The 54,069-nt window shown below is 65.5% G+C and carries 61 protein-coding genes and 2 tRNA genes (2 of these 63 only partly in view); 34 read left to right on the top strand and 29 right to left on the bottom strand.

What is annotated here, in order from left to right; translation table 11 throughout:
• Positions 1-419, top strand: the 3' portion of a protein-coding gene (locus C5F44_RS07520) for a DUF1684 domain-containing protein (RefSeq protein WP_107672887.1). 325 nt of this gene lie to the left of the window's left edge; the window shows 419 of its 744 coding nt (coding positions 326-744); its start codon lies beyond the left edge, outside the window; the stop codon is at positions 417-419.
• A 55-nt stretch (positions 420-474) separates the two neighbouring features.
• Here C5F44_RS07520 and efp read toward each other — a convergent pair whose 3' ends face one another.
• Entirely contained in the window at positions 475-1,041 is a 567-nt protein-coding gene (gene efp, locus C5F44_RS07515) for an elongation factor P (protein ID WP_107672886.1), read from the bottom strand.
• A gap of 93 nt (positions 1,042-1,134) precedes the next feature.
• Between efp and epmA the strand changes: the two genes are divergently transcribed.
• From epmA to C5F44_RS07460, 11 genes are all read left to right on the top strand, one after another.
• The gene (gene epmA / locus C5F44_RS07510) at positions 1,135-2,160 is read left to right on the top strand and encodes an EF-P lysine aminoacylase EpmA (RefSeq protein WP_107672885.1); all 1,026 of its coding nucleotides are present in this window, start codon (positions 1,135-1,137) and stop codon (positions 2,158-2,160) included.
• A 157-nt stretch (positions 2,161-2,317) separates the two neighbouring features.
• Complete coding sequence (argC, locus tag C5F44_RS07505; protein ID WP_107672884.1) at positions 2,318-3,346, top strand: N-acetyl-gamma-glutamyl-phosphate reductase; 1,029 nt, start codon at positions 2,318-2,320, stop codon at positions 3,344-3,346.
• A gap of 106 nt (positions 3,347-3,452) precedes the next feature.
• Positions 3,453-3,947 (top strand): cytochrome c maturation protein CcmE, encoded by a 495-nt coding sequence (gene ccmE / locus C5F44_RS07500; RefSeq protein ID WP_107672883.1) that lies wholly within the window; start codon positions 3,453-3,455, stop codon positions 3,945-3,947.
• A gap of 88 nt (positions 3,948-4,035) precedes the next feature.
• Positions 4,036-4,647 (top strand): holin-associated N-acetylmuramidase, encoded by a 612-nt coding sequence (locus C5F44_RS07495; RefSeq protein ID WP_107672882.1) that lies wholly within the window; start codon positions 4,036-4,038, stop codon positions 4,645-4,647.
• Positions 4,638-5,123 carry a holin family protein gene (locus C5F44_RS07490; RefSeq protein ID WP_107672881.1) on the top strand — a complete coding sequence of 162 codons (486 nt, stop codon included), beginning with the start codon at positions 4,638-4,640 and terminating at the stop codon, positions 5,121-5,123. The genes C5F44_RS07495 and C5F44_RS07490 overlap by 10 nt, the downstream gene beginning before the upstream one ends.
• Positions 5,124-5,174: 51 nt before the next feature.
• Entirely contained in the window at positions 5,175-6,917 is a 1,743-nt protein-coding gene (gene argS / locus C5F44_RS07485; protein ID WP_107672880.1) for an arginine--tRNA ligase, read from the top strand.
• A gap of 136 nt (positions 6,918-7,053) precedes the next feature.
• The gene (locus C5F44_RS07480; protein ID WP_235822564.1) at positions 7,054-7,938 is read left to right on the top strand and encodes an SPOR domain-containing protein; all 885 of its coding nucleotides are present in this window, start codon (positions 7,054-7,056) and stop codon (positions 7,936-7,938) included.
• Positions 7,935-8,945 carry a beta-N-acetylhexosaminidase gene (gene nagZ, locus C5F44_RS07475; RefSeq protein ID WP_107672878.1) on the top strand — a complete coding sequence of 337 codons (1,011 nt, stop codon included), beginning with the start codon at positions 7,935-7,937 and terminating at the stop codon, positions 8,943-8,945. Before C5F44_RS07480 ends, nagZ begins: the two co-directional genes overlap by 4 nt.
• On the top strand, positions 8,945-9,754 hold the full coding sequence (locus tag C5F44_RS07470; RefSeq protein WP_107672877.1) for a segregation and condensation protein A: 810 nt from the start codon (positions 8,945-8,947) through the stop codon (positions 9,752-9,754). Before nagZ ends, C5F44_RS07470 begins: the two co-directional genes overlap by 1 nt.
• A 50-nt stretch (positions 9,755-9,804) precedes the next feature.
• Positions 9,805-10,410 carry an SMC-Scp complex subunit ScpB gene (gene scpB, locus C5F44_RS07465; protein WP_107672924.1) on the top strand — a complete coding sequence of 202 codons (606 nt, stop codon included), beginning with the start codon at positions 9,805-9,807 and terminating at the stop codon, positions 10,408-10,410.
• Positions 10,411-10,415: 5 nt separating this feature from the next.
• Complete coding sequence (locus C5F44_RS07460; protein WP_107672876.1) at positions 10,416-10,628, top strand: hypothetical protein; 213 nt, start codon at positions 10,416-10,418, stop codon at positions 10,626-10,628.
• Here C5F44_RS07460 and C5F44_RS07455 read toward each other — a convergent pair.
• The 8 genes from C5F44_RS07455 to C5F44_RS07420 form a co-directional block, all read right to left on the bottom strand.
• Positions 10,625-11,707 carry a 2'-deoxycytidine 5'-triphosphate deaminase gene (locus C5F44_RS07455; RefSeq protein WP_181318211.1) on the bottom strand — a complete coding sequence of 361 codons (1,083 nt, stop codon included), beginning with the start codon at positions 11,705-11,707 and terminating at the stop codon, positions 10,625-10,627. The two genes, C5F44_RS07460 and C5F44_RS07455, sit on opposite strands and share 4 nt — an antisense overlap.
• 70 nt (positions 11,708-11,777) lie before the next feature.
• A tRNA-Pro gene (locus tag C5F44_RS07450) sits at positions 11,778-11,855 on the bottom strand.
• A 101-nt stretch (positions 11,856-11,956) separates the two neighbouring features.
• A complete protein-coding gene (locus C5F44_RS17965) occupies positions 11,957-13,117 on the bottom strand; it encodes a MerR family transcriptional regulator (protein ID WP_181318210.1) in 1,161 nt (386 codons plus the stop codon).
• 12 nt (positions 13,118-13,129) lie between these two features.
• Entirely contained in the window at positions 13,130-13,435 is a 306-nt protein-coding gene (gene ihfA / locus C5F44_RS07440; RefSeq protein ID WP_107672874.1) for an integration host factor subunit alpha, read from the bottom strand.
• A 111-nt stretch (positions 13,436-13,546) separates the two neighbouring features.
• Positions 13,547-14,518, bottom strand: coding sequence for a beta-ketoacyl-ACP synthase III (locus C5F44_RS07435; protein ID WP_107672873.1), 972 nt, complete (start codon positions 14,516-14,518; stop codon positions 13,547-13,549).
• The gene (gene plsX / locus C5F44_RS07430; RefSeq protein WP_107672872.1) at positions 14,515-15,642 is read right to left on the bottom strand and encodes a phosphate acyltransferase PlsX; all 1,128 of its coding nucleotides are present in this window, start codon (positions 15,640-15,642) and stop codon (positions 14,515-14,517) included. Before plsX ends, C5F44_RS07435 begins: the two co-directional genes overlap by 4 nt.
• 26 nt (positions 15,643-15,668) lie before the next feature.
• On the bottom strand, positions 15,669-15,875 hold the full coding sequence (gene rpmF / locus C5F44_RS07425; RefSeq protein ID WP_107672871.1) for a 50S ribosomal protein L32: 207 nt from the start codon (positions 15,873-15,875) through the stop codon (positions 15,669-15,671).
• A gap of 187 nt (positions 15,876-16,062) precedes the next feature.
• A complete protein-coding gene (locus C5F44_RS07420; RefSeq protein ID WP_107672923.1) occupies positions 16,063-16,644 on the bottom strand; it encodes a YceD family protein in 582 nt (193 codons plus the stop codon).
• Positions 16,645-16,859: 215 nt separating this feature from the next.
• Here C5F44_RS07420 and C5F44_RS07415 point away from each other — a divergent pair, with 215 nt between their 5' ends.
• Positions 16,860-17,294: an outer membrane protein assembly factor BamE gene (locus tag C5F44_RS07415; RefSeq protein ID WP_107672870.1), complete on the top strand. Its 435-nt coding sequence runs from the start codon at positions 16,860-16,862 to the stop codon at positions 17,292-17,294.
• 55 nt (positions 17,295-17,349) lie between these two features.
• On the opposite strand, the gene msrB is transcribed toward C5F44_RS07415, so the two are convergent.
• Positions 17,350-17,745 (bottom strand): peptide-methionine (R)-S-oxide reductase MsrB, encoded by a 396-nt coding sequence (gene msrB / locus C5F44_RS07410; protein ID WP_107672869.1) that lies wholly within the window; start codon positions 17,743-17,745, stop codon positions 17,350-17,352.
• Between the two features lie 53 nt (positions 17,746-17,798).
• Between msrB and C5F44_RS07405 the strand changes: the two genes are divergently transcribed.
• Entirely contained in the window at positions 17,799-18,515 is a 717-nt protein-coding gene (locus C5F44_RS07405; protein WP_107672868.1) for a GNAT family N-acetyltransferase, read from the top strand.
• 12 nt (positions 18,516-18,527) lie between these two features.
• Here the strand turns inward: C5F44_RS07405 and C5F44_RS07400 are convergent, their stop codons facing one another.
• From C5F44_RS07400 to C5F44_RS07390, 3 genes are read right to left on the bottom strand one after another with little or no spacing between them, the layout of a single operon-like run.
• Positions 18,528-19,508 carry a methyltetrahydrofolate cobalamin methyltransferase gene (locus C5F44_RS07400; protein ID WP_107672867.1) on the bottom strand — a complete coding sequence of 327 codons (981 nt, stop codon included), beginning with the start codon at positions 19,506-19,508 and terminating at the stop codon, positions 18,528-18,530.
• A gap of 26 nt (positions 19,509-19,534) precedes the next feature.
• On the bottom strand, positions 19,535-20,461 hold the full coding sequence (locus C5F44_RS07395; RefSeq protein ID WP_107672866.1) for a methylenetetrahydrofolate reductase: 927 nt from the start codon (positions 20,459-20,461) through the stop codon (positions 19,535-19,537).
• A gap of 53 nt (positions 20,462-20,514) precedes the next feature.
• Positions 20,515-20,817, bottom strand: coding sequence for a virulence factor (locus C5F44_RS07390; RefSeq protein WP_107672865.1), 303 nt, complete (start codon positions 20,815-20,817; stop codon positions 20,515-20,517).
• A 240-nt stretch (positions 20,818-21,057) separates the two neighbouring features.
• Here C5F44_RS07390 and C5F44_RS07385 point away from each other — a divergent pair, with 240 nt between their 5' ends.
• A complete protein-coding gene (locus tag C5F44_RS07385) occupies positions 21,058-22,197 on the top strand; it encodes a Ppx/GppA phosphatase family protein (protein WP_107672864.1) in 1,140 nt (379 codons plus the stop codon).
• Entirely contained in the window at positions 22,194-22,949 is a 756-nt protein-coding gene (locus C5F44_RS07380; RefSeq protein WP_107672863.1) for an RlmE family RNA methyltransferase, read from the top strand. Before C5F44_RS07385 ends, C5F44_RS07380 begins: the two co-directional genes overlap by 4 nt.
• Before the next feature lie 64 nt (positions 22,950-23,013).
• On the opposite strand, the gene mepK is transcribed toward C5F44_RS07380, so the two are convergent.
• The gene (gene mepK / locus C5F44_RS07375; RefSeq protein WP_107672862.1) at positions 23,014-23,583 is read right to left on the bottom strand and encodes a peptidoglycan L,D-endopeptidase MepK; all 570 of its coding nucleotides are present in this window, start codon (positions 23,581-23,583) and stop codon (positions 23,014-23,016) included.
• Positions 23,584-23,951: 368 nt separating this feature from the next.
• Between mepK and C5F44_RS07370 the strand changes: the two genes are divergently transcribed.
• Genes C5F44_RS07370 through C5F44_RS07355 form a run of 4 tightly spaced genes read left to right on the top strand, consistent with a single transcriptional unit; the run spans position 23,952 to position 28,116 of the window.
• Positions 23,952-25,523, top strand: a complete 1,572-nt coding sequence (locus C5F44_RS07370; RefSeq protein ID WP_235822561.1) for a L,D-transpeptidase family protein — start codon at positions 23,952-23,954, stop codon at positions 25,521-25,523.
• 30 nt (positions 25,524-25,553) lie between these two features.
• Complete coding sequence (lpxD, locus tag C5F44_RS07365) at positions 25,554-26,645, top strand: UDP-3-O-(3-hydroxymyristoyl)glucosamine N-acyltransferase (protein WP_107672860.1); 1,092 nt, start codon at positions 25,554-25,556, stop codon at positions 26,643-26,645.
• Positions 26,646-26,656: 11 nt separating this feature from the next.
• Positions 26,657-26,920, top strand: a complete 264-nt coding sequence (locus tag C5F44_RS07360; RefSeq protein WP_107672859.1) for an acyl carrier protein — start codon at positions 26,657-26,659, stop codon at positions 26,918-26,920.
• Positions 26,917-28,116, top strand: coding sequence for a beta-ketoacyl-[acyl-carrier-protein] synthase family protein (locus C5F44_RS07355; RefSeq protein ID WP_107672858.1), 1,200 nt, complete (start codon positions 26,917-26,919; stop codon positions 28,114-28,116). Before C5F44_RS07360 ends, C5F44_RS07355 begins: the two co-directional genes overlap by 4 nt.
• 5 nt (positions 28,117-28,121) lie before the next feature.
• Here the strand turns inward: C5F44_RS07355 and C5F44_RS07350 are convergent, their stop codons facing one another.
• Positions 28,122-28,829 carry an invasion associated locus B family protein gene (locus C5F44_RS07350; protein ID WP_107672922.1) on the bottom strand — a complete coding sequence of 236 codons (708 nt, stop codon included), beginning with the start codon at positions 28,827-28,829 and terminating at the stop codon, positions 28,122-28,124.
• A 428-nt stretch (positions 28,830-29,257) separates the two neighbouring features.
• Between C5F44_RS07350 and C5F44_RS07345 the strand changes: the two genes are divergently transcribed.
• A complete protein-coding gene (locus tag C5F44_RS07345; RefSeq protein ID WP_181318209.1) occupies positions 29,258-30,874 on the top strand; it encodes a helicase HerA-like domain-containing protein in 1,617 nt (538 codons plus the stop codon).
• 7 nt (positions 30,875-30,881) lie between these two features.
• On the opposite strand, the gene C5F44_RS07340 is transcribed toward C5F44_RS07345, so the two are convergent.
• The 4 genes from C5F44_RS07340 to C5F44_RS18245 are packed head-to-tail and all read right to left on the bottom strand — an operon-like array spanning position 30,882 to position 34,861.
• Positions 30,882-32,171 (bottom strand): HlyC/CorC family transporter, encoded by a 1,290-nt coding sequence (locus tag C5F44_RS07340; RefSeq protein ID WP_107672856.1) that lies wholly within the window; start codon positions 32,169-32,171, stop codon positions 30,882-30,884.
• Positions 32,172-32,203: 32 nt separating this feature from the next.
• Positions 32,204-33,154, bottom strand: a complete 951-nt coding sequence (locus tag C5F44_RS07335; protein WP_107672855.1) for a site-specific tyrosine recombinase XerD — start codon at positions 33,152-33,154, stop codon at positions 32,204-32,206.
• A 5-nt stretch (positions 33,155-33,159) separates the two neighbouring features.
• The gene (locus C5F44_RS07330) at positions 33,160-34,737 is read right to left on the bottom strand and encodes a hypothetical protein (RefSeq protein WP_107672854.1); all 1,578 of its coding nucleotides are present in this window, start codon (positions 34,735-34,737) and stop codon (positions 33,160-33,162) included.
• Positions 34,727-34,861: a hypothetical protein gene (locus tag C5F44_RS18245; RefSeq protein ID WP_257791671.1), complete on the bottom strand. Its 135-nt coding sequence runs from the start codon at positions 34,859-34,861 to the stop codon at positions 34,727-34,729. Before C5F44_RS18245 ends, C5F44_RS07330 begins: the two co-directional genes overlap by 11 nt.
• 178 nt (positions 34,862-35,039) lie before the next feature.
• Here C5F44_RS18245 and C5F44_RS07325 point away from each other — a divergent pair, with 178 nt between their 5' ends.
• Together C5F44_RS07325 and aroB are read left to right on the top strand one after the other, a co-directional pair.
• A complete protein-coding gene (locus C5F44_RS07325) occupies positions 35,040-35,600 on the top strand; it encodes a shikimate kinase (protein ID WP_107672853.1) in 561 nt (186 codons plus the stop codon).
• Positions 35,597-36,700: a 3-dehydroquinate synthase gene (gene aroB, locus C5F44_RS07320; protein ID WP_107672852.1), complete on the top strand. Its 1,104-nt coding sequence runs from the start codon at positions 35,597-35,599 to the stop codon at positions 36,698-36,700. Before C5F44_RS07325 ends, aroB begins: the two co-directional genes overlap by 4 nt.
• A gap of 74 nt (positions 36,701-36,774) precedes the next feature.
• Here aroB and C5F44_RS07315 read toward each other — a convergent pair.
• Positions 36,775-36,849, bottom strand: a tRNA-Gln gene (locus C5F44_RS07315).
• Positions 36,850-36,930: 81 nt separating this feature from the next.
• Between C5F44_RS07315 and C5F44_RS07310 the strand changes: the two genes are divergently transcribed.
• The gene (locus C5F44_RS07310; protein ID WP_181318208.1) at positions 36,931-38,106 is read left to right on the top strand and encodes a BaiN/RdsA family NAD(P)/FAD-dependent oxidoreductase; all 1,176 of its coding nucleotides are present in this window, start codon (positions 36,931-36,933) and stop codon (positions 38,104-38,106) included.
• Positions 38,106-38,798, top strand: a complete 693-nt coding sequence (locus tag C5F44_RS07305) for an aspartate/glutamate racemase family protein (protein WP_107672921.1) — start codon at positions 38,106-38,108, stop codon at positions 38,796-38,798. The genes C5F44_RS07310 and C5F44_RS07305 overlap by 1 nt, the downstream gene beginning before the upstream one ends.
• A gap of 53 nt (positions 38,799-38,851) precedes the next feature.
• On the opposite strand, the gene kdsA is transcribed toward C5F44_RS07305, so the two are convergent.
• The 4 genes from kdsA to C5F44_RS07285 form a co-directional block, all read right to left on the bottom strand.
• Positions 38,852-39,682, bottom strand: a complete 831-nt coding sequence (gene kdsA, locus C5F44_RS07300) for a 3-deoxy-8-phosphooctulonate synthase (RefSeq protein WP_107672850.1) — start codon at positions 39,680-39,682, stop codon at positions 38,852-38,854.
• 11 nt (positions 39,683-39,693) lie between these two features.
• A complete protein-coding gene (locus C5F44_RS07295) occupies positions 39,694-41,322 on the bottom strand; it encodes a KpsE/RkpR family capsule polysaccharide export protein (RefSeq protein ID WP_235822560.1) in 1,629 nt (542 codons plus the stop codon).
• Positions 41,323-41,431: 109 nt separating this feature from the next.
• The gene (locus C5F44_RS07290; protein WP_107672848.1) at positions 41,432-42,082 is read right to left on the bottom strand and encodes an ABC transporter ATP-binding protein; all 651 of its coding nucleotides are present in this window, start codon (positions 42,080-42,082) and stop codon (positions 41,432-41,434) included.
• 220 nt (positions 42,083-42,302) lie between these two features.
• A complete protein-coding gene (locus tag C5F44_RS07285; RefSeq protein WP_181318207.1) occupies positions 42,303-43,514 on the bottom strand; it encodes a Na+/H+ antiporter NhaA in 1,212 nt (403 codons plus the stop codon).
• A gap of 150 nt (positions 43,515-43,664) precedes the next feature.
• On the opposite strand from C5F44_RS07285, the gene C5F44_RS07280 reads away from it, so the two are divergent.
• The 4 genes from C5F44_RS07280 to rpsI all read left to right on the top strand — a co-directional run bounded on the left by C5F44_RS07280 (position 43,665) and on the right by rpsI (position 46,208).
• Positions 43,665-44,252, top strand: coding sequence for a uracil-DNA glycosylase family protein (locus C5F44_RS07280; RefSeq protein WP_107672920.1), 588 nt, complete (start codon positions 43,665-43,667; stop codon positions 44,250-44,252).
• Between the two features lie 5 nt (positions 44,253-44,257).
• The gene (locus tag C5F44_RS07275) at positions 44,258-45,046 is read left to right on the top strand and encodes an SseB family protein (RefSeq protein WP_107672919.1); all 789 of its coding nucleotides are present in this window, start codon (positions 44,258-44,260) and stop codon (positions 45,044-45,046) included.
• A gap of 205 nt (positions 45,047-45,251) precedes the next feature.
• Positions 45,252-45,716: a 50S ribosomal protein L13 gene (gene rplM, locus C5F44_RS07270; protein ID WP_107672846.1), complete on the top strand. Its 465-nt coding sequence runs from the start codon at positions 45,252-45,254 to the stop codon at positions 45,714-45,716.
• Positions 45,717-45,719: 3 nt separating this feature from the next.
• Positions 45,720-46,208 carry a 30S ribosomal protein S9 gene (gene rpsI, locus C5F44_RS07265; protein ID WP_107672845.1) on the top strand — a complete coding sequence of 163 codons (489 nt, stop codon included), beginning with the start codon at positions 45,720-45,722 and terminating at the stop codon, positions 46,206-46,208.
• Between the two features lie 126 nt (positions 46,209-46,334).
• On the opposite strand, the gene C5F44_RS07260 is transcribed toward rpsI, so the two are convergent.
• Positions 46,335-46,556 (bottom strand): DUF1127 domain-containing protein, encoded by a 222-nt coding sequence (locus C5F44_RS07260; protein ID WP_228156782.1) that lies wholly within the window; start codon positions 46,554-46,556, stop codon positions 46,335-46,337.
• A 95-nt stretch (positions 46,557-46,651) separates the two neighbouring features.
• Between C5F44_RS07260 and C5F44_RS07255 the strand changes: the two genes are divergently transcribed.
• The 5 genes from C5F44_RS07255 (at position 46,652) to C5F44_RS07235 (ending at position 51,398) form a co-directional block, all read left to right on the top strand.
• Positions 46,652-48,052 (top strand): aminotransferase-like domain-containing protein, encoded by a 1,401-nt coding sequence (locus C5F44_RS07255; RefSeq protein WP_235822558.1) that lies wholly within the window; start codon positions 46,652-46,654, stop codon positions 48,050-48,052.
• A 138-nt stretch (positions 48,053-48,190) separates the two neighbouring features.
• Positions 48,191-48,451 (top strand): hypothetical protein, encoded by a 261-nt coding sequence (locus C5F44_RS07250; RefSeq protein ID WP_107672844.1) that lies wholly within the window; start codon positions 48,191-48,193, stop codon positions 48,449-48,451.
• 150 nt (positions 48,452-48,601) lie between these two features.
• The gene (locus tag C5F44_RS07245; protein WP_107672843.1) at positions 48,602-49,495 is read left to right on the top strand and encodes an ABC transporter permease; all 894 of its coding nucleotides are present in this window, start codon (positions 48,602-48,604) and stop codon (positions 49,493-49,495) included.
• The gene (locus C5F44_RS07240) at positions 49,492-50,301 is read left to right on the top strand and encodes an ABC transporter permease (RefSeq protein WP_107672842.1); all 810 of its coding nucleotides are present in this window, start codon (positions 49,492-49,494) and stop codon (positions 50,299-50,301) included. Before C5F44_RS07245 ends, C5F44_RS07240 begins: the two co-directional genes overlap by 4 nt.
• Before the next feature lie 23 nt (positions 50,302-50,324).
• Positions 50,325-51,398, top strand: coding sequence for an ABC transporter ATP-binding protein (locus C5F44_RS07235; RefSeq protein ID WP_181318215.1), 1,074 nt, complete (start codon positions 50,325-50,327; stop codon positions 51,396-51,398).
• A 126-nt stretch (positions 51,399-51,524) separates the two neighbouring features.
• Here the strand turns inward: C5F44_RS07235 and C5F44_RS07230 are convergent, their stop codons facing one another.
• The 4 genes in view from C5F44_RS07230 to metA are tightly spaced (at most 41 nt apart) and all read right to left on the bottom strand, a layout consistent with a single transcriptional unit that may run on beyond the window.
• Positions 51,525-52,142: a TetR/AcrR family transcriptional regulator gene (locus C5F44_RS07230; protein WP_107672840.1), complete on the bottom strand. Its 618-nt coding sequence runs from the start codon at positions 52,140-52,142 to the stop codon at positions 51,525-51,527.
• Positions 52,139-53,011 carry a polyphosphate kinase 2 gene (ppk2, locus tag C5F44_RS07225; protein WP_107672839.1) on the bottom strand — a complete coding sequence of 291 codons (873 nt, stop codon included), beginning with the start codon at positions 53,009-53,011 and terminating at the stop codon, positions 52,139-52,141. Before ppk2 ends, C5F44_RS07230 begins: the two co-directional genes overlap by 4 nt.
• Positions 53,012-53,052: 41 nt before the next feature.
• The gene (locus C5F44_RS07220) at positions 53,053-53,997 is read right to left on the bottom strand and encodes an alpha/beta fold hydrolase (protein ID WP_181318206.1); all 945 of its coding nucleotides are present in this window, start codon (positions 53,995-53,997) and stop codon (positions 53,053-53,055) included.
• Positions 53,987-54,069: the end of a homoserine O-acetyltransferase MetA gene (gene metA / locus C5F44_RS07215; protein WP_107672837.1), read on the bottom strand. 835 nt of this gene lie beyond the right edge of the window; the window shows 83 of its 918 coding nt (coding positions 836-918); the start codon falls outside the window, past its right edge — the gene reads right to left on this strand; its stop codon occupies positions 53,987-53,989. The genes C5F44_RS07220 and metA overlap by 11 nt, the downstream gene beginning before the upstream one ends.

Here is a 54,069-nt window from a genome sequence, read left to right as displayed (position 1 = left end):
TGCGGCCACAGGTGACCTTGCGCCATTTCCCCGACGTGCCCGGTTGGGTGATCCGCGCCCGCTGGCAGGAACTGCCGCCGCAGACCGCCAGCGTGGCCATGAAGGATGGCAGCCGGGCCGAAGTCACGCTGACCCATCGCGCCAGCTTTGACCATCAGGGACGTGAGGTCAGCCTGACACCGACGCATTGGAAGGCCGGCAAGCCGATGTTCGTCTTCCGCGATGCCACGGCGGGCGAAACCTACGGGGCAGGGCGGTTCCTGTTCGGGGAAGACATTGGCGACGGCGAGATCACCCTTGATTTCAACCGCGCCTTCACGCCCCCCTGTGGATTCACCGATTATGCGATCTGCCCGTTGCCGCCGCCCGGAAATGTGCTGCCTTTCCGCATTGAGGCAGGCGAGAAGGCCCCGGATTGAAAAGGGGCAGACCCTGCGGTCTGCCCCTTTTGCACAGAATGCTCTGACGCAGGACTCAGTCCTTGGCTCGTTCCACATAGCTGTCATCGTCGGTGTTGATGACGATCCGCGTGCCCGGCCCGATATGCGGCGGCACCATCACGCGCAGCCCGTTCGAGGTCATCGCCGGCTTGTAGGACGAGCTGGCGGTCTGGCCCTTCACCACCGGCTCGGTCTCGGTGATCTCGACGGTGATCTTCTGCGGCATTTCGATGGCGATCGGAATGTTCTCGAAGGTCTTGACGAAGCAGCGCATACCTTCCTGCAGATAGACCTTGTTGTCGCCCATGACATCGGCAGTGACCACGACCTGATCGTAGCTTTCCGGCTCCATGAAGTGGAAGCCTTCGCCGTCTTCATACAGGAAGTCATAACCGCGCTCGTCCACGGTGGCCTTCTCGACGCCGTCCGTGGTCTTCCACCGTTCGCTGACCTTCACCCCGTCCGAAATCCGGCGCATGTCGACGCTGGTCGTCGGCGTGCCTTTGCCGGGGTGGAAGTTGACGGCATTGAGGACGACATAGAGCTTGCCGTCCATCTCGACGACATTGCCCTTGCGGAGCGAGGAGGCGATGACTTTCACGTGGCGTGATCCTTGTGGTATGGGGCGCGCGGCGCGCGGATTGACGCGCCCTCTAGCGCACCTTGCCCCAGATTTCCAGCCGGAACCGCCGCAATGACCCAGACCCCCTGGTGGCACCCCTCGCGCCACGCTGACCGCCGCCCGCTGCTGCTGGCCCGCAACCGCATTCAGGCGGCCATCCGGGGCTGGCTGGCCGCCGAGGGTTTTGTCGAGGTGGACCCTGCCGCGTTGCAGATCAGCCCGGGGAATGAGGCGCATCTGCACGCCTTCCGCACCACCGCCATCGGCAATGACGGGGTAGGGATGGACCGCTACCTGCACACCTCGCCCGAGTTTGCGATGAAACGGCTGCTGGCGGCAGGAGAGACCCGCATCCACAGTTTTGGCCATGTCTGGCGCAACCGCGAACGCGGGCCGCTGCACAGCCCGGAATTCACCATGCTGGAATGGTACCGGACGGGCGAACCTTATGAGCGGTTGATGCAGGACATCGCCGCCTGGGTGCAGCTTGCCGCCGAGGGGCCGCTGCGCTTTCGCGACCGGACCTGTGATCCGGCGGCGCCCTATGAACGGGTCTCGGTGGCCGAGGCTTTCGCGGCCCATGCCGGCATCGACCTTCTGGCCACGCTGGCGGCCGATGGGGCGCCCGATGCGGATGCCCTGGCGGCGCAGATGGACCGCGCAGGGATTGCGCGGGGGCCGGGCGAAAGCTGGTCTGACCTGTTTTCCCGCATCCTGTCGGAAAAGGTTGAGCCGCGGCTGGGCATGGGGCGGCTGACGGTGCTGGACCGCTATCCCGCGGCCGAGGCGGCGCTGGCGCGGCGCTGCCCCGACGATCCGCGGGTGGCCGAGCGGTTCGAGGTCTATGCCTGCGGGGTGGAGCTGGCCAACGGGTTTGGCGAATTGACTGATCCGGTAGAACAGCGGGCGCGGTTCGAAGAGGAAATGGCCATCAAGGCGCGGGTCTATGGCGAGACCTATCCGATTGATGAAGACTTCCTTGCCGCGCTGGCGCTGATGCCGCCCGCGGCGGGTTGTGCGCTGGGGTTCGACCGGCTGGTGATGCTGACCACCGGCGCGCCGTCGGTCGAGGCGGTCATGTGGGTGCCCGCCGGGTGACATGTGCTGTTCCGAAACGGGACAGCGGCCGCATACTGGAAATCAACGCTTGCAGGCCCGCCTGACGGGTTCGTCACGGCCTTGTGCGGGCGCTTGCATTGCGGGTGCAATGGCCGCAAAAGAACCGCGCATCTTTTGCCTGCAAGGGACACCTGCCATGACCTACCGGATCGCCATCCTTGGAGCCTCGGGCTACACGGGGGCCGAGCTTGTCCGACTGATCGCAACGCATCCGCAGATGCGGATCACGGCGCTGTCGGCGGATCGCAAGGCCGGCATGACCATGGCCGAGGTCTTTCCCTTCCTGCGCCACCTTGATCTGCCGCGGCTGGTGAAGATCGACGAGATCGACTTCTCGCAAGTCGATCTGTGTTTCTGCGCGCTTCCTCATGCGACGACGCAGGAAGTCATCGCAAGGCTGCCGAAAGATTTGAAAATCGTTGATCTGAGCGCCGACTTCCGGCTGCGTGATCCGGCCGAATACGAGAAGTGGTATGGCCAGCCGCATACCGCCGTCGAACTGCAGAAAGAGGCGGTTTACGGCCTGACCGAATTCTACCGCGACGACATTCGCAAGGGGCGGCTGATTGCCGGCACCGGCTGCAATGCGGCGACGGGGCAGTTTGCGCTGCGGCCGCTGATCGCGGCGGGGGTGATTGATCTGGATGACATCCTGATCGACCTGAAGGCGGGCGTGTCGGGTGCGGGGCGCAGCCTGAAGGAAAACCTGCTGCACGCTGAACTGTCGGGCGGCACGCATACCTATTCGGCGGGCGGCAAGCACCGGCATCTGGGCGAGTTCGACCAGGAGTTTTCCAAGGTTGCCGGCCGCCCGGTGCGGGTACAGTTCACCCCGCACCTGCTGCCGATGAACCGGGGCATCCTGGCAACGGTCTATGTGAAAGGTGATGCGAAGATCGTGCATCAGACGCTTGAAAAGGCGTATGAAAATGAACCGTTCCTGCGCGTTCTGCCCTTTGGCGGCCTGCCGTCCACGCGCGATATCGCGGGCAGTAACTTCTGCCATATCGGCGTGATCGGCGACCGGATCGCCGGCCGTGCCATGGTGGTGGCGGTGCTGGACAACCTGACCAAGGGCAGCTCTGGCCAGGCGATCCAGAACGCGAACCTGGTGCTTGGGATCGAAGAGACGACCGGGCTGATGCTGGCGCCGATGTTCCCGTAAGGGGCACGGCTGCGACCGTTTGGTCACGCGGTCTTGACCAAGGTCAAAGCCGTTCCGATTTAGAACGTGTCAAAACGGCCGGCGTTCGGAAGGAAGAAAGCGCACCATGAACGGTACGAAGCAGGAATTCCGCGGTCTCAAGGGCCTGAAGAAGCAGCGCCGGATTCAGGTGATCCTGCTGGCGTTTCTGGCCATGGCCGTGGCAACGGGCCTGATCGGCTATGCCATGCGCGACGGTATCAATTTCTTCCGCAGCCCGACGCAGGTGGCCGAGGAACAGCCCGGTGAAAGCGAAGTGTTCCGCCTGGGCGGGCTGGTCAAGCAGGGCAGCCGCACCCCGCCCGAAGGTATGCAGTTCGGCTTCGTGGTGACGGACACCAAGACGGATGTTCCGGTGCGCTATGTCGGCAACTCGCCGCCGCCCGACCTGTTCACCGAAGGGCAGGGCACCATCGTGACGGGCACCATGAAGGATGGCGTGTTCTTGGCGACCGAGATCATGGCCAAGCATGACGAGACCTATCAGCCCAAGGAAGTGGTCAAGGCGCTGAAAGAACAGGGTGTCGATATTGACCCTGCCGTGATGCACGGCGGAAGCTGACGCAACCGCCGTGCGGTGGCACGAGGCGGCGTTAACGCTTTGCTGACAGCCTTCTTCCCCAGCCAAGGACAGCCGGGGGAAGGCCTGCATGACCAGCGTCAAGGACATTGCCGAAGAGATTGTCGCCCGCGAGGGCGGCTTCGTGAACGATGCCGATGATCCGGGCGGGCCAACCAAACATGGGGTAACGCTGGCCACGCTGCGGCGGCTTGGGATTGACGTGAACCGCGACAGCCGGATTGATCTGGCCGATGTGCGGGCCCTGAGCCGGACCCAGGCGGTGGATATCTATGTCGAGCATTACTTCCGCCGCCCCGGTCTGGGCGCCTTGCCCGAGGCGCTGCAGCCGTCTGTGTTCGACATGTATGTCAATGCGGGTTCGGCGGCGGTGAAGATCCTGCAAAAGCTGGTGACGCAGATGGGGTATGCCTGCGATGCCGATGGCGAGATCGGGCCGCAGACCATTCGCCAGACGCAACTGGCCTGGGAGGCGGCGCCGGACCATCTGGTCGATGCCTACGGGATTGCGCGGCGCAACCATTATTATTCCTTGGCCGATGCGCGCCCCGCCAGCCGCAAGTTTGCCCGCCGGGCCGATGGCGGCAAGGGCGGCTGGATTCTGCGGGCCGAGGCGTTCATTTCGCCGAAATATCATCTGACCGAGGCGCAGCACCGGGCGCGGGTGGCGAAATGGGGGTGATTGATCGCGTATTGGGCAGCCCGGGCGCGGTCTCGGCGCTGGGGCAGGCGGCACAGGGCGTGGCCGAGGTGTTCGTGCCTTCAGCTACCAGACGAATGGAACTGTCAGCCGAAGCGCAGATGTCGGCGCTGCGGCAGTTGGGCGAGGAATACCAGCACCCCGCGTTGAGCGGCTTTGACCGGGTGATCAACGGCCTGAACCGGCTGCCAAGGCCGTTCCTGGCGTTCGGCACGCTGGGGCTGTTCGTCTATGCCATGGTCGATCCGGTGGGCTTTGCCGCGCGGATGGTGGGGCTGAACGCGGTGCCCGAACCGTTGTGGTGGCTTCTGGGGGCGATCGTGGCCTTCTATTTCGGCGCACGCGAGACGCATTACTTTCGCAGCAGGCCGGTGATGGCGCCACTTGCGCCGGGGGCGGCCGCAATGGAAGAGAACGCGGCCCTTGACGACTGGCGCGCGGGCGGGCTGGGCGCTTGACCTCCTGTCGCGGCTCTGGCAAGGCCAGAGCATCAGACGGGATTTGATCAGATGAACCTCTTCGCGGACATCCGCAGTGCGGTGGTTGATGCCCTTGGCCGGATGACGGCCGAGGGCCTTTTGCCTTCGGGGCTGAACCTTTCGAATGTGGCGGTGGAACCGCCGCGCGATGCGGCGCATGGCGACATGGCGACCAACGCCGCCATGGTGCTGGCCAAGCCCGCGGGTAAGCCGCCGCGCGAGATAGCCGAAGGGCTGGCGGCGCGGCTCATGGACGACCCGCGGATCGAGGGGGCCGATGTGGCGGGGCCGGGGTTCCTGAACCTGCGGCTGGCGCCGGCGGTCTGGCAGGGCGTGCTGCGGCAGGTGCTTGAGGCGGGCACCGGCTATGGCCGGTCCGACATCGGCGCCGGGCAGAAGGTGAACGTCGAATTCGTCAGCGCCAACCCGACCGGCCCGATGCATGTGGGCCATGTGCGGGGTGCGGTGGTGGGCGATGCCCTGTCGAACCTGCTGGCCTTTGCCGGCTGGAACGTGACGCGCGAGTATTACATCAACGATGGCGGCGCGCAGGTCGATGTGCTGGCCCGCAGCGCCTATGAACGCTACCGCGAGGCGCATGGGCTGGAGCCGGAAATCCGTGAGGGATTGTATCCGGGTGACTACCTGATCCCGGTGGGTGAGGCGCTGAAGGCCAAATACGGTGACAGCCTGCTGGACAAGGGCGAACAGGTCTGGCTGGCCGATGTGCGCGACTTTGCCAGCGCCATGATGATGCAGATGATCCGTGAGGATCTTGCGGCGCTTGGCGTGCGGATGGATGTCTATTCCAGCGAAAAGGCGCTGTATGGCACCGGCGAGATCGAGGCCGCGATCGAGGAGCTGCGCGAGAAGGGCCTGATTTACGAAGGCACGCTGGAACCGCCGAAGGGCAAGGAGCCCGAGGATTGGGAACCGCGGGTTCAGACCCTGTTCCGCAGCACCGCGCATGGCGATGATGTGGATCGCCCGGTGAAGAAATCGGACGGGAGCTGGACCTATTTCGCCCCCGACATTGCCTATCACTACAACAAGGTGAAGCGTGGCTTCGACCAGTTGATCGACATTTTCGGCGCCGACCATGGCGGCTATGTCAAGCGGATGAAGGCGGCCGTTTCCGCGCTTTCCAACAGCACCGTTCCGCTGGACATCAAGCTGATCCAGTTGGTCAAGCTGTGGAAGAACGGCGAGCCGTTCAAGATGTCCAAGCGCGCGGGCACTTTTGTCACCCTGCGCGATGTGGTGGAAATGGCGGGGGCCGATGTCACCCGCTTCATCATGCTGACGCGCAAGAACGACGTGGCGCTGGACTTCGACTTCGACAAGGTGCTGGAACAGTCGAAGGACAATCCGGTTTTCTACGTCCAGTATGCCAATGCCCGCATCAACAGCGTTCTGCGCAAGGCGCGGGATGCGGGTATCGTGGTGGACGATGCCACGCTGCTGGCTGCAGACCACAGCGGGCTGGCGCATCCGGCCGAGCAGGCTTTGCTGAAGAAGATCGCCGAATGGCCCCGTCTGGTGGAAATCGCCGCCCGCAACAACGAACCGCACCGCGTTGCCTTCTACTTGTATGAACTGGCCTCGGACCTGCATGGGTTGTGGAATCGGGGCAATGACGAGCTGCAACTGCGCTTCATTCAAGAGGATGTCGCGGTTTCACAGGCGAAAATCGCCCTTGCGCGGAGCGTGGGCGTTGTCATTTGTACAGGTTTGGGTATCTTGGGTGTGACGCCGGTCGAAGAAATGCGCTGATCTGACAAGCGCCTCGGCCGGATACGAGCAGGCGTGACAGGGCGGGATCAACCCGCCCGGGGCAGAGGCGAACATGGCGGACGCGGAATACGGCGCAGCATATGCGGCCTATCCGGCCCAAGGCCGGGGGCAACGGATGATCAATATCGTGGGGGCAGTGGGATCACTGGCTCTGGTTGTCGGGCTTGGCTGGTGGGGCTATGCGCTGGCCGTGCGCGATGTGAATGGCGTGCCGATCATCCGGGCCATGGGGGGCGCCATGCGGATCGCGCCGGAAGACCCCGGCGGTCAGGTGGTCGATTATCAGGGTCTGGCGGTGAATACCGTGGTGGCCGAAGGATCGGCCGCATCGCCCTCTGACCGGGTGGTGCTGGCGCCGTCGCCGGTGGAACTGTCGCTGGATGATACCGCGGGTCTGGCCGGCGCGCCGCCGCCGCTGGAGGACGATGTTGCGCCGGCGCGGCTGGACAGCAGTTCGCCAGGGCTGATGCCGGTGACGCCACTGGCGGCCGCCGAAGAAGCACCCTCCACCGGGGCGGCCGTCGCTGCCGCGCTGGCCGAGGCGCTTGGCACCGATGAGGGACAGCCGGAAGAGGCGGTCGAGACCGTGGCACTGGATGCACAGGGCCTGCCGCCCCCGCCGGGCGCGATCACGCGCTCGCCCCGCCCGATGGCGCGGCCTGACCGCGGCGGTGGTGTGGCCGCGCCCAACACATCCGTTGCGGCCTCGGTTGCGCCGCCCAAGACGGTGGACCCGGCCACTCTGAAACCGGGCACCAGGCTGGTGCAGTTCGGCGCTTATGAAAGCGAGGACGATGCCCGCGCGGAATGGGCCCGCATCGCGGGGCGCTTTGCGGCCTTGATGGGCGACAAGTCGATGGTCATCCAGGCGGCCGAGAGCGGCGGCAATACCTTCTTCCGGCTGCGCGCCGTCGGGTTTCAGGATGAGGCCGACGCCCGCCGCTTCTGCGCGGCGCTGACGGCCGAGGGCACCAACTGTATTCCGGTTGCGAATAGATGAATATCGGCACGGGTGCGGCGATCTTCGGGGTCGCGGGGCTGACGCTGACCGCGGCTGAACGGGCATTCTTTCGGGATGCCGATCCCTTCGGGTTCATAATCTTTGCCCGTAACGTTGATACACCCGACCAGTTGCGCCGCCTGACCGGCGAATTGCGCGCGACGGTGGGGCGTGACGCGCCCGTCCTGGTGGATCAGGAAGGTGGCCGGGTGCAGCGGTTGCGCGCACCGCACTGGCGCGAATGGCAGCCCCCGTTCGACACCGTGGCCGCCTGCGGCAGCGTGGAAGAGGCTGAGGCGGTGATGGGCGCGCGGGCGCGGATCATGGCGGCCGAACTGCGCGCGGTGGGGATCGACGCGAACTGCGCCCCGGTGGCCGATGTGGCGCAGCCGGACACGCATCCATTCCTGTTGAACCGCTGCTATGGCCGCGACCCTGCGCTGGTGGCGCGGATCGGCCGTGCTGTGGCGGATGGCTTTCTGGCCGGCGGCGTGCTGCCGGTCATCAAGCACATGCCGGGGCATGGCCGGTCATCGCTGGATACGCATCTGGAACTGCCGGTGGTGCGCGCCAGCGCCGAAGAGGTGCGCGCGGTGGACTTCGCGCCGTTCCGGGCGCTGAACGATCTGCCGATGGCCATGACGGCCCATATCGTCTTTGAGGCCTTCGACCGTCGTCCGGCGACCCAGTCGCCCGAGATGATCCGGCTGATCCGGCAGGAAATCGGCTTTGCCGGCCTGTTGATGACCGATGATCTGAACATGGAGGCGCTGAAGGGATCGCTGACCTCGCGCACGGCGGCCTCGATCGCGGCAGGCTGCGATCTGGCGCTGCATTGCAAGGGCGATCTGGCGCAGATGATCGAAGTGGCGGCGGCTGCGGGCACGATGGGGCCGGCCACCCAGGCCCGGGCGCGGGCCGCCCTGGCCGCGCGGTTGCCCCCCGATGCGGTTGACATTGCGGCCATGGAGGCGGACCTTCGGGGTCTGATCCACAGGACCGCCTGATGCCCGATCCCATCGCCGAGGACTGGACCACGCCCGAACGGCTGCTGCCCGAGGTTTCGGCGGCTGAACGGCTGGCCGCCGAGGCGCTGATCGTCGATGTCGAGGGGTTCGAAGGCCCTCTGGACCTGCTGCTGACCCTGAGCCGGACGCAGAAGGTGGACCTGCGGCGGATTTCGGTGCTGCAACTGGCCGAGCAGTATCTGGGCTTTGTCGAAAAGGCACGGACGCTGCGGATCGAACTGGCGGCGGATTATCTGGTGATGGCGGCCTGGCTGGCTTTCCTGAAGTCACGCCTTCTGCTGCCGCCCGACCCAAGCGACGAAGGCCCCAGCGCCGAGGATCTGGCGGCGCATCTGGCCTTCCAGCTTGAACGGCTGGCAGCGATGCGCGAGGCGGCGGCGCAACTGATGGCGCGTGACCGGCTGGGCCGTGATTTCTTTGCCCGCGGCTTGCCCGAAGGCGTGAGCCTGAACCGCAAGATCGTTTATGACGCCACCCTGCTGGACCTGATGCGCGGGTATGCCCGGCTGCGCACCAAGGATGAGTTCCGTCCCTTCGTGATGGATCGCGAACATGTCTTCACCATGGAGCAGGCGCTGGACCGGATGCGGGGGCTGATCGGCTATGCCGGAGAGTGGGCCGAACTGACGACCTTCCTTCCCGAAGGCTGGAACGTCACCCCCATGGCGCGGCGCAGCGCGACGGCGGCGCATTTCGCGGCGGTGCTGGAGATGGCCAAGCGCGGGCAGTTGACGATCCGGCAGGGGGAAACCTTCGCGCCGATCCAGATTCGGAGACGTGACGGGTGAGCGAGACCGACGCCGGAACCGACGAGCGCAGCCTGTTCGAAGCGCCGCCCATGGGCGATCAGGAACGAATGGTCGAGGCCATTCTGTTCGCCAGCGCCGAACCCGTAACGGTGGCCGAACTGGTGGGGCGGATGCCGCATGGATCGGACCCGGCCGAGGCCCTGGCTTATCTGCGCAAACGCTATGAGGGGCGCGGCGTCAATCTGGTGAAGGTGGGCGATGCCTACGCTTTCCGTACGTCGGCGGACCTGGGTTTCCTGATGCGGCGCGAGACGGTCGAGACCCGCAAGCTGAGCCGGGCCGCCATCGAGACGCTGGCGATCATTGCCTATCACCAGCCGGTGACGCGGGCCGAGATCGAGGAAATCCGTGGTGTGGCGGTCAGCCGGGGCACCATCGACCAGTTGATGGAAATGGAATGGATCCGGTTTGGCCGGCGGCGGATGACACCGGGGCGGCCGGTGACATTTGTGGTGACCGAGGCGTTCTTGGATCACTTCGGTCTGGAATCGGCGCGCGATCTGCCGGGAATCAAGGAACTGCGGGCCGCCGGGTTGCTGGACAGCCGGCCGGTGCCCGGCTTCGGCAGCCCTGCCGACGGGGCCGGAGACGAGGACGAGGCGACGACCGGCCAAAGCGAACTGTTCGAGGATTGAGGGTGATGGATTTCAACCGGCTTCTGACGCAACTGGTAAACATGTTTCTTCGCCAGATCATGAACCGCGGCATCAAGACCGGCATCGACTATGCCAGTCGGCGGGGCAAACCCGCCGCGCAGATGACCCCAGAGGAACGCCAGAAGGCGCGGCAATCAAGGACGCTGGCGGAACAGGCACGTCGCGCCGCCCAGATGCTGCGGCGCTTCGGGCGTTAATCGGTCCGAAACTGCTTGGCCAGCTTCAGGCCCTGTCCCTGATAGTTCGACGCGATTCCCGCGCCGTAAAGGCGGGCAGGGCGCGCCGACATCTTTTCATACACCAGCCGGCCCACCACCTGACCGTGCTCCAGCACGAAGGGGGCTTCGTGGCAGCGCACTTCCAGCACACCCCGGCTGCCGATCCCGCCCGCTGCGGCATGGCCGAAGCCGGGGTCGAAGAAGCCGGCGTAATGAACGCGGAATTCGCCCACCATCGCCAGATAGGGCGCCATTTCGGCGGCATAGTCGGGGGGGATCGTCACCGCCTCGCGCGAGACGAGGATGTAGAACGCGCCGGGGTCCAGGATGATGCGGCCATCCTCGGCATGTACCTCTTCCCAGAATTCACGAGCGGGATAGTGGCCGATGCGGTCCAGATCGACCACACCGGTATGCGGCTTGGCGCGATAGCCGACCAATGTGCCACTTTTGGGCAGAAGATCGACCGAGAAGCCAAGGCCTTCGGAAATGACGGGCGTGCCGTCCACCAGCGGTTCGGCGGCGTGCAGCGCCGTCAGTTCGGCATCGGACAGCGCCGCCTGGCCCGAGCGGAACCGGATCTGGTTCAGCCGCTGGCCCTCGCGCACCAGCACCGAGAAGGATCGCGGGCAGACCTCGGCATAAAGCGGGCCGGTATAGCCTTCGGGGATACGGTCGAATTCGGTGCCGCCATCGGTGATCGTGCGGGTCAGCAGGTCCAGCCGCCCGGTTGACGACTTCGCATTGGCGACCGCAGTCACGCCGGCGGGCAGCGACAGCCGCTCGGCCAGCGGCACCACATAGACGCAGCCCTTTTCCAGCACCGCCCCGTCACGCAGATTCACGCGGTGCATCTCGAATTCTTGCAGCCGGTCGGCCACCCGGCGCCCGGCCCCCGCCAGGAACGAGGCGCGGACCCGGTAGGCGACTTGGCCAAGACGCAGATCAAGACTGGCAGGCTGCACCTGCGCATCCAGCACGGCAGGTTGGGCGGCAATCGCACCGCTGGCAATCAGGTCGCGGATGGAATGGTCGGGCAGAACGCCGGGATGTGTCACGCGGAGGCCCCCTGTTCTTGGCGGGAATGAAAAACCGCCCGCACTGCAGGGCAGGCGGGCGGCTTTACAGTGGTCGGGCCGGAGAGATTCGAACTCTCGACCTCCCGCCCCCCAGACGGACGCGCTAACCAGGCTGCGCTACGGCCCGACACGGCGTTGTCATAGCGGTTTTCCGGGCAGGGGCAAGCGGGAAAACGCATCACGGCGTTCCGGTGTGAAGACCGCAAGTCCGCGACGGTGCAGATCATTTCAGGAAGCGTGCGGCGGCCCAAGACGGGCACGCAGGGCCGCCGCCCGCGCGGCAATCTCGGCCAGAGCCTTGGCCTTGGGGTTAAGGCTGCCAAGCGGCAGCGCCCGTAGGCGGGCGGCCAGAGTCGCCGTCGGCTCCTCCAGCTCCAGCGTCGATTCGGCCATGCGGCGCACACGGGCGGCGATGGCCGGACGGTCGGCGGCGGGTTCGTCCCGGTCAGCCACGGCCGGTGGCGCTGCAAAGACGGGGGCCGCGTCGGGCAGGCCAAAATCTTTGGGGTCTGCGGCATCTTCACCGGAAACGGTGACACCCTCGAACGGGGCCTCGGATGGCAGATCGGCCGCAAAATCGTCAACCGATGCGGATGCCCAATCGTCCACCTCGGTAAAGGGGGCTTCCTCAACATCCTCGACGGCGGGCAGGCCTTCAGCAACCGGCGGCTCTGCGCGTATGGGGGCGGCGGGCGGCGCTGAGGCATCAGGCCCGGTCGCGGCCGGAAAGGCGGGCTTGGCGGCGGGCAGATCCTCGCCCTCATCGCCGAACAGCGAGAATTGCACGCTGGTATCGCTTTCTTCTTCGGGAAACAGATTTACGACTTCGGCCGTCGACGGCACCGCGTCCACGTCCTGAAGAACGTCGGGGCTGGCCTGACCCGCGTCCGTAGCGTCTTCCATATCCGCAAAAGCGCCCTCATCGTCCGGGCCTTCGGTTGTCAGCGTTTCGGGAAATGCGGTGTTCAAGCCATCCTGGTCGGCAGGTTCGGACGCTGCCGGATCAATCTCGGCCGTTGCACTGCCATCGCGCAGGGGGCCGGGGAAGGGGATGGGCTCATTCCCCCGCTCTTCCTGTGCGGCGTCGTCAACCAGACCCGAATCCTCGACCGGACCCAGTTCCTCGACCAGGCCAGAGACATGGCGGATACCCTGTTCACGCAGGATCTTCTGCACGCCGCGGATCGTCATCCCTTCGTCATGCAGAAGCCGCTTGATGCCAGCCAGCAGCGCAATATCGGAAGGGCGGTAATAGCGCCGACCGCCGGCCCGCTTGACGGGTCTGATCTGCGGAAAACGGCTTTCCCAGAACCGCAGGACATGGGCCGGCGTTTCGAGAGCCTCGGCCACCTCGGATATGGTGCGGAAGGCCTCGGGCGACTTGTCCATTCGGGATGGTCCTTATTTCTTCTTCTTGCCCGCTGCGACGCGGTCCTTCATCAGATGTGAAGGCCGGAACGACAGTACGCGGCGCGGCGAAATCGGCACCTCGTCGCCGGTTTTCGGGTTCCGCCCGACGCGGGCCGACTTGGCGCGCACCGAGAAGGTTCCGAAGGACGAGATCTTGACCGTCTCGCCCGACGCCAGCGCATCGGACATGTGTTGCAGAACGGATTCCACCAGATTGGCAGATTCGTTGCGGCTGAGGCCAACCTCGCGGAACACCGCTTCGGTCAGGTCCATCCGTGTCAGGGTCTTCTCGCTCATGCCCAAAATCCCCCCGGGTTTCACGGAAGGATGCGGCTGTTGGAATTGCCTTGTCAATATCAAAGGCTTGGCGCGGGGCCTTGAAGCAGCCTGACAAGCCGGATTTCGCGCCTACCAGCGCAGGACGACCGAGCCCCAGGCCAGACCGCCACCAATCGCCTCGGTCACCAGCAAGTCGCCGGGCTTGATCTGGCCGCGCGCCTTGCCAACCGACAGGGCAAGGGGAATCGAGGCGGCCGAGGTATTTCCGTGGTCCTGCACGGTGACCACCACATGATCCATCGGCACCTGCATCCGTTTCGCGGTGCCTTCGATGATGCGGATATTGGCCTGATGCGGCACGATCCAGTCAACATCGGCGCTGGACAGGCCGGCTTTTTCCAGCGCGGCATGGGCGGTTTCTGCCAGTTTCTCGACCGCGTGGCGGAAAACTTCCTTGCCTTCCATCCGCAGATGCCCGGTGGTGCCGGTCGAGGCGCCGCCGTCCACATAGAGCAGATCCTTGTAGCGGCCGTCCGAATTCAGGTCGGTGGACAGGATGCCACGATCCGCCGACGTGCCCGCCCCTTCGGCGCGTTCCAGAATCAGTGCGCCGGCGCCGTCACCGAACAGCACACAGGTGCCGCGATCCGTCCAGTCCATCAGGCGCGAGAAGGTTTCGGCGCCGATCACCAGCACCCGCGACGCCTGACCCGACAGGATCAGCGCATTGGCATTGGCCAGCGCGAAGACAAAACCGGCGCAGACGGCCTGCACGTCGAAGGCAAAGCCCTTGGTCATGCCAAGGTTGGCCTGCACCATTGTGGCGGCGGAGGGGAAGGTCAGGTCGGCGGTCGAGGTGGCCAGAACGATGGCGTCAATCTCGTCGGCCTGCATCCCGGCATCTTCCAGCGCGGCCCGGGCGGCGCGGGTGGCCAGGTCCGAGGTGGTCTGGCCTTCGGCTGCGAAATGCCGCCGCTCGATGCCCGACCGGGACCGGATCCATTCGTCGGAGGTATCGACGATCTTTTCGAATTCTGCGTTGGGAACAACCCGGTCGGGCAGATAATGCCCGACGCCCCTGACCACGGCGCGTATCGTCATTCTTCTGGATTGCTCCCTGCCGGCTTGGCGGCTCCGGTCTCCACTGGGGAGGCATCCTGCCCCGCGGCTTCGGCGGATGCAACCCGTGCGGCAAGCCGTTCAAGAAAGCCGGCGCGGGCAAGACGATAGGCAAGCCCGACCGCAGCGGAAACGCCGGTGGCATCGGCGCCGCCATGCGACTTCACCACCGTACCGTTGAGACCCAGGAAAACACCGCCATTCACACGGCGGGGATCAATGCGTTTTTGAAGCCGCTTCAAAGAGTTGAGCGCCAGAAGGGCCGCGAACTTCGACAGAAGGCCCGCACCGAAGGCTTCGCGCAGCAGTTCGGAAATCAGCTTGGCAGTGCCTTCGCCGGTTTTCAGCGCCACGTTGCCGGTGAAGCCATCGGTGACGATCACATCAACACGATCTGACGGAATATCGAGGCCTTCGACGAAACCGACGCTTTCATAGCCGCCAGCTTCGGCATTGCGGGCCAGCAGTTCCAGCGCTTCCTTCAGCTCGGCGCGGCCCTTGTGTTCCTCGGTCCCGACATTCAGCAGACCGACACGCGGCCGTTCCAGCGACAGGCCGTTGCGGGCGTAGGAAGCCCCCATGATGGCATATTGCAGCAGATCGGACGCCTCGGCCTTCACGTCGGCGCCAACGTCAAGCATGACGTTGAAGCCGCCGGGGCTGCGGCTGGGCCAAAGGCAGGCGATGGCAGGGCGGTTGACGCCGGGCAGCTTGCGCAGACGCAGCATCGACACCGCCATCAGCGCGCCGGTGTTGCCACAGGATACGGCGGCCCCGGCCTCACCGTCGCGCACGGCGTCGATGGTGGCCCACATCGAGGTTCCCTGACCATGGCGCATCACCTGGCTGGGCTTGTCGTCCATCGTGACCACGCGGTCCGCATGGCGCAATGTGACACGGCCTGTCAGCGCGGGTTCACGCGCGAGAAGGGGCGCAAGCTGCGCCTCGTCCCCATGCAGAAGGACATGCAGGTCTGGATTGCGCGCGAGCGAATCGACAAGGCCGGCGACCACGGCCACCGGCCCCTTGTCACCACCCATCGCATCGACGGAAATGACGGTGCGCTCGGGACCCGAGGTTTCCGGCGTGAGACGCTCGTTGGCCATGGGACTGCGCGCGGGAAGAGGCAGGCTTACGCCGCGTCTTCGTCGATATCCACTTCCTTGGCCGCCGCCACGACTTCGCGGGCGTCATAATGGCCACAAGCGCCGCAAACGTGGTGCGGGCGCTTCAGCTCGCCACAGTTCGGGCATTCGTTGGGGTTCGCGGCAACCAGCGCGTCATGAGCGCGGCGCATGTTCCGGCGGGAACGGGTGGTGCGGTTCTGCGGGACAGCCATGTCTCGACCTTTGGGCTTGGAAGGGGACAGGCCCCTGATTTTGCTGCAAGAAACAGACCTTTAGGCAATAGCCTACAGATGCTGTGCCACAGCCTGAATGAGGCGGGGAACATACTCGGATTCGGCCGGGGCGCAAGTCCTTTTTCTGCCTGCACTTGTGGCCTGCGGCGGGGTGCCGGCCGAACGGTCAGCCGGCATCGTCGGCCGACTTGATCTTCAGCCCGGCAAGGGCCGCGAAGGGGCGCAGATCCGTGTCACGCAGCGGCGATACGCCGGGTTCCGCAAAGACCGCCTCGCCCAGTTCGGCGCCCGGGGCGCGCGGATAGGGCGGCAGCGCCAGCGCCAGCGCCTCGGTCAGAACTTCGGCAAGGTCGATCTGGGCCGGCAGCGGATCGGCGCTGTCGTCCTCGGGCATCTCGACCTCTTCCCCTTCGGGATGGGCATAGTCTGCCAGATAGCGGCGCAGGACGGCTTCGTCGATCCGGGCCGGCACCGGCGCAAGCGTCACCACACAGGATTGGGTCACGGCGGCCGTGAGCCGGCCTTCCAGCCGGAAATCGGCGCGGCCTTCGGGTTGCAGCGTGCCCTCGAAGGACAGCGACGCGATTCCCTGCAGGTCAAGTGCCTGTGCCATGGCGGCACGCGCGTCCGGGCCGGCGGTCCAGCGCAGCGCGGTGGGGCGGCGGTGTGACAGCGCCGCGCTGCGGAACACCGGCGCCGGGGTTTCGGGGCCGGGGTTGACGGGCTGTGAGGCGGGTTTCTTGGTCATGGCGGGGTCCGATGTCGGGAATTCCGCAGGGACAGGCACGCAGATGCCCTTCCTTGCGTTCTTGAACATAGGGCGTGGCATCTGTTATCCCAAGGTGCAAGGCAAAATCGGGTGCTCCGGGGTTCCGGAGAAAAGGGGCAGGGATGGCAGGCAGTTCCAGAGAGGCGCGGCGCTCAGGCGGCGGTGCCTTTGGCATTGGGCGGCTTGTTCCGCATATGCGGCTGGCGGCGTTGGCACTGGTGCTGGTCGCGGCGGCCTGCACGGCGGTCTATCGCAACCATGGCTATGTGCCGGTCGATCAGGATCTGGCGCAGATCAAGGTGGGCGTGGATACGCGTGAAACGGTGGCTGAAAAGATCGGCCGTCCTTCGGCGCAAGGCCTGCTGAACGATGTCGGCTGGTTCTATGTGCAAAGCCGATTCAAGCACCTTGGCCCCAAGGAACCGGAAGAGATTGACCGTCAGGTGGTTGCCATCACCTTCACCGAAGCGGGCGTTGTGGAAAACATCGGCCGCTACGGGCTTGAGGATGGCCGCGTGGTGGAAATCTCGCGCCGCGTCACGGCAAGCAACATCAAGGGTGTCAGCTTCATCGGGCAGCTTCTGTCGAACTTCGGCCGGATGAGCCTGGACCAGATGGGCGTAAACTGACGCAGATCAAGCGTGAAATCCGGGGCCGGTTGCCAGCGCAACCGGCCCCGTTTCGTTATTCGCCCTTGGGATCGAAGCGCAGCGCCACGCCATTGATGCAGTAGCGCAGGCCGGTGGGGGCCGGGCCGTCAGGGAATACATGGCCCAGATGCGCCTCGCAGCGGGCGCAATGCACCTCGGTTCGCCGCATGAAGAAGCTGCGGTCGGTCTTTTCCCCGACATTCTCGGCGCTGACAGGTTGCCAGAACGACGGCCAGCCGGTGCCCGAATCGAACTTGGTCGCGGCATCGAACAGGGGCTCACCGCAGCAGACGCAGGAAAAGATTCCCGGCTGCTTGGGGAAGTCGTCGTGGCTGAAGGCCCGTTCGGTTGCGTGCTTGCGGGTGACCTTGTAGGCCAGCTCGGGCAGTTGGGCCCGCCATTCGGCATCGGTCTTGACGATCTTGTCCATCCTTGGGAACTCCTTCTGACGGGGAATCTAGGGCACGGGAGCGCGGATTAAAGATGGAGCCGCTGATCCGGGGCAGATATGTGGCGCGGCTGGCTGCGGGGCCCGAGGATCTGTCGCGCGCGCTGGCGCTGCGGGGGGCGGTGTTCCGCAACGGGGCGGACGATCATGACGATCTGGACGAACGCTGCCAGCATGTTCTGGTGGAATCGGGTGATGCGGTCTGCGCCACGTTCCGGGTTGCCCTGCTGCCCTCTGGCGCGGCGCTGGGGCAGGGCTATGCGGCGCGGTTCTATGATCTGTCGCCACTTGCCGCCGATCCGCGCCCCTTTGCCGAAATGGGCCGGTTCTGTCTGGCCCCCGGAACCGCTGATCCTGATGTGCTGCGTCTGGCCTGGGCGGCCATGACGCGGCTGGTTGATGCGGCGGGGGCGGGGCGTCTGATCGGCTGTACCTCGTTTGCCGGGGCGGATTGGACCCTGCATCGCGCCGCGCTGGCGCTGCTGGCCGAACGGCATCTGGGGCCGGTTGGGCTGCGGCCGGGCCGGCGGGCGGCGGAGGTGGTCGATTATCCCGCGTTGGCAGGGCCGGTCACGGACCGGCGAACGGCGCTGGCGGGGCTGCCGCCGCTGTTGCGCAGCTATCTGGGCATGGGGGGCTGGGTCAGCGACCATGCGGTTGTCGACCGCGATCTGGACACACTGCACGTCTTTACCTGCGTCGAGGTGGCAGGTGTCCCCCAGGCCCGCGCGGCAAGCCTGAGGGGGATCTGAGGACGTCAGGTGTCAGCCGCGCCCGCGGCGGCCGCCACGCCGGCCCCCGGCGGCGGATTGCGCCGCGGCCGAGGCTTCGGCAAAGCTCAGGCCGCCTTCGACGGCCTCCAGCACCTTGGCGAAGCGAATCCATTCGCCGCCGTTCGGATCGTGGTTCATCAGGAAGTTGGCGGCGCGGATCGCCTCCATCTCCTGCTGGCGGACCGGGTTCATGATTGCGCTGGTCATGCCGGCGCCAATCGCCATCGGCAGGAAGGCCCCGTTGATGCCATGCCGGTGCGGCAGGCCGAACGAGATGTTCGAGGCGCCACAGGTGGTGTTCACGCCCAACTCGTCGCGCAGGCGGCGCACCAGGGTAAAGACCTGCTGTCCGGCGCTGGCCATGGCGCCAACCGGCATCACCAGCGGGTCAACCACGATGTCATGCGCCGGGATGCCAAAGTCGGCGGCCCGCTCGACGATCTTCTTCGCCACGGCAAACCGCACCTCGGGGTCGGGTGAGATGCCGGTGTCGTCGTTCGAGATCGCCACCACGGGCACATTGTATTTCTTGACCAGCGGCAGCACCAGCTCCAGCCGCTCTTCTTCGCCCGTCACCGAATTCAGCAGCGGGCGGCCTTCGCAGGCGGCAAGGCCGGCCTCCAGCGCAGCGGGAACCGAGCTGTCGATGCACAGGGGCACGTCAACCGTTTGCTGCACGATCTCGATCAGCGCCCGCATCAGCGGCGGTTCAACGAAGTTGTTGTCGGCATAGCGCGGATCTTCGGCCATCTTGTTGGTGAAGACCGCGCCAGAGTTCACATCCAGAACCGTTGCGCCGCAGGCGACCTGCTCCAGCGCGTCCTTTATCACCGTCTCGAAATTGCCGGCCTCAAGCTCGGCCGCCAGCTTCTTGCGGCCGGTCGGGTTGATCCGCTCACCAATGACGCAGAAGGGTTCGTCAAAGCCGATGACGACGGTTTTCGTTTTCGATTCAAGGACGGTGCGGGTCATCTCTCAACCTTTGGTCTTGTGTTGCGTCAGGCCGCGCAGGCCGGTTTTCCCGAGGCGCCACCATTTGCGGTCACCCATTCGGCGTTGGTCTTGATGCCCCCCAGCGGGAAGAAATGCACCTGTTCGATGCCGAAGTCGGGATTCGCGGCCTTGTGGGCGGCCAGTTCTGCCAGGAATTCGGTCGGCTCATAGGGGGTCAGCAGCTTGGACACGTCAAGCGCGCGCTTTTGCAGCACCTTGAGCGAGGGGCCCACGCCGCAGGCAATGGCGAACTTGATCAGCGTCTGCAGCTTGGCCGGGCCTGCCACACCGATATGAACCGGCAGCTTGATGCCTTCGCGGTCCAGCCGCTTGACCCAGTCGATCACCGGCCGGGCGTCAAAGCAGAACTGCGTTGCCATGGCCATCTGCGCATCGGTGCGTTCGGCAAAGGCGGATTTCCACCGCGCGGCCTCCATCACCATGCGGTCCGATCCGTCGGCGTCGATGTCCTTGTTGCCTTCGGGGTGCCCTGCCACATGCAGCCGGTCAAACCCGTCAAAGGCGCCAGACTCCAGAAGCTGCATCGAGGTCGAGAAATCGCCCACCGGCTGTGGCACCCCACCGGCCAGGATCAGCCCCTGACGGACACCGACGTCCTTGTACCGGGCAACCCAGTCGACCAGCGTGGCCTTGTCCTTGATGATCCGCGCCGGGAAATGCGGCATCACGGCAAAGCCTTCGTCGACGATGCGTTTCGCGGTGGCCACCATGTCCTCGATCGGCGTGCCCTCGATATGGGCGACATAGACGCGGGTGCCGCTGGGCAGGATGGCGCGGAAGTCGGAAACCTTCTCGGCGGTGCGGGGCATCACCTCGATCGAATAACCCTTGAGAAAGGCTTCAAGCTGGGCGGCCTGTCCGACGGGCGCGGCAGCAGGGGCGGCTTTCTTGCGGAAGGGGAACAGGGCCATCAGGCGCTCCTTCAGGGTGGGGGCTGACAAGGGGGGGACGGGGGACGGCATGATCAGGTGGCGGCCCAGCCATCGCTGTCGATCAGCGTCTTCAGGCGGGCGGTGTCGTACTCGCCCTCCAGCCGGGCGGCGGTGTCGCGGGCAATCTCGTCCTGATCGCCGTCCACCTCATATGGGGCGGCCTTGCGCCATTCGGCCAGATAGGCATCGGCGTCGCGGGCGCCGATCTTCATGGCGCAGCGGTCGATGGCCTGTTCGAACCTCTCGGACAGTTGCACCTTGGCCCCGCGTCGGCCCTTGCCGACAATGACCTGGGCGGGGATGTCTCTCCAGTAGACGATGGTCACTTCGGGCATTTCGGGGCGATTCCTGTGCGGATGTTCCCCTGTTGATAGACGCCGTTTCGCGACAGGCGAAGTCGGATTTCGACATGGCGCCCCTCTGATGCGACCAGCGGCCGGTGCGTGGCCCTGTCGGGGGCAAAACATGGTCAGACCGGGTTCAATGCGGACGGATGTCGCATCACCGTCATGCAAAGGCTTGCCAGCTCCCGGTCGCGCGACTACCTTTGGGGCAACCAGAGTTGGAGGGCGATCATGACGCCCGTGCGTCCCCCAGGGGCGGACGCATCCTCTTCGTTGGTCGAGCCGCTCTTCGCGCGCTCCCACGAGGGCGATCCGTCATCCCCTGATCAAATCGGTCCTGCGCTTTATGCGGCCCTGGACCTTGGCACGAACAGTTGCCGTATGCTGATTGCCCAGCCGAAGGGCAGTCAGTTTCTTGTCATGGACAGCTTTTCCAAGACCGTTCAACTGGGGGCGGGGCTGGAAGCCTCGGGCCGGCTGAGCCGGGCATCCATGGCCCGCACGATTCAGGCGCTGCGGATCTGTGGCAAGAAGATCGAGCGGCATGGCGTCACCCGGATGCGACTGGTGGCGACAGAAGCCTGCCGCCGCGCCCGCAATGCCCGCGATTTCATCCGTCAGGTGCGGCGGGAAACCGGACTGGCGCTGGAAATCATCGGCCCCGAGGAAGAGGCGCGGCTGGCGGTGATCAGTTGCGCGCCGCTGGTCAAGCCCGAGACCGAGCAGCTTCTGGTGGTGGACATCGGCGGCGGGTCGACGGAACTTGTCTGGATCGACCTGTCGGCGGTGCCGCCCGATGACCGCGCCAAGGCGATCATGCGGCTGCATATGGGGTTTTCGGCCCAGGGCGAGGGGCCGGTGGCGCGTGTGGTGGACTGGATCAGCGTCAAGCTGGGGGTGGCCACCCTGAAGGATCAGTTCGCCGATGTCGAGGATGACGCGGCGCGCTTTGCCCTGATGAGCTGGTTCTTCGAGGAAAACCTTGCCAGCTTCAGCCCCTATCATGCACAGGCCAAGCGCGAAGGGTTCCAGATCATCGGCACCAGCGGCACGGTGACCACGGTTGCTGCGTCCTTCCTGGGCCTGCGCCGCTATGACCGCGCCAAGGTGGACGGGTTGCAGATGACAAGCACCCAGATAGATACGGTGATCCGCGACTATCTTCAGCTTGGCCCGGAAGGGCGGCGCACCGACCCGCGTATCGGTCGGGACCGGCACACGCTGATCATGTCGGGTGCGGCCATCTTGCAGGCGCTGATGCGGATCTGGCCGACCGACCGGCTTTCGGTGGCGGACCGCGGCCTGCGCGAGGGGCTGCTTTACGCGCAGATGAGCGCGGATGGAGTTTTGGAGGACGGGCCTTACCTATGACCGAGAAACCGGGATCTGGCGGAACTTCGGGCCGCGGGCAGCGCGACCTGCGGGTGCGGGTGAAAACGGCGAAGGGGCGCAAGCTCTCGTCCACGCTCTGGCTTGAGCGGCAGTTGAACGACCCTTACGTCCAGCGGGCCAAGCGCGACGGCTATCGCGGCCGCGCGGCCTACAAGATCATGGAACTGGACGACAAGTATGGCTTCCTGAAGCCCGGCGCCCGGGTCGTTGATCTGGGCTGCGCGCCAGGCGGCTGGTGCCAGGTGGCGGTGCCACGCGTGAATGCCCTGGGCGAGAATACGAAAAAGCCGGTGGGGCGGATTCTGGGCGTCGACCTGCAGGAGGTTGAGCCGATTCCCGGCGTGGAACTGCACCAGCTTGATTTCCTGTCCGACGATGCGGACGAACTGGTCAAGGGCTGGCTGGGCGGTCGGGCCGATGTGGTTCTCAGCGACATGGCGGCGGCCTCAAGCGGGCACAAGCCGACCGACCACCTGCGCATCGTGGCACTGGTCGAGGCGGCGCTGTCCTTTGCCTTTGACGTGCTGGAAGACGGCGGCACCTTTGTCGCCAAGGTTCTGGCGGGCGGGGCCGAAAACACCATGCAGCAGATGCTGAAGCAGAACTTCCGCAAGGTGGCGAACGTCAAGCCGCCGTCCAGCCGCGCCGACAGTTCCGAGAAGTTCGTGGTGGCCATGGGGTTCCGCGGCCGCGAAAAGGGTGGTGTGGCCGAAGAGACGGTCGAGGAATGAGGCGCGGCGGATGAAATGAAAAAGGCGCCCCGAGGGGCGCCCGTTTTTCCGGCCAGGGAAGCGGTCAGCCGCCCCAGGAGCGGACTGCGCCGCAATCCATATGCACGAAGTTCGACCGCGAATAGCGCCCGACGCCACCCGCCGCACAGGCCGCAGCGGCCTTGGCCATCTGGCCGACCGAACGCGAGTTCAGCCGCAGATCGGCGGCCATGCCCTTCATGTGCAGGGAATTCCGGGCCACGCCACCCGACCGCGACCGCAGCATCGCGTTGGTCTTGGGGCTGCGATAGCCCGAGAGCAGCATGTAGGGTTCGTTCACATCCATCAGCCGATGCGCCGCGGCCATGATGTCGAAATTGCGCGGGTCCATCTTGACCACATCGTCGGTCCGCCAGTCGCGCATGAAGTGATTGATCTCCTTCACGACCTCGGGGATGTACTTCCCTTCGATCCAGTAGATCGTATCCATGCTTTCGCCGGTGCGCCCGGAATACATCCGAAGGCGGCGAATGTCGCCTGCGCCGCGGGCGTAGGCCGGCGCGTTGCTGAAGAAAGGTGCCGCAGTTACCACTGTCGCGGCGAACACACCAAGAAGTCCACGCCGCGTCATGCCGTTGGAGCTGAAGTCCGCCATTGTGTCGCCTGTCCCGTGCAAGTCTTCGACTGCTTGAAGCAGTGCTTGACTGTTCTTCCAGTGCCGGCACCTTACGGCAGATGCGGCCCGAAATGAAACTGCCAAAAACCCTTCTCTCGGTAGCCAACACGAAATCGGCAAAAATTCGCTGAATCGGCAGAACCTGACTGGCGCGTGGCGCCGGCGCAACGGTTGCGGGCAAATCTGTCGCATTGTCAGCAAGCGCCTGTCCGGCAAGCCCGATTGGACGGGAATGTGAATGGACAGCCGCGGCAAATTGGCTGATCTTTGCCGAACCGATAAAATCCTTAGTATTTTCAGGGGCTGGAATGGTGGTGCGCGACGGGGCCCGGGGCCGGGCAAGGCAGATGATGGGTTCGGTCGCTCTGGTGTTGTCGCTGGCGCTGTCAGCGCCTTTGGCGGCGGAAACCACCAGTGCCTTTGCGCGCTCGCTGGCTACGGCGGCTTCGGCCGAGGCGCCGGTGGCGGAATGGTATCGCCAGACCGGCTATGACACGCTCTGGACCGGCCCTGAGGATGCCGCGCGCCGAGCCGCCCTGTTCGCGGCCCTTGAAACCGCGCATGACCACGGCTTGCCGCCAGCCCGCTATGATCTGGCCGGATTGCGGGCGGCCTTTGCTGCCGCGCAGACCGAAGGGGATCTTGGCCGTCTGGAAGTGGCGATGACCCGGTCCTATCTGGCCTGGGCCGGTGATCTGACCTCGGGTCTGCTGGTCCCCCGTCAGATCGACCCGACCATCGTACGCGAGATTCCTTTGCGCGATCCGCAAGAGCTGCTGCGCGCGATTGCCGGCGATGACCCGGCCGCGGTGTTGCACGGGCTGATCCCGTCCTCGACTGTCTATGCTCAGTTGATGAAGGCCAAGATCGGGCTTGAGGACCGCATGGCGCGGGGGGGCTGGGGGCCGCCGGTGCCCGGCGGGGCACTGGCACCCGGCGACAGTGGCGGCCGTGTGGTGGCGCTGCGCGACCGGCTGATCGCCATGGGCTATCTGGCCCGTACGCCGACACGGGACTATGACCGCAGCATCCAGCGCGCGGTGCAGTCATTCCAGTTGGCCCATGGCCTGCCCGCCGACGGCGTGGCGGGCGAGGCGACGATCGCAGAGATCAACATCGGCCCGGACGCGCGCCTCAAGTCGGTGATCGTCGCGATGGAGCGCGAACGCTGGCTGCACATCGACCGCACGGTGCGCCACATCTGGGTGAACCAGCCCGATTTCACCGCCCGGATCGTGGACCATGGCCGCACGGTGTTCCGCACCCGCGTGGTGATCGGCAAGGACGTGCCCGATCAGCGCAGCCCCGAATTTTCCGACGAGATGGAGCATATCGTGGTGAACCCCAGTTGGGGGGTGCCGCGGTCGATCACCGTCAAGGAATACCTGCCGCTTCTGCAACGAAATCCCAACGCGGTTGGGCATCTTCAGGTGGTCGACAGAAGCGGGCGGGTTGTGTCGCGTGGCGCGGTCAACTTTGCCGCCTACAACGCGCGCAACTTCCCCTTTGCACTGCGCCAGCCGCCCTCGGACGGGAACGCGCTGGGGAAGGTGAAGTTCATGTTCCCCAACCAGTACAACATCTATCTGCATGATACGCCGTCGAAATCCCTTTTCGACAATGACGTTCGCGCCTACAGCCATGGCTGCATCCGCGTGGCGGACCCGTTCGATCTGGCACATGCCTTGTTGTCGGTGCAATCCGACGCGGTTGAGGAAGAGTTCAACGCCTATCTCAAGTCTGGACGGGAAACGACTGTAAAGTTTGAAAAAACCGTCCCTGTTCATCTTGTCTACTACACCGCTTACCCCGAGGCGAAGGGCCGCATGGGCTATCGCCGCGATGTTTACGGACGTGACGCAAAGCTGTGGCAGGCCTTGGCAGATGCCGGGGTGGAGTTGGGCGCGGATTCGCAGTAGACCATCCCCCGGACTGCGCCGGAGGGGTTGATGCCGCATACGATCCGCGAAATTGCCACCGCTCTGGGGGCCAAGGCCGAAGGGGCGCTGGATCTGGCCGTAACGGCCGCGTCCGAACCGCAGGCGGCTGGCCCTGATGATCTGGCGCTGGCGATGGACCCGAAATACGCCGATGGCATTGCCAAGGGGCAGGCCCGTGCCGCGCTGTTGTGGCCGGGTGCAGACTGGCAGGCGATGGGGTTGCAGGCGGCGATCTTCGCACCGCGCGGGCGGCTGGCCATGGCCGGGCTGACACGCCTTCTGGACGCGGGCCCCGACATTGCGCCCGGTGTGCATCCCATGGCCATCGTCGATCCCTCGGCCCGGATCGGGGCGGGCGCGGCGATCGGGCCTTTCGTGGTGATCGGCCGCGATGTGGTGATCGGTGCAAACGCCCGGATCGCCAGCCACGTCTCCATCGCAGAAGGCGCCCGCATTGGAGAGGATGCGCTGATCCTGCAAGGCGCCCGGATCTGCGCCCGCGTTACCATCGGTAACCGCTTCATCTGCCAGCCGGGCGCGGTGATCGGCTCGGACGGGTTCAGTTTCGTCACGCCCGAGAAATCCGGCGTCGAGGAGATCCGCGAAACCCTGGGCACACGCGACGCGATCACCGCGCAAAGCTGGACCCGGATCCATTCTCTGGGGGCGGTGACCATCGGCGATGATGTCGAGATCGGGGCCAATGTCTGCATCGACCGCGGCACCATCCGCGACACACGCATCGGCAGCGGCACCAAGCTGGATAACCTTGTTCACATCGGCCACAATGTTCAGATCGGGCGCGACTGTCTGCTGTGCGGGCAGGTCGGCATTGCCGGATCGTCGCGGATCGGCGACCGCGTGGTGATGGGCGGCCAGTGCGGCGTTAATGATAATATCTTTGTCGGCGATGACGTGATCTGTGGCGGGGCCACCAAGATCTTCACCAATGCCCCGGCTGGCCGGGTGCTGCTGGGCTATCCGGCGGTGAAGATGGAAACCCATGTCGAGATGCAGAAGGCACTGCGCCGGCTGCCACGGCTGGCGGCACGGGTGGCCGAAATCGAAAAGGCGCTGCCCAGGCCGCCGTCCGAGGACTGAAGGTTTCCCAGATGCAGGACATTGCCCCCCGCGTGATCGAGATCCTGGCAACACAGGCACTGCTCGACCCGTCCGAGATCGGGCCCGAGGCCACCATCGAAAGCCTTGGACTGGACAGTCTGGGTCTGGTCGAGGCGATCTTCGCCATTGAAGAGGCTTTTGACATCCAGGTGCCCTTCAATCCCAATGAACCCGGTCAGGGCGGGTTCGACACCACCTCGGTCGCCAGCATCGTGGCGGCGGTGCAGGGGCTGGTGGCTGGCAAGGCCGCATGACGAAGCGGGTTGTCATCACCGGGGCGGGCACGGTCAACGCGCTGGCGGGTGATGTGCCCGGCACGCTGGAGGCCATGGCGGCGGGGCGGTCGGGGATCGGGCCGCTGGCCTTTCGCGACGTGGACCGGCTGTCGGTGCGGATTGGCGCGCAGGTGCAGGGCTGGGATGAAGCGGCGCGTTTTTCGCGCAACGAGATTGCGGTTTATGACCGCTTCACCCAGTTCGCGGTGACCGCCGCCGCCGAGGCGCTGGCCATGGCCGGTGAAGGTGCAGGGCAGGGCGCCGGCGCCATCATCGGCAGCGCGGCGGGCGGGATCGGCACCTGGGAAGACAATTACCGGGCGGTGTTTGCCGAAGGAAAGAACCGGGTGCCGCCGCTGGTGGTGCCGCGGCTGATGGTCAATGCGGCGGCGTCGCATGTGGCCATGCGGCACGGGCTGACCGGGCCGTCCTTCGCTGTCTCCTCGGCCTGCGCCAGTTCCAATCATGCGCTGGGGCTGGCCTTCCGTATGGTGCGTGACGGGCAGGCACCCGCAATGCTGGCGGGCGGGGCCGAGGCGATGCTGTGCTTCGGCGGCATCAAGGCCTGGGAATCGCTGCGCGTCCTGTCACCGGACGGCTGCCGCCCCTTCGATGCCCGCCGCAACGGTCTGGTGATGGGCGAAGGCGCAGCGGTCTTCGTTTTGGAAGATGCCGACCGGGCCGCCGCCCGTGGTGCCATGCCGCTGGCCGAGATTTCCGGCTTCGGCATGACGGCGGATGCGGGCGATATCGTAGTGCCGTCGGTCGATGGGGCGGCGGCGGCGATCCGGGCGGCGCTGGACGAAGCCCGGATCGACGCCTCCGAGGTGGGTTATGTCAATGCCCACGGCACCGGCACCCAGGTCAATGACCGCAGCGAGGTGGCCGCCATCCGCAGGGCCTTTGGTTCCGCGGCTGAGGGTCTGATGGTCAGTTCGACCAAGGCGCTGCATGGCCATGCCATCGGGGCAACCGGCGCGATCGAGTTGCTTGCCGTGATCATGGCGTTGCGCGACGGGATCATCGCCCCGACGCTGGGGCTGGACCAGCCTGATCCGGCCTGTGATCTGGACCATGTTCCAAACGAAGCGCGCCGCGCCCGGGTGGGCGCGGCGCTGTCGAATGCCTTTGCCTTTGGCGGATTGAACGCGGTGCTTGCGCTCCGCGCTCTCTGATCGCCTCAGGGGGTGGCGGGCTTGGCCTTGGCGGCGGCCTCAGCCGCGGCATCGGCCGCGTTGTTGGCCTTGGTCACCGCTTCCATACCGGCCGTGAAGCCCTTGAGCGAGATTTCGAGACCGACCTTCTGGTCGGGCGCGACGAAGGGGGTGATGCTGGCCGAGGCCTTGGCGCCCTTCTTGAACTGGTCGATCTCTTCGGTGGTGAAGCCGATACGGGCGACGCAGCCGATCTGGGTGCAGAAAGTGAACGGATAGGCGCGCGGCTTCGAGCCGTCGACCTCGATCCGCAGGCCTTCGGTCAGCAGGGTTTCCAGCGGTGCGATGAAGGTCGCCCCGGCCACTGCCGGGCCATTGGTGCCGGCCGGCAGGTTGAAGACCGAGAATTCGGCGACGTTGTTGCCGTCCTTGTCCTTCAGCAGTTGGTAAAGCTGGCAGGGATCGGTGCCGGTTTCCGTCTTGACGCAGCGCTGTTGCCAGGCGTCGAAGGTTGCGGCGGTGTAGCTGTCGCCCACCTTGGGCGTGCCACCGACCTCAACCCCCAGGGCAAGGTCGTCCGCGGCCGAGGTGTTCGGCGTGGTGCCTTCCGCCGCCGGAGCAGCACCTTCGGCAGGAGCGGCGCCTTCGGCGGGGGCGGTGGTTTCCTGCGCGGCCAGAGGCAGCGGCGCTGCCAGAGCCAGAAGCAGGGCAAGGCGGGAGATCGGTTTGATCATCATGAAACGTTGGTCCTTCGGGTTTGGCGCGGCAGGCCGCGCAGGCCGGATTTTCGCCCGGCGTTGCGCGCGTCCTTAACATGCGCGGATCGAAGTGTCAGTTGAGAAAAGCGAGAGCGGCGGGGCCGTGCCGGGCGGGAAGTGCTGAAATGGACAAAGGGCCGGAAGTCCGGCCCTTTGATGGCGCCTGAGGCGCGATTTCTTTGCTCCCTGTCGGACTGGCCGACTTCGTGGCCTGAACGCTATTGCGGTTTCACGAAGGCGTCAACGAGATTCTTTTGACCGGATGTTCCAGAAAAAGATGTTTGAAAACGGCACCTTTTGGCGGGCAGCCGGGGTATGCGCCGGGCCGGTTCGCGGGTTCCGTAACGGGACTTCGCCGTTCTTCCGACAAGGGTTCCAGACTGGCACGATGCGCAATAGGCTGTATGGTGGCGCGGCATCGGCGGCCATCGGGGGCTGCGGACGGGAGTGACACAGTGACGACGGACGGAACGATCTTTGTGGGCGGCGGCGGCGAGGGCTATGCGGCACCGCAGAACCTGCTGCTCAAATTTGGCAACCGCCACGGGCTGATCGCCGGGGCGACCGGCACCGGCAAGACCGTGACACTTCAGGTTCTGGCGGAAGGTTTTTCCGCAGCGGGCGTGCCGGTCTTCCTGTCCGATGTGAAGGGCGATCTTTCAGGTCTCTGCCAGGCGGGGTCCGAGACGCACAAGCTGCATGAAGGCTTCCTCAAACGGGCCGCCACCATCGGGCTGGATCTCAGCTACCGCGCCTTTCCGGTGTTGTTCTGGGATCTGTTCGGCGAAAAGGGCCATCCGATCCGCACCACCGTGGCCGAGATGGGGCCGCTTCTGCTGTCGCGGCTTCTGGAGTTGAGCGATCCGCAGGAAGGCGTGCTGAACGTCGCCTTCCGGCTGGCCGATGAAGAGGGGCTGCCGCTGCTGGACCTGAAGGATCTGCAGGCGCTGCTGACCTTTGTCGCGCAGAATGGCGATGCGATTTCGGCCCGTTACGGGCTGGTGTCGAAGGAATCCGTCGGCGCCATCCAGCGCCGGCTGCTGGTGCTGGAAAACGAAGGTGGCGCCAAGCTGTTCGGTGAACCGGCGCTGGATCTGGCCGACCTGATGCTGACCGATGCACAGGGGTCGGGCCGCATCTCGATCCTTGCCTCGGACCGGCTGATGAACAGCCCCCGGCTTTATGCCACCTTCCTGCTGTGGCTTCTGTCGGAACTGTTCGAGACGCTACCCGAAGTGGGCGATCCCGAAAAGCCCAGGCTCGTCTTCTTCTTCGACGAGGCGCATCTTCTGTTTGACGGGGCGCCCCGCGCGCTGGTGGCCAAGGTGGAACAGGTGGCGCGGCTGATCCGGTCGAAGGGGGTGGGGGTTTATTTCATCACCCAGAACCCCGCCGACGTGCCCGAGAACATTCTTGGCCAGCTTGGCAACCGCGTGCAGCACGCGCTGCGCGCCTTTACCGCCAAGGACCAGAAAGACCTGCGCCTTGCCGCCCAGACCTATCGCCCGAACCCGCGGTTCCAGATCGAGGATGCGATCCGCGATGTCGGCACGGGCGAGGCGGTGACCTCGTTCCTGGAACTGAAGGGGATTCCGGGCATCGCCGAGCGCACGCTGGTGCGCCCGCCGTCCAGCCGGCTTGGCCCCTGCGATGATGCGGCGCGCGGGCAGGTGATCGCGGGTTCGCCCGTGGCGGGCAAGTATGACACCGTGATCGACCGCGACAGCGCCTATGAGATGCTGGCGCGCAAGGCCGAGGAACGCGCCCGCGCGGCCGAAGCGGAAGAGGCACAGGCCAGCAAAGGCAGCACCGGCGGCGGGTTGTCGCTGGATCTGGACGAATTCAAGCGTGCCCGGCGCTATGACGGCAAGGGGTACGACACGCCGAAGCCGCGCAGCACGTCAAGCCGGTCGGATTCGATCACCGAGACCTTCGCCAAGAGCTTTGCCCGCCAGTTGGGCACAAAAAGCGGGCAGGCCATCGTGCGCGGCGTTCTGGGCACGCTCTTCGGTCGGCGCTGAGGCGCGATCAGAGCCGGCGCAGTTTCAGGCGGGTCAGGCGGTTTTCCCGCCTGGCCACCACCTCGAAGCGGAAGCCGTGGAAGGCGAAGACCTGGCCTTCGTTCGGAATCATCCGCGCCTCGTGGATGACCAGCCCGGCGATGGTGTTCGCCTCGTCATCGGGCAGCGACCAGTCCATCGCACGGTTCAGGTCGCGGATCGTCATGGCGCCATCGACCAGCCAGCCGCCATCCTCGGTTGCCTTGAGGTGGCCTTCCTTGGCCACGATGTCGAATTCGTCGGTGATCTCGCCAACGATTTCCTCAAGGATGTCTTCCAACGTGATCAGCCCCTGCAACCCGCCGTATTCGTCCACCACCAGCGCGAAATGGGTGCGCCGTTTCAGGAACTGGCGCATCTGTTCGTCAAGCGGCGTGGTTTCGGGAATGAAGTAGGGCTTCATCGCCACCTTGGCGATGTCCAGCGCGGCCAGCCCGTCGGCGGGGCGTTCGGCGCCACGGATCAGCCGGTCCACCTCGCGCAGCAGATCCTTGGCGTGGATGATGCCCAGGATGTTCTCCTCTGACTCTCGAAACACCGGCAGGCGGGTATGCGGTGATGACAGCACCTGCGTCAGGATCGCATCGGGCGACTGGTCGGCGTCGATCATCTCGATCTGGCGGCGGTGGCGCATGATCTCGTCCACCGTGCGGTCGGCCAGATCCAGGGCGCCCAGCAGGCGGTCACGGTCTTCCCGATGCACCGCACCCTCGGAATGACCCAGGGCGATGGCTCCGGCAATTTCCTCGCGCAGCGCCAGCATGTTGCCATCGGGATTGCCCTTCACCCCCAGCAACCGCAGCAATCCGCGCACCACCACCCGCACCACCCCGACCAGCGGCGAGAATATCAGGATCAGCACCCGGATCGGGGGCGCCACCCGCACGGCCACCGCTTCGGGGAAGGTGATGGCCAGCGTCTTCGGCATCACCTCGCCGAAGATCAGCACCAGCACCGTCATGCCCATGGTTGCCAAAGCCACGCCACTGTCCCCGAAAATGCGGGTCAGCAGCGCGGTCGCCAGCGAGGCGGCAAGGATGTTCACCACATTGTTGCCCAGCAGCAGCGCGCCGATCATCCGCTCGCGGTCTTCGGTAATGCGCAGGGCGGCACTTGCCCCACGCGACCCTTTCTCGGACTGTGACGTCAGCTTCGCGCGCGAAGCGGCGGTCAGCGCGGTTTCCGAGCCCGAGAAAAAGGCCGAGGCGGCGATCAGCGCCAGAACGATGGCGGAGGTGATCCAGAAAGCGGTGTCCATCGGGTATCCGGGTTGCGAAAAGGGAAAGGCGACTATGCCTGTGGCTTGCGGGGTTTCGCAAGCGGATGGCGGGTCAGCACCAGATCCTTGAGGTGATCATCCAGCACATGGGTGTAGATTTCGGTCGTTGCCACGTCGGCGTGGCCCAGAAGTGTCTGGATCACCCGCAGGTCGGCGCCGCCAGCCAGAAGATGGGTGGCAAAGGCATGGCGCAGGACGTGGGGAGTCACCTTGGCGGGTGAAACGCCGGCCCGCACGGCCATGGCCTTGAGCAGGGCAAAGCAGTTCTGCCGGGTCAGGTGGCCATCGACTCCGGGGCCGGGGAACAGGTGTTTCGGCACCGGCTTGCCGGCCTTGCGCAGGGCCTCGGCTTCGGCATCCAGATGCGCCAGCCAGTCGGCAATTGCCGTCCGGGCCTGCGACGAAAGCGGCACCATGCGTTCCTTGCCACCCTTGCCGCGCACAAGGATCATCCGCGGATCGCCGCGCACCGCGGCCTGCGGCAGCGACACCAGTTCCGTCACCCGCAGGCCGGTGGCGTAAAGCAACTCCATCAGGGCGGTGTTTCGCAGCCGGTCGGCGGCGGTGCGGCCATGGGCGCGGGCGGCGTCCAGCAGGCGGCCCACTTCGGCCTGATCCAGCGTTTGCGGCAGGCGCTGCACCTTGCCGGGGCCGCCGATGCGCAGGGCAGGGTTGTCGCTGCGCCAGCCTTCGTCAAAGGCAAAGCGAAACAACTGCCGCACGGACGACAGCCGCCGTGCGCGGGTGGCCTGCGACAGCCCCTGCGCGTCACAGTAAACCAGATAGGATTCCACCGTTTCGCGGTCGAGCGTTGCCAGATCGTGGCCGTGCCCGCTGCACCAGTCGGCAAAATCCTTGAGGTCGCGCCCATAGGCCAGCCTGGTATTGCGCGCGGCATCCTGTTCGGCGGCTATGGCGTCGAGAAAGGTTGAAATCCATTGCAGCGGGTTGGCGGGGGGCATGGGCCTTAGCCCCGCCGTTCCAGGATCATCAGTTCCAGCGCGGTGCGCCGTGCCACGCCCTCAAGCCCGACGCTGCGCAACAGCGACAGGCCACGGGTCACGCTGGCAAGGTCGCCCTCCACCCCGCGCGCGATTTCCTCGATCGCCAGAAGGATTGCCTCGCCGGTCCGGTTGCCATCGACCAGCGCCCGCGTCTCGGTCGAAGGCATCGGGTTCAGGAAGGCGGGGGCAATCGCGCGGCCCATGCTGTCGGGCGCGGTCACCCCCTTCAGATCACCGCGGGTCAGCGCGATCAGGAACCGCTCGGTCGTGTCGGTCGTCTCGCGTGCCGCGGCGGCGGTTTCGGCCACCGGCGACAACAGTTCCACGCGGAAGGCAATCGTTGCGGCTTCGCCCGTCAGCGGTATCGCCGTCAGATCGCGGCCGTAGAGCATGGCGAAGGGAACCTCGAGTTCGACCTCCTGCATCCGGGCCCAGACTACCGGCAGCGTCTGTGCCACCCGCTGCGGATCGCGCGATTGCATCGCGGCGTCGAAATCCTGGAACGCGGCGACCCGATCCCATACCCCACCCGAAGCGGCGGGGTCGCGGTCTGTGTAAAGCCCGAGGATGACATTGGGGGCAATGGTGCCCGCACGGGTCAGTCGCTCGGCCGCCTCGATCTGGGCTTTCCAGCCGGCTTCCTGCCCGATCTCGGCATAGGAAAACGCCACGGGCAGCGATGCCGTGGGAAGAGATTCCCCGATGGCCGAGTAGATCTTCCAGTCCAGCGGTGTGACCGGGTTCGGGGGCGGCGGCATCAGCTCGCCATCGAACAGATCGGGGTCCAAGAACCGCGCCAGAAGCTCGGCCCCCGCGCTGCTGATCTGTTTCAGTGCCGCCGCCGTTTGCAGGGTCAGTGCCGCTGCATCCCATTGCCCGTCGCGCGCCAGACAGAAGACCCGCGCCTGAATGGTGGGGGCAAGGCCGGGGCTTTCCTGCATCTTGGCGCAGGCGCGATCCTCGTTGCCGGTCAGCAGTGCCACGTCGAAGGCCCTGCGGAACAGGTCAGGCGTCTCGGCGCCGGAAATCTCGATCAGGGCTGCGGCCTGTTCCAGCGCGCCGATCTGCATCAGCTTGTCAACGCGGGCCTGCAACAGCCGGCCCTTGCCTTCGGAATCGGCGGGCGGGGTGGCTTCGGCCAGCAGCATGGTCAGGAACAGTTGCCGCAACGCGGGCAGGCTGGACATGCGGTCCCGGATGATCGCCTGCGCGATCTCATCCGTCCGCCCGGCGCCCCACAGGTTGCGCGGCAGACCCGAGACTGCCGGCGCGATCAGACCCACGCCATCGGGCGAGGGGGCATCCAGCGCCGTTGTCGCCACATCCACCGGCAGCGCGCCGTTTGCGCTGACGGGCGGCTCTCCCGGGCGGGCAACGGTGGGGGGCGTCCCTGACGGCTGCACCGCGGAAACCTGCGTGGTCACCGATTGCGACAGCCAGTCGATTGCTGACAGCGGATCATCGCCGGCCGCAAGGGCCGCCGTGGTGATCGCGTACAGGGCTGTGGCAAGGCCGGTTGCGGCGACAAACCTAGTTCGCATCCAGAACCACGGGTTTCGTGACCTCCTGCTGCGCGGGGGCCAGGTCGCCAAGATAGGCAAAGACCGTCAGCCCCGCGAAGCCCAGAATTGCCAGCACCACCAGTGCTTTCAGAATCCGCCCCATCTGCAAAGTCCTTGTCCTGCCCGTTCTGCGTGACGCCCCGTCCCGTTGACCGGGTATGATGTCGGGTCGCGACTGTCGATTATATATATGGCTTTCCGATCAAGATCACGCCATTGAGGCAAGGAATACACCTGATCGGCAAGGCTGTGCCCCGCCGATCACGAGATGGTGAAAGGTTATGCCGCAACTGAACAAGACCGTGGTCATGGTCGGGATGATGGGGGCAGGAAAGACCGCGGTCGGAACGGCAGTCGCGCGGCTTCTGAAGGTGCCCTTCGTTGATTCGGATGATGAAATCGTCAAGGCCGCCAGCCGCAGCATCGCCGAGATTTTCGAACGCGATGGGGAACCCTTTTTCCGTGACCGCGAATTCGAGGTGATCGGCCGGTTGTTGCGCGGCACGCCTTGCGTGCTGTCAACCGGCGGCGGCGCTTTTCTGAGCGAGCGGAACCGTGCCCAGATCCGCGCCTCGGGCATCTCGGTCTGGCTGCGCGCCGATCTGGAGCTTTTGTGGCAAAGGGTGCGGCACAAGACGACGCGGCCACTGTTGCGCACGGCAAATCCGCACGAAACCCTGCGCACATTGTATGAAGCAAGGTTGCCAGCCTATGAAATGGCCGATCTTGCCGTAGATGCCTCGCCTGACTACTCGATCGAACAGATGGCGGTTCGTGTGGTCGAGGCGCTGAAGACCCGGCCCGATGTGCTGGCTGAAACTGCAAAGGATGACGACGCATGAACGTGGTGCCGGTGGATCTGGGCGAACGGTCCTATGAGGTGCGGATCGGGCCCGGCCTGATTGACCGCGCCGGTGCCGAAATCGCACCGTTGTTGCGCCGCAAGCGGGTGGCGGTGGTGACCGACGAAACGGTGGCCGGTCTGCATCTGGCCCGCCTGACCGCCGCGCTGGAAGCGCAGGGGATCGAGGTTTCCGCGCTGGCGCTGCCTCCGGGCGAGGGAACCAAGGGCTGGCCGCAGTTCGCGCGATGCGTCGAATGGCTGCTGGAGCAGAAGGTGGAACGCCGCGATGTGGTGGTGGCTTTCGGCGGCGGTGTGATCGGCGATCTGGTCGGCTTTGCCGCCGCCGTGCTGCGCCGGGGCGTGCGTTTCGTGCAGCTTCCCACCACGCTGCTGTCCCAGGTTGATTCCAGCGTTGGTGGCAAGACCGGGATCAACACCGCGCAAGGCAAGAACCTGGTAGGTGCTTTCCACCAGCCCAGCCTGGTGCTGGCCGATATTTCCGTGCTGGACAGCCTGCCGCCGCGCGATTTCCTGGCCGGCTATGGCGAGGTGGTGAAATACGGCCTTCTGGGCGATTCCGCCTTCTTCGACTGGCTGGAAGTTGCGGCCCCTGGCATGGCGGCGGGGGATGCCTCGGCCCGGTTGCGCGCGGTGACGCGCAGCGTCGAGATGAAAGCGGGGATCGTTTCGCGCGACGAAACCGAGGAGGGCGAGCGTGCGCTGCTGAACCTTGGGCATACCTTCTGTCACGCGCTGGAAAAGGCCACCGGCTATTCCGACCGCCTGCTGCACGGAGAAGGCGTGGCCATCGGCTGCGCGCTGGCGTTCGAACTGTCGCAACGGCTTGGCCTGTGCAGCCAGGAATCGCCCAGCCGTGTGCGCGCCCATCTGCAGGCCATGGGCATGAAGGTGGACATCCGCGACATCCCCGGCAACCTGCCCGGCCCCGAAGCGTTGCTCGCGCTGATGGGGCAGGACAAGAAGGTGATCGACGGCCGGCTGCGCTTCGTTCTGGCGCGTGGTATCGGTCAGGCCTTCGTGGCTGAGGACGTGCCGTCCGATGCCGTGCTGGCGGTACTGCGGGACGCAATGGCGTGATGGCGCGGAAATGAAAACGGGCCCCAGAAGGGGCCCGGATTTCTTCCGTCATTTCTTCCGTCAAAGGAAGGATTTGGCTGGGGCGCCAGGATTCGAACCTGGGAATGGCGGTACCAAAAACCGCTGCCTTACCACTTGGCGACGCCCCAACCGTGCGGCGGTGTTTAGCGAAGCGCTTTCCGGGCCGCAAGGGGGAAGACGCGATTTTTCGGCGGCTCTTGGAGGATGAATTGGACTGGGATGTAATGGTGCTGGGGGCCGGCGCGGCAGGGCTTTTTGCCGGGATCGAGGCTGCACGGCGCGGGCGGCGGGTGCTGGTCGTGGACCATGCCGCCAAGCCGGCCGAGAAGATCCGAATCTCTGGCGGCGGTCGGTGCAACTTCACGAATCTAGAGATTTCGGCCGACCGCTACCTTGGCCGTAACCCGCGCTTCGCGCTGTCGGCGCTGAAGCGGTTTACTCAGTGGGATTTCATCGCGCGCATGGATGCGGCGGGAATCGCCTGGCATGAAAAAACGCTGGGGCAGCTTTTCTGTGATGGTCCGGCGACGCAGGTGGTGGACTGGCTGACGGGTGATCTGGCGGCGGTCGGCGGCACGCTCTGGACCGGGTGCTCGCTGGGGGCGGTTGCGCGCCAAGGCAATGGATTCGCGGTGGAAACGGATCGCGGCGTGCAGGAGGCTGCGGCGGTGATCGTCGCCACGGGCGGCAAGTCGATTCCGAAGATGGGGGCCTCGGGCTACGGCTATCGTGTCGCGGAAAGCTTCAGCCTTGCCGTGACCGAGACCCGCCCCGCGCTGGTGCCGCTGACCTTTGCCGAGCAGGAACTGGTCTGGCTGAAGCCGCTGGCCGGGGTGGCGGTGCAGGGCAGGGTTTCCTGCGGCAAGACCGGCTTTGACGAAGCGGTCTTGTTCACCCATCGCGGCCTGTCCGGCCCGGCGATCCTGCAGATCTCGTCCTACTGGCGCGAGGGGCAGGCGATCTCGGTCAATCTTTGCCCGGGCCAGGACGGCGCGGCGGTGTTGCGGGCGGCCAAGGCCAGCGGCGGCAAGGGTCATCTTGCCGGCGCGCTGGCGCGGCTGGTGCCGGAACGGCTTGCCCGCCATCTGGCCGAGGCCTCGGGCCTCTCCGGCCCCCTGGCAGAAATGCCGGGGGCGGTGCTGGACCGGGTGGCAGCGGGGCTGGCCGACTGGCGGCTGATGCCGGTGGGCAGCGAAGGCTACCGCACGGCCGAGGTGACGCTGGGCGGCGTCGATACCGACGGTCTTGACGCCCGCACGATGGAGGCGAAGGCCGTGCCGGGCCTGTATTTCGTGGGCGAGGTGGTCGATGTGACCGGCTGGTTGGGTGGCTACAACTTCCAATGGGCCTGGTCCAGCGGCTGGGCCGCGGGGCAGGTGGCGTGATGAAGACCATCGGTATTCTGGGCGGCATGTCCGCCGCCTCGACCCAGCTTTACTATCGTGAACTGTGTCGCCTGACGCGCGAACGGCTGGGTGGGCTTCATTCGCCCGAACTGCTGATCCGGTCGCTGGATTTCGCCCCGATCGCGGCGCTGCAGGCCGCCGGCGACTGGGCGGCGGCAGGCCGTATCCTGAACGCCGAGGCGCGGGCGTTGGAACGTGGCGGTGCCGGGATTCTGGTGCTGGCGACCAACACCATGCACAAGCTGGCCGATGAGATGATGTCGGGCGTCTCGATCCCGCTGCTGCATATCGCCGATGCCACGGCCGCGGCGATCCGGGCGGCGGGGTTGCGTCGGCCCTGCCTGATGGCGACGGCTTTTACCATGGAGCAGGGCTTCTACACCGACCGCTTGCGCGCGGCCGGGGTGATGCCGGTGTTGCCCGATGCGGCAGACCGGGCCGAGACGCATCGGATCATCTATGAAGAGCTTTGCCGCGACATCATTCGCGACGACAGCCGCAGCGTCTATGTGGGCATCGCAGAGCGGCTGGTGCAGTCGGGGGCCGACAGCCTGATCCTGGGCTGCACCGAGGTTGGGATGCTGTTGACAGCGGGCAACGTGCCGGTGCCGGTCTTCGACACAACGCTGATCCATTGCGCAGCCGCCATAGACCTTGCGCTGGCCCGGTGACGAGTCCCAATGGGGGGCGGCTGTTCGGGTGACACGCACCCTGACAGCACCAATCAGACGTGCAGCGGGTTGGCCTTTGCAAGGCGGTCGAAGGCCATCAGGCTTTCGATCAGCGCCGGCATGTCCGACAGCCGGATCATGTTCGGCCCGTCCGAAGGCGCCCGGTCGGGGTCTTCGTGGGTTTCCAGAAAGACGCCGGCGATGCCCAGCGACACGGCCGCCCGGGCTAGAACCGGCGCGAATTCCCGCTGGCCGCCGGAACTGTCGCCCAGCCCGCCGGGGAAAGCGACGGCATGGGTGGCGTCCATGATCACGGGGTATCCCGTGCGGCCCATGATCGGCAGGGCGCGCATGTCGGCGACAAGGCCATTGTAGCCGAAGGTCGTGCCCCGTTCGGTCAGCAGGATGCGGTCATTCCCGGTCGAGGCGATCTTGGCGGCCACATTGGCCATGCCATAAGGGTCAAGGAACTGGCCCTTCTTGACGTTCACGGCGGCCCCGGTGGCCCCCGCCGCCAAGAGCAGATCGGTCTGCCGGCACAAGAGCGCGGGGATCTGCAACACGTCAACGACCGAGGCCACCTCGGCCGCCTGCGCAGGTTCGTGGAAATCGGTCAGCACCGGCAGGCCCATCGCCTTGATGGCCTGCAGCACCTTCAGCCCGGCCTCCATTCCCAGCCCGCGCTTGCCTGAAAGCGAGGTGCGGTTGGCCTTGTCATAGCTGCCCTTGAACACGAACTGCGCCCCTGCGGCCGCGCAGGCCTCGGACAGGGTGCCGGCAATCATCTGGGCGTGGTCCAGACTTTCAAGCTGGCAGGGGCCGGCGATGACCGTCAACCCCTGCGTATTTCCGACGGTCACGCCGCCGATCTGGACCGTTTTCATGATCACACCCCTTACGCTGAAACCTGTTCGCGCAGGATCGCGGCGGTCATCGAGATCATCAGATAGATGCCCAGCAGGATCAGCATGGTAACCAGCGTGTTCTCGAAGACGCGCGGATAGGTCGGTTCATCCGGCGGGACCGGCGAGACAGAGAGCGACAGGTAGCGCACCTGACGATTGGCCTCGATCCGGGAGTTTTCCATGGATTGCAGCGCCTGAGCCAGGACCAGTTGGCGGGTCTCGACATCGGCCTTGGCGACCAGCAACTCACCCTGAATCCGGGCCAGCGACTGGCTTTCCTCGCCATTGACCGTCATCTTGGCGCGCAGGTTGGCGATCTGCTCTTCCAGCGTTGCGATCCGGCGCTTGACGGGCTCCATCCGGGCCTGGTTCGGGTTCGCGTTCGCCTCCATCTGCGCCAGATTCAACTGTTCGGTCGTCAGTTGCGATTCAAGCTGGCTGATCTGCGTGGCAATCAGTTGAACCTCGGTTTCAGACGAAAGAACGTTGAACTTCTCCTGCAGTGCGACCAGCCGCTGCTGGGCATCAATCACGGCGGTTTCGGCCTCGGTATACTGTTCCTTCGCGCCCTTCATCGAATCCTCGCGCAGACGCAGGGACATCTTGTCGACCTGTTCTTCCGCATAGGAAATCAACTGCTTGGACCAGTCTGCCGAAACCTTCGGATCGGCTGCCATCACCTCCATCCGCACCAGACCTTCGGTCGGGTCGTAGGAAATGAGGATATACTTGCTGTAAAGTTTGTAAGCGTCTTCCAGCGAGGCATCCGGCGGCAGGCGCGTCAGCGCGTCGATGTTGCTGCCCTGGAAATATTCCTTGAAACCATGGTCGGCCTCAAGTCGCTGCAACGCCTCACGGCTTTGCAGATAGCCCTGCACGGCAATGGAATCCTGCGCATGGGCCATGGGTGTGCCCGAAAGAAGCCCCCCCATACCCGAGGCCTGCGGCGGATCGGCCGCCTGGATCACGAACTCCGACTTGGTTGCATAAAGCGGCGTGGCAATCTGCGAGAAATACCAGAAGGCAACAATCGTGGGCAGCAGCACGAAGGCGAACAGCCGTCCACCCAGCATCATCAGCTTGCGCCGGCGCCGGCGCGCGATTTCCTGCTGCATCTTCAGGATTTCGGCCGCGTGGTTCACTTCGACACGCTCGGTCGACGGCGGTTGTGGCGGCCGTGTCCGTTGCGGCAGCTTCACGCCATCGCCGGGCAGCGGTGTCAGGGCGCGCCCTTCAGAGGCCGGCGGCTGGCCGCCACCTCCGCCAGTGGCCGCCTCGGTTGCGGGTTCCGTGCCGACAAGTTCCAGCATGGCCCGCCGTTGGAACGGGTCGATGCCCGCAGCGCGCAGCAGGCGGACGGCGTCGTAATCCGATGTTGCCGCGATGTTGCGCCGTTGGGCCAGCCGGCGGGCAACCCGCAACTGACGGCCCGTCAGGCCTTCGGCGCGGATCGCGGCCAGTTCTGCGGCAACCTCCGGCGATACGTTGGCGTCATCCTCGGCCGCATCCGCTGGCCCGGGCTGTGGGGCCGTTGCGCCGGCCGCAGCCGCACGTTCGGCCGCGGCAGATCCCGGAAAGACCTGATCGCCGAACCCGTCATCAAACGTATCGAAGGACATGTCGCTGTCCTTCGATGTCGAAGCCGGAGAGGCTGCAGAAGCGGCGGGCCGCGGCGCGGGATCTGCCGCGGCATCCGGGTCGGGGCGGTTCAGGTTGAAACGGGGAACCTTAAGCGTAGTCATAAAGGCTTCTCGCTTCTTCCAGGGTGTCGAACTGATAAAGACGGCCATTCTTCAACACGGCCGCCTGCTTGCAAAACTTTTCGATCGTCTGCGGCGAGTGTGAAACGATCACCACGGTCGCCTTCTGCAGCCGTTCGCGCAGGATCGCGCCGGCCTTGCGGTTGAAGGCAACATCCGCCGTCGAGGGCATACCCTCGTCGATCAGGTAGATGTCGAATTCCAGCGCCAGCATCAGCGAGAAGGTGAACCGCGCCTTCATCCCCGAAGAATAGACCGACATCGGCATCTCGAAATATTCGCCCAGGTCGCAGACCCAGCGGCAGAAACTTTCGACATAGTCGGGGTCAAGCCCGTAAAGACGGGCGATGTAGCGGCTGTTCTCGTGTGCGGAATGTCGGCGCGACACGCCCCCCATGAAGCCAAGGGGAAAAGACACCCGGCAGGTGCGCGTGATCGTGCCTTCGTCGGGCTTTTCCAGCCCGGCCATCATCTGGATGAGGGTGGTTTTTCCGGTGCCGTTCTGGGCCAGAATTCCCAGCGACCGGCCCATTTCAACGCGAAAGGAAGCACGGTCGAGAATGACCTTGCGCTGGACGCCGGTCCAGAAGGATTTTGAGACGTTATTGAACTCGATCATGTCACTGTCTTGCACCGCGGGGCGGCATTGAACGCCTTGTCATTCTGGCTGGATTTACGCCTGATTTCGCGATGACCTTGTTCCCTCAAGAAAGCCGGATCAAAGCCACTGCCCGGCTTGTCCGGGCAACTCCTGTGACCGGATATTTGGGCAACAGTATGTCTTGAAACGGGCGTTACGGCAATGGCCGGTCAGGATAATGTGAACAGGGACCGCAGCGTCACCGTCCGCCGCTGCGCGCCAGAAGCAGGGCCAGCGGGCCTGCCAGCAGGCTGAGAGCCAGGCCCATGCGCGCCGCTTCCTGCATCGCGCCGCCAGGCAGGGCGGCGGCCAAGGCGATGGCCGGCACGGTGAAGCCGCAGCCAAGGATCACAAGGATCAGCCCCAGATGGCGCAGCCGGACCTGCGGCGGCAGGCGCAGGCCGAAGACCAGCGCAAGACCAAGTGCCCCAAGCGCCATGCCCAGCGGGCGGCCGACCCACAGGCTGCCCAGAGTGACAAGTGTGGTCGGGGCAAAGGCCAGCAGGTCCACGCCGCCGCGCACCAGCCCGAACAGGAACAGCACCACCGCGACAGGCCGGATCAGAAGATGCGCCAGCCGGTTCAGCGGATCGTGCAGGAAGGTTTCGGCCTCGGCGAACAGGCCGAAACTGCGGTCGGCATGGGCGATGGCCGGAATCACCGGCAACAGGCCCAGTGTGGCGGGCAGGCCCGAGGCGGCGACGCCGAACCAACTGGCCGCGCCGGCCAGCATATAGGGCCACAGGGCCATGCCGGCCCGGCGGCGCAATTCGCTGGTGCCGGGGGGCGGACGGCGCCCGTAAAGCGCCCAGACCGCCCCCGAGGCCGCCACGGGCAGCACCAGCCAGAGCAGACGGAACGACAGATGCGGGCTGGACAGGCCCAGAACCAGCAACGCTAGAATATCGGTGCCGATGGCCAGCAGCAGCAACAGGTGCAGCGCCGGATGACCCGGCCCGAAGGCCAGGCGGCCGAACAGGTAGGCCAACACCACATCAGACCCCAGCGGCACCTGCCAGCCGGTCGCGAAGCCGGCCTCCTCGGCGGTTTCGATCAGGGCCGACAGCACGATCCACATCAGCGCGGCCCCGATCATGCCCGAAACCACCAGTCCTGCCGGCAGCAGCGCCCGCCCGCCCGACAGCGCGCCGCGCTCCAGGATCAGCGCTTCCCAAAGTTCCTTGCCGATGAAGAAGAAGAACAGCGCCATCAGGATGTCTGTCACCACCATGAAGGGCGTCAGCGTCACCGTGCCCGCCCAGATCCAGCCCGGCAGGGACAGTTCGGCCATGTGCCATTCGACAAAGTCGTAATAGCTGCCCGGCGACAGGTTGACCCAAAGCGTGGCAATCCCGGCGCCCCCCAGCAGGGCCAGGGCGAAATGACGGACAAAGGGCGAGATTCGATACATGGGCCGCGGGTCTCCTGACCTTCTCGCTAGCTTCTGTGCCCCCACCTCGCAAGCGGGCGGGGCGGGATCGTCGGGTGCTGTGGCCGGGCTGCACAGGGGGGCAAAACCGGGGTTTTGCGCTGGCGCGGTGGCAGCGCTATCCTGCGCGGCATGGACCTTGCCAAGGACATTCGCGCCTGCCGGCTTTGTGCCGCGCGCTTTGCCGCCACCGCCACGGCGCATGAGCCGCGCCCTGTCGTCTGGTTCGCACCCACGGCGCGGCTGCTGATCGCGGGGCAGGCGCCGGGAGCGCGGGTTCAGGCCAGCGGACGGCCCTTCACAGACGCTTCCGGCGACCGCCTGCGCGACTGGACGGGGCTGTTGGCCCCCGAGTTCTATGACCGGACGCGGGTCGCGATTGTGCCGATGGCGTTCTGCTTTCCCGGGTACAATGCACGCGGCGCTGATCTGCCGCCGCCGCCGCTGTGCGCGGCTACCTGGCGGGCGCGCGTGATGGATGTGCTGCCTCAGGTCCGGTTGCGTCTGCTGGTGGGTGGCCATGCGATCCGCTGGCATCTGGGTCTGCGCGACGTGACGGCGGCGGTGGCGGACTGGCGCAGACATTCGGAAAACGGCATCTTTCCCTTGCCGCATCCGTCCTGGCGGAATACCGGGTGGCTGACGCGCAATCCCTGGTTCGCGGCCGACCTTCTGCCCGTGTTGCGGGCCCGGGTGCGCGCCGTGTTGGAGGCCCCATGACCGTTGTGACCCTGCTGGACGCCGCACATGCCGCGGTTTCGGCCCATCCCGAGGACGAGACCGCGCTGCTGCGCTTCTATGAACGGCTGGCGGATGGCGAGCTGTTCCTTCTGCTTGAACGCGAAGCCGAGGCCGAGGTGCTGGACCCCCGCGTGTTCGAACTTGAGTCCGGCCCGGTCGTGCTGGTTTTCGACCGCGAAGAACGGATGGCCGAGTTCTCGGGCGGGATCGCCCCCTATGCGGTGCTGCCGGGGCGGGTGATCGCCGGGCTGTTGAAAGGGCAGGGGATCGGGCTGGGGGTCAACCTTGGCGTGGCCCCGTCGGAAATGCTGCTGCCACCCGAGGCGCTGGATTGGCTGGCCGAGGCGCTGGAGCCAGAGCCGGAAGAGGCCGAGTTGCGGGCGGAGTCCTTCGTGGCGCCCTCGCTGCCCGAAGGCTTCGTTCTGGGGCTGGATGCCAAGCTGGCACGGGCCGGCGGGTTGGCAACGGCGGCGCTGCTGGCCGGGGTGCGCCATTCCGGCGGGCGGCTGGGGCATATGCTGGCCTTTCTGGACGCGGTGCCGGGGGCCGAGCCGGCGCTGGCGCGGGCGGTGCAGGAAACGCTGGTTTTCTCGGGGCTGGAAGCGGGGCAGGTGGACGTGGCCTTCCTGTCCGCTGGCGATCCCGCCGCCCAGGCCATGGCCGACTGTGCCTTGCGCTTCGACCTGCCGGAACCCGAGGCGCCCGATGTTCGGCGCGAGACGGTTCCTCTTCCGCCCGGCATGGACCCCGACAGCCCGCCCAAGCTGCGCTGACCTGTTCCCCGCGCAGGGAAAGCGGAATTTGTGAGGAAAACAGTGGGCTGTGCGTGGGGTATAATGATACCGCTTACGCAAAGGTATTGAATTTGCTTGATATTATGTTCCGTGCCGCGCTTGACGGGGGCGGCGGGTTCAGCGATAAGCCCGCATCCGAATTCGCGGGGGGTGCTCCCTCGCCTCAACCCTTATGGGACCACCGATGAAGACCTATACCGCAACACCTGCGGACATCGAGAAGAAGTGGATCCTGATCGACGCCGAGGGCGTCGTTCTGGGCCGCCTTGCCACGATCGTCGCAAACATCCTGCGCGGCAAGAACAAGCCGACGTTCACCCCCCACATGGACATGGGCGACAATGTCATCGTCATCAACGCCGACAAGGTGCAGATGACCGGCAACAAGCGCAATGACAAGGTCTACTACTGGCACACCGGCCACCCGGGCGGCATCAAGAGCCGTACCGCCAAGGCCGTGCTGGAAGGCCCGCACCCCGAGCGTGTGGTCGAAAAGGCCGTCGAGCGGATGATCACCCGCAACCGTCTGGGTCGTCAGCAGATGTCGAACCTGCGCGTCTACGCCGGCGCCGCCCATCCCCATGAAGCCCAGCAGCCCACCGTCCTGGACGTGAAGGCGCTGAACCCGAAGAACACCCGGAGCGCGTAAACCATGGCCGACATCAAGTCTCTCGACGATCTGAAGGCCGCCGTCGGTGCCGCCGCCCCGGTCGAGGCCGAGGCCGCCGCGCCGCGCGCCCCGGTGCGCGACAAGTTCGGCCGCAGCTATGCCACCGGCAAGCGCAAGGACGCCATCGCCCGCGTCTGGGTCAAGCCCGGTTCGGGCAAGGTCACCGTCAACGGCAAGGACATGGCGGCCTATTTCGCCCGTCCGGTGCTGCAGATGATCCTCAAGCAGCCGTTCACGGTTGCCAATGTGGAGGGCCAGTTCGACGTGATGGCCACCGTGACCGGCGGCGGTCTGTCGGGCCAGGCCGGTGCTGTTAAGCACGGCATCTCGAAGGCGCTTCAGGTCTATGAACCGTCCCTGCGCGCTGCGCTCAAGGCGGCCGGCTTCCTGACCCGTGACAGCCGCGTCGTGGAACGCAAGAAGTACGGCAAACCGAAAGCTCGCCGCAGCTTCCAGTTCTCGAAGCGCTGATCTTCCCCGATCCGACATACGAAAGGCCCGCCGTAAGGCGGGCCTTTTGTTTTGTGCGGCCAAGGCGGGCCAAAAAAAACGGGCCGGTTTCCCGGCCCGAAGTCGCTCAGGGGAGCGTAAGGAATTTCAGGCGGCCCAGGCCGGCTTGCGGCATTCGGCCTGCCGGGCGGCGTCGGTCAGCCCGATGTCGCGCAGCATGTGGGTGTCCAGCCTCGAAAGGGCGCGGCGGCTGCGGACGCGGTCGTCCCAGCGGGCAAGGATCAGGGCAAGGCCGACCAACAGACGCGAAGCCGGCGGCAGGGCCATGGGCGCGATCAGGGCAGGGGCGAGGCTTGAACTGCGGGGCACGGTGGCCTCCATCCTTTTTGTATTGATACAATCTTGTTTCTCTGCTGCAAATTTTATAACAAAGTCCGTGAATGAGTCGCCAGAGATACTTTGTGATGGATACAAATTGGAAACCTGACCTGGCGGCTTTTCCGGGGCCCAAATACCAGGGCCTGAGCCGCGCCCTGCGCGAAGCGATCCGGGCCGGGCATCTGCCCGCGGGCACACAGCTTCCAACCGTGCGCGATCTGGCCTGGCGGCTGAACATGACGCCGGGCACCGTGGCGCGGGCCTATGCGCTGGCCACGCAGGAAGGTCTGCTTGAGGCAACCGTTGGCAGGGGCACCTTTGTCGCCTCGACCTCGCCCCGGCTGGGGCCGACGCAGCCGCTTTACACCGAGCGGGTCTCGGGCGGCACGACCGGGCTGGTGGACCTGCGCCCGCCGCAAGTGCCCGAGGTGGGGCAGACCGAAGCGTTCCGCACCGCCTTGCGCGCCATGGCGGAAACCACCGGGCAGGGCTGGCTGGACTACACCTCGCAACGCGCCGAATTGCCGTTGCGGACGGAAATCGTGCGCTGGCTGGGCGACCGGATCCTTGGCCCCATCGGCCCCGACGATGTGGCGCTGACCCATGGTGGGCAGAATGCCATCGGGTTGATCTTCGATTGCTGTCTGCGCGGCGACCGGCCTGTCGTGCTGATCGAGGAACTGGCCTATCCCGGCTTCCGTTCGGCGGCGCGGGCGGCACGGGCCGAGGTGGTGGGAGTCGAGATCGACCGCCACGGCGTCGTGCCCGAGGCGCTGGAGGCCGCCTGCCGCCGCCACGGTCCGCAGGTGTTGTGCCTGACGACCGAGGCGCAGAACCCGACCACAGGGCGGATGCCGCTGGAACGGCGGGCCGATCTGGCCCGGATCGCCCGCGCCTTCGACCTGCAGATCCTTGAGGACGATTGCTATTCGGTGGCGGAAAGCAACATTCCCAGCCTTCGCGCCCTGGCGCCGGAACGGGTGTGGCATGTCGGCGGCCTGTCCAAGACCATTTCGGCCGCGCTGCGGTTCGGCTATGTGGTCTGCCCCGCCGGCATGGGTGAGGCGGGGCGTCTTGCGGCGCAACATGGCTATTTTGCGCTGTCGCGTCCGGTCTCCGACCTGTGCCTGCATCTGTTCCGCACCGGCGCTGCCGAAACGATCCGTGCCCGCGCGCAGGCCGAATTCGCGCAGCGCCTGCAAGCCCTGGTGAACCGGCTGGGCGCCTTTGATCTGGCCTGGCAACCCGGTGTTCCCTTCGTCTGGCTGGGATTGCCGCGCGGCTGGCGGGCGTCGGCCTTCACACGGGCCGCCGAGGCTGCGGGCGTATTGGTGCGCCCGGCCGATGAATATGCGCTGGTCGGGGGCCGCGCGCCCAATGCGGTGCGAATCGCGGTCGCCGGAAACCTGCCGGAAGAGGTTTATGCCGATGCCATCGACCGTCTTGTGAAGCTTCTGGCAAATCCGCCCGGCGATCTGGCTGTCTAGGCCGACACCGCCCGACTGTTGCGCCAAGGACTCGCTCACGCCGAATTGCGCCCTTGACCGTTGACCGGCACGGTCGGGCACCCGCATGATCAACCAAACAACAGTCCGAACGGGCGATGAGCAGTAAAGTGAGTGATCATGGGACAACAGGCGTCTTTCCACGCCCCGCATGGCGGTGCAGATTTTCTTGGCTGGCGCAAGACACGCGCCGGAGCCACCGAAATTGTCTATGATGACGGCGTGACCCGCCGCATGGTCTGGCGCGTGGCCGGGCTTGAGGCCAGCGAAGCCCGCCTGTCCGATGCGCTGCGGGTGGCGGTGGGCAGCCATCGCATCGTGCCGACGCTTTATGACGAGCTGAAAAAACGGGCGATCGCCATCGAAAAAATCGCAGGCTGATCGTCATTCAAGCGGTTATACAGGGGGCGGCCTGAGCCGCCCCTTTGCTATTGCACGGTCTGTCCGCAAAACACCGTTGCAAAGTCGAATTTCCGGCGTCAGGATTTGATCAAACCAAGGGCCGCAAGGGCCAGTACAGTAGGGGGGGTAATGGCGAACTCGATCGAGGCCGAGAAGCGGGCAGGCTGGGCGCTTGTTTCTCCGCCATTCCTTTACACCTTGCTTGCCCTTGCGGTGCCGTTCATCGTCATCGTCGGGCTGTCCTTCGCCGGGCTTGAAGGCGGCCGTGCGCGGGTGCCGCTGGCGCCGGGCGATGCCGAGAAGCTCTACTTTACCTTCGAAAATTTTGCCCGTGTGCTGTCCGAGCCGATCTATCGGGTCGTTCTGCTGCGCTCGCTGATCATCGCGGTCTGCGTCACGCTGGCAACCGTGCTGATGGCCTATCCCATTGCCTATTTCGTCAGCTTCTATGTGGCACCTTCGAAAAAGGCGCTGTGGATCTTCCTGATCACCATCCCGTTCTGGACCAGCTACATCATCCGTCTTGCCCTGTGGCGCACGATTCTTGGCTACAACGGTATCTTCGACAACTTCGTCGGCATCTTCGGAATCGAACCGATGAACCTGCTGTCGAACGGGGCGCTGGCCATCACCATCACCCTGAGCCATGCCTTTGCCCCCTTTGCCGTGTTGCCGATCTTTGTCGCGCTGGAAAAGGTTGACCGCTCGCTGCTCGAGGCGGGGCAGGATCTGGGCGAAACGCGCTGGACCACCTTCCTGCGGGTGACGCTGCCGCTGTCGATGCCCGGCGTGATGGCGGCGGTGCTGATCGTGTTCATCCCGGTGGTCGGCGACTATGTGACCGCCAAGCTGATGGGCGGTTCGACCACCCCGATGATCGCCAACCTTGTCGAGGTCGAGATGCTGAAGAAGCGCGACCATGCCATGGGTTCGGCGGTTGCCGTAACGGCCATGGCGACGGTCGCTGTGATCAGCATCCTGTTTGTCCTGCTCAACCGCCGCTTCATCGGGAGCAAGAAATGAAATCAGCTCCCGGTCTGCGCAGCTATGCGATCCTGTATCTGGTGTTCCTCTACGGCCCGATCCTGATCCTGCCGCTGTTTGCCTTCAACAACGCCACCGTCGTGTCGTTCCCGCTGTCGGGCTTCACCACCAAGTGGTTCTCGGAAATGATGGCCGATCAGGCGCTGTGGCGCGCGTTGCGCACCAGCCTTCAGATCTCGCTTTCGACGGCGGTGATCGCCACCGCGCTTGGTGTCATGGCGGCACGGGCGGCGGTGCGCTACCGCTGGCCGGGCAAGCCCGGCGTGATGGGGCTGATCCTGCTGCCGCTGGTGCTGCCCGAGATCATCATCGCGATGTCGATGCTGATCGTGCTGATCTGGCTGGGCGCGCCGCAGATGTGGTTCACCGTGATCCTGGGCCATGTGCTGATCACGCTGCCCTTCTCGGTCACCATCATGACGGCCGCGTTCCAGAGCATCGACGTGTCCTTCGAGGAGGCGGCGCTGGACCTGGGCGAAACCCCGATCTCGTCGTTCCGGCTGATCACGCTGCCGCTGGTGATGCCGGGGATCATCTCGTCCTTCCTGATTTCGTTCACCATCTCGATCGACGAATACATCATCGCCAACTTCCTTGGCGGCAACGACACCGCGCTGTCGGTCTATATCTACGGCCAGTTCCGGTTCCCGGCGAAGGTGCCGATGGTTCTGGCCCTGGGGACATGCCTTGTCGCCATGTCGATCCTGCTTCTGACAATCGCTGAATATTTCCGCCGCCGGGGCGTTGCCCGCGTGGGTGGCAAGGACTCCGGAGGTTTCCTGTGACGTTTTCCGCCGACAAACCCACGATGATCGAGTTCAAGGACGTCCATAAATACTATGGCGACTACCATGCGCTGCGGGGCATCAATGGCACCATCAAGGCGGGCGAGTTCTTCTCGCTGCTGGGGCCGTCCGGCTGTGGCAAGACCACGCTTCTGCGCACCATCGCAGGCTTCGAGGACATCTCGTCCGGCGTGGTGATGATCGACGGCAAGAGCATGGCCGATGTGCCTGCCAACGTCCGGCCGACCAACATGGTGTTCCAGAGCTACGCCATCTTCCCGCATATGAGCGTGGAAGAGAACGTCGGCTTCGGCCTGCGCCGCGACCCGCGATCCAAGGCCGAAAAGGCCAAGGCCGTGGACGAGGCGCTGGAGATGGTCGGCCTCAAGGGCTATGGCAAGCGGGCGGCACATGCGCTGTCGGGCGGGCAGCGGCAGCGGGTTGCGCTGGCGCGGGCGCTGATCCTGAAGCCCAAGGTGCTGCTGCTGGATGAACCGCTCAGCGCGCTGGACAAGAAGATGCGCGAACATATGCAGGTTGAGTTGATCAAGCTGCAACGTCAGGTCGGCATCACCTTCATTCTGGTCACCCATGACCAGGAAGAGGCGCTGGTCATGTCGGACCGGATCGCGGTGATGTTCGAGGGTGAGATTGCGCAACTGGCCGATCCCGAGACGCTGTATCGCCGGCCCAATTCCAAGAAGGTGGCGGATTTCATCGGCACGATGAACTTCATCCCCTGCACGATCCTGTCGGAATCGGGCGACAAGGTCGAGGTTGATGCCAAGGGGCTGGGCAAGGTCGCGCTGGACATCCATCAGGCCCCGCCGGCGAAGGGGGAAACCCCGGTCGTCGGCCTGCGGCCCGAGACGCTGACGCTGCTTTATCCCGGCCAGTCCGCGAATGATCGCGAGACCGACGGTGTGATCGACGAGGTGATCTACTTCGGCGACATGACCTATTACGATGTCTATCTCGGCGGCACCGATGTCGAGGTGCGGCTGTCGATGCGAAACGTGCCGGGCCGCCCGGTTCTGGACGTGGGCACGAAAGTGCGCGTCGCCTGGAGCCCCGAGGCGCTGGTCCTGTTCCGCTGAGGAAAATCGTGCGGCCGCAAGATGCGGCCGCGCGATTGTCTCTCGCCTCTGTCGCGCGCAAGGCGCGCGACAACCTGCTCGGGGGGCGTGCCTCCGGCGGGGATATTTGCCGACGATGAAACGTGTTCAACGATCCGCAGGCAGGACGCCAAGGCCACGCAGGTAGATGCCAATGGCGGATTCCAGCAGGTCTTCTGGCGGCCAGGGTTGCGGGCCGCCGTTGCCGCGCAGGAACAGTTCGACAACACCGTGGCTTGCCGCCCAGACATGCGCCGCCACCATGCGGGCGGGGGGCCGGCGGTCGGCGGGCAGGGTGGTCAGCAGGGTTTCGGCGGCGCGTTCCATGATGGCGCGGGCCTTGGAGGAAACCACTGCCAGATCGGGATGATTGCCCGGCTGCAGGCCGCTTTCGAACATCGCCTGATAATGACCGGGATACTTGCGGGCAAATGCCAGATAGGCGCGGCCGGTGGATTCGAAGGCGGCCATCGGGGTGGGGCGGCCGTCGTCATGGGCGTATTCCAGCAGGGCGGCGAAGATATCGAACCCCTGCCGGGCCACCTCGGCCAGCAGCTCGTCACGGCCTGTGAAGTGGCGATAGACGGCGGCCGGCGTGACATCCGCCGCCTTGGCCGCCTCGGACAGGGTAAAGCCCTGCGGCCCCTTTTCCGCGATCAGCGCCAATGCCGCCTCGACCAGCGCCTGACGCAGGTTGCCGTGGTGATAGCCGCGTTTCACCGTCAGTCCTTGGGCCGCAGGTCCGGGCCACCGCAGATCTTGCCGTCGATCTTGCCGATGGCGTCCTTGTCCTTGCCCTTGTAATCGACGGCGCCAAGAATGGTCTGGATCGCCGCGATACGGGCGCGCTTCTTGTCGTCAGACAGGATCACCGTCCAGGGCGTGTGCTTGAAGCTGGTCTTGTCCATCGTCTCGTCGATGGCCTTGCAATAGTCATCCCATTTGGCCAGCCCGTCCACGTCGATCTGGCTGAGCTTCCATTGCTTGAGCAGGTCGCCCTCGCGGTCAAGGAAGCGCTTGAGCTGCTCGGCCCGCCCGACCTCCAGCCAGATCTTCAGCAGGATGATGCCTTCATCGACGATCATCTGTTCGAACTCGGGCAATTGCCGGAAGAAGCGGGCGCGGTCCTCGGCTTTGCAGAAGCCGAAGACATGTTCGATCATGGCGCGGTTGTACCAGCTACGGTCATAAAGTGCGATTTCACCCTTGGCGGGGAACCAGTCGACATAGCGCTGGAAATACCATTGCTGGGATTCGCGTTCGGTCGGCTTGGGAAGGGCCACGACATAGGCCGAGCGCGGGTTCAGGTTTTCTGTTACCGCCTTGATCGTGCCGCCCTTTCCGGCGGCATCGCGGCCCTCGAAGACCACCATCAGACGCTGGCCGCTGATCTTGAGCCCGTTCTGCATCTTGGCAAGTTCGATCTGCAGCCGGTCCATCTGGGCGATGTAATCCTTGCCCTTGAGGTCGGTCTTGTAGGGGTAGGACTTGGTCAGGATGTCGTCCTTGCCGGCCTTTTCAATGGTCTTGCGCACCTCTTTCGGGGCGCCTTCCTTGAAGTAGCGGCTGATTGCACCGTCGAACGGCAGGTCCATGGCATGTCTCCCTTTTCCGGCAGTATGGCGGGGGCGCGTGCCTATCGCAATCCGGCGCGGGTGGCGGCGCGGGCGATGGCATCCAGCACCACCTGCGGGTGGGTGTGGTGCGGCATGTGGCCGGCGCCCTCAATCACCGTCAGCCTGGCCGATGGCAGGCGCGGGGCCAGCGGGCCGGAGTGGATGGAGAGCGGCACGATGGTATCGGCGGTGCCGTGAACCATCTCGATCGGCAGGGTCAGGCCGGGATAGCGCGGCTCCATCGCGACGATCTGGTCGCGCAGCGCATTGATCTGGGCCACATTGGCCGCAAGCTGGCTGTGGCGCAGCGTCAGGTCGGTGCCAAGGTGGTCAAGATAACCTGCCGGAGCATGGGCCGGGGCAAAGACGGCGTCGATCTGGCGCTGGACATAGCCGTCCGGCACCCAGGCCGAGGCGAGCGGGACCAGCAGCGCACGCGGCACCGGCCGGGCGGTCAGGCGATACCAGACATCCAGATGCCCGGGCCAGGGCAGCGAAGGCGCGGCCAGCGTGACCAGCGCGGCGGCCGGATGCTGCAACGCCCAGGCGGTTGCCACGGTGCCGCCATAGCTTTGGCCCACCAGCACAGGGTTGGTCACACCCAACTGGTCAGCTGCGGCTTTCAGCACCGCGATCTGGCCTGCGATGCTGGCGTCGCCGCCCGGCAGCGGGTCGGAATGGCCAAGGCCGGGCCGGTCAAACGCGATGACGCGGAAATCCTGCGCCAGGCGGTCCAGCAGCGAGAAGGTGAAATCACGCGATGAGCCGGAGGCGCCATGGATCAGCAGCAGATCGGGGCCACGCCCGCGTTCCACCGCATGAACCTGCAACCCGTTGACCGTCAGCAGCCGGCCCTCCGGCGGGTGGGCCAGCAGGGCGCGCTGGTCGCGGGCGCGGAGGCGGAGGGTGGTAGCGGCGGTCAGGACGCCCGCCCCAACCGCGCCAATGGCGCCGCTAAAGGCCAATCTTGTCAATGTCATAGGGCGTTGTCTGATAGATTTCGTTGATCCAGTTTCCATACAGCAGATGTGCATGTG

It is taken from the genome of Fuscovulum blasticum DSM 2131 (assembly GCF_003034965.1).
Taxonomy (GTDB): Bacteria; Pseudomonadota; Alphaproteobacteria; order Rhodobacterales; family Rhodobacteraceae; genus Pseudogemmobacter; species Pseudogemmobacter blasticus.
This window is presented reverse-complemented; position numbering and strand designations above follow the sequence as displayed.

Coding starts and splice junctions, on each gene's coding strand:
- epmA (WP_107672885.1), top strand. CDS start 1,135: ATGACCCAGACCCCCTGGTGGCACCCCTCGCGCCACGCTGACCGCCGC.
- argC (WP_107672884.1), top strand. CDS start 2,318: ATGACCTACCGGATCGCCATCCTTGGAGCCTCGGGCTACACGGGGGCC.
- ccmE (WP_107672883.1), top strand. CDS start 3,453: ATGAACGGTACGAAGCAGGAATTCCGCGGTCTCAAGGGCCTGAAGAAG.
- C5F44_RS07495 (WP_107672882.1), top strand. CDS start 4,036: ATGACCAGCGTCAAGGACATTGCCGAAGAGATTGTCGCCCGCGAGGGC.
- C5F44_RS07490 (WP_107672881.1), top strand. CDS start 4,638: ATGGGGGTGATTGATCGCGTATTGGGCAGCCCGGGCGCGGTCTCGGCG.
- argS (WP_107672880.1), top strand. CDS start 5,175: ATGAACCTCTTCGCGGACATCCGCAGTGCGGTGGTTGATGCCCTTGGC.
- C5F44_RS07480 (WP_235822564.1), top strand. CDS start 7,054: ATGATCAATATCGTGGGGGCAGTGGGATCACTGGCTCTGGTTGTCGGG.
- nagZ (WP_107672878.1), top strand. CDS start 7,935: ATGAATATCGGCACGGGTGCGGCGATCTTCGGGGTCGCGGGGCTGACG.
- C5F44_RS07470 (WP_107672877.1), top strand. CDS start 8,945: ATGCCCGATCCCATCGCCGAGGACTGGACCACGCCCGAACGGCTGCTG.
- scpB (WP_107672924.1), top strand. CDS start 9,805: ATGGGCGATCAGGAACGAATGGTCGAGGCCATTCTGTTCGCCAGCGCC.
- C5F44_RS07460 (WP_107672876.1), top strand. CDS start 10,416: ATGGATTTCAACCGGCTTCTGACGCAACTGGTAAACATGTTTCTTCGC.
- C5F44_RS17965 (WP_181318210.1), bottom strand. CDS start 13,117: ATGGACAAGTCGCCCGAGGCCTTCCGCACCATATCCGAGGTGGCCGAG.
- ihfA (WP_107672874.1), bottom strand. CDS start 13,435: ATGAGCGAGAAGACCCTGACACGGATGGACCTGACCGAAGCGGTGTTC.
- C5F44_RS07435 (WP_107672873.1), bottom strand. CDS start 14,518: ATGACGATACGCGCCGTGGTCAGGGGCGTCGGGCATTATCTGCCCGAC.
- plsX (WP_107672872.1), bottom strand. CDS start 15,642: ATGGCCAACGAGCGTCTCACGCCGGAAACCTCGGGTCCCGAGCGCACC.
- rpmF (WP_107672871.1), bottom strand. CDS start 15,875: ATGGCTGTCCCGCAGAACCGCACCACCCGTTCCCGCCGGAACATGCGC.
- C5F44_RS07420 (WP_107672923.1), bottom strand. CDS start 16,644: ATGACCAAGAAACCCGCCTCACAGCCCGTCAACCCCGGCCCCGAAACC.
- C5F44_RS07415 (WP_107672870.1), top strand. CDS start 16,860: ATGCGGCTGGCGGCGTTGGCACTGGTGCTGGTCGCGGCGGCCTGCACG.
- msrB (WP_107672869.1), bottom strand. CDS start 17,745: ATGGACAAGATCGTCAAGACCGATGCCGAATGGCGGGCCCAACTGCCC.
- C5F44_RS07405 (WP_107672868.1), top strand. CDS start 17,799: ATGGAGCCGCTGATCCGGGGCAGATATGTGGCGCGGCTGGCTGCGGGG.
- C5F44_RS07400 (WP_107672867.1), bottom strand. CDS start 19,508: ATGACCCGCACCGTCCTTGAATCGAAAACGAAAACCGTCGTCATCGGC.
- C5F44_RS07395 (WP_107672866.1), bottom strand. CDS start 20,461: ATGGCCCTGTTCCCCTTCCGCAAGAAAGCCGCCCCTGCTGCCGCGCCC.
- C5F44_RS07390 (WP_107672865.1), bottom strand. CDS start 20,817: ATGCCCGAAGTGACCATCGTCTACTGGAGAGACATCCCCGCCCAGGTC.
- C5F44_RS07385 (WP_107672864.1), top strand. CDS start 21,058: ATGACGCCCGTGCGTCCCCCAGGGGCGGACGCATCCTCTTCGTTGGTC.
- C5F44_RS07380 (WP_107672863.1), top strand. CDS start 22,194: ATGACCGAGAAACCGGGATCTGGCGGAACTTCGGGCCGCGGGCAGCGC.
- mepK (WP_107672862.1), bottom strand. CDS start 23,583: ATGGCGGACTTCAGCTCCAACGGCATGACGCGGCGTGGACTTCTTGGT.
- C5F44_RS07370 (WP_235822561.1), top strand. CDS start 23,952: ATGATGGGTTCGGTCGCTCTGGTGTTGTCGCTGGCGCTGTCAGCGCCT.
- lpxD (WP_107672860.1), top strand. CDS start 25,554: ATGCCGCATACGATCCGCGAAATTGCCACCGCTCTGGGGGCCAAGGCC.
- C5F44_RS07360 (WP_107672859.1), top strand. CDS start 26,657: ATGCAGGACATTGCCCCCCGCGTGATCGAGATCCTGGCAACACAGGCA.
- C5F44_RS07355 (WP_107672858.1), top strand. CDS start 26,917: ATGACGAAGCGGGTTGTCATCACCGGGGCGGGCACGGTCAACGCGCTG.
- C5F44_RS07350 (WP_107672922.1), bottom strand. CDS start 28,829: ATGATCAAACCGATCTCCCGCCTTGCCCTGCTTCTGGCTCTGGCAGCG.
- C5F44_RS07345 (WP_181318209.1), top strand. CDS start 29,258: ATGGTGGCGCGGCATCGGCGGCCATCGGGGGCTGCGGACGGGAGTGAC.
- C5F44_RS07340 (WP_107672856.1), bottom strand. CDS start 32,171: ATGGACACCGCTTTCTGGATCACCTCCGCCATCGTTCTGGCGCTGATC.
- C5F44_RS07335 (WP_107672855.1), bottom strand. CDS start 33,154: ATGCCCCCCGCCAACCCGCTGCAATGGATTTCAACCTTTCTCGACGCC.
- C5F44_RS07330 (WP_107672854.1), bottom strand. CDS start 34,737: ATGCGAACTAGGTTTGTCGCCGCAACCGGCCTTGCCACAGCCCTGTAC.
- C5F44_RS18245 (WP_257791671.1), bottom strand. CDS start 34,861: ATGGGGCGGATTCTGAAAGCACTGGTGGTGCTGGCAATTCTGGGCTTC.
- C5F44_RS07325 (WP_107672853.1), top strand. CDS start 35,040: ATGCCGCAACTGAACAAGACCGTGGTCATGGTCGGGATGATGGGGGCA.
- aroB (WP_107672852.1), top strand. CDS start 35,597: ATGAACGTGGTGCCGGTGGATCTGGGCGAACGGTCCTATGAGGTGCGG.
- C5F44_RS07305 (WP_107672921.1), top strand. CDS start 38,106: ATGAAGACCATCGGTATTCTGGGCGGCATGTCCGCCGCCTCGACCCAG.
- kdsA (WP_107672850.1), bottom strand. CDS start 39,682: ATGAAAACGGTCCAGATCGGCGGCGTGACCGTCGGAAATACGCAGGGG.
- C5F44_RS07295 (WP_235822560.1), bottom strand. CDS start 41,322: ATGTCCTTCGATACGTTTGATGACGGGTTCGGCGATCAGGTCTTTCCG.
- C5F44_RS07290 (WP_107672848.1), bottom strand. CDS start 42,082: ATGATCGAGTTCAATAACGTCTCAAAATCCTTCTGGACCGGCGTCCAG.
- C5F44_RS07285 (WP_181318207.1), bottom strand. CDS start 43,514: ATGTATCGAATCTCGCCCTTTGTCCGTCATTTCGCCCTGGCCCTGCTG.
- C5F44_RS07280 (WP_107672920.1), top strand. CDS start 43,665: ATGGACCTTGCCAAGGACATTCGCGCCTGCCGGCTTTGTGCCGCGCGC.
- rplM (WP_107672846.1), top strand. CDS start 45,252: ATGAAGACCTATACCGCAACACCTGCGGACATCGAGAAGAAGTGGATC.
- rpsI (WP_107672845.1), top strand. CDS start 45,720: ATGGCCGACATCAAGTCTCTCGACGATCTGAAGGCCGCCGTCGGTGCC.
- C5F44_RS07255 (WP_235822558.1), top strand. CDS start 46,652: ATGGATACAAATTGGAAACCTGACCTGGCGGCTTTTCCGGGGCCCAAA.
- C5F44_RS07250 (WP_107672844.1), top strand. CDS start 48,191: ATGGGACAACAGGCGTCTTTCCACGCCCCGCATGGCGGTGCAGATTTT.
- C5F44_RS07245 (WP_107672843.1), top strand. CDS start 48,602: ATGGCGAACTCGATCGAGGCCGAGAAGCGGGCAGGCTGGGCGCTTGTT.
- C5F44_RS07240 (WP_107672842.1), top strand. CDS start 49,492: ATGAAATCAGCTCCCGGTCTGCGCAGCTATGCGATCCTGTATCTGGTG.
- C5F44_RS07235 (WP_181318215.1), top strand. CDS start 50,325: ATGATCGAGTTCAAGGACGTCCATAAATACTATGGCGACTACCATGCG.
- ppk2 (WP_107672839.1), bottom strand. CDS start 53,011: ATGGACCTGCCGTTCGACGGTGCAATCAGCCGCTACTTCAAGGAAGGC.